The organism is Acrocarpospora phusangensis (assembly GCF_016862995.1).
In the GTDB taxonomy this organism is placed as follows: Bacteria; Actinomycetota; Actinomycetes; order Streptosporangiales; family Streptosporangiaceae; genus Acrocarpospora; species Acrocarpospora phusangensis.
In genome coordinates this window covers 1-48683 of the sequence record NZ_BOOA01000062.1, presented here as the reverse complement: position 1 = coordinate 48683, position 48683 = coordinate 1, and the positions used below count along the sequence as shown (strand labels likewise).

At 68.5% G+C, this 48683-nt stretch carries 49 protein-coding genes; 20 read left to right on the top strand and 29 right to left on the bottom strand.

Translation table 11 applies throughout. The annotated features are described in order from the left end of the window. Both Aph01nite_RS30095 and Aph01nite_RS30090 read left to right on the top strand, forming a co-directional pair. Positions 1-718: DUF4352 domain-containing protein (locus Aph01nite_RS30095; protein WP_204044409.1), on the top strand; the 718-nt coding region annotated here is incomplete at its 5' end. Then, positions 715-2280, top strand: a complete 1566-nt coding sequence (locus Aph01nite_RS30090) for an integrin alpha (RefSeq protein ID WP_204044408.1) — start codon at positions 715-717, stop codon at positions 2278-2280. The genes Aph01nite_RS30095 and Aph01nite_RS30090, both read left to right, overlap by 4 nt. Positions 2281-2282: 2 nt before the next feature. Here the strand turns inward: Aph01nite_RS30090 and Aph01nite_RS30085 are convergent, their stop codons facing one another. After that, positions 2283-3254, bottom strand: a complete 972-nt coding sequence (locus Aph01nite_RS30085; protein WP_204044407.1) for a resuscitation-promoting factor — start codon at positions 3252-3254, stop codon at positions 2283-2285. On the opposite strand from Aph01nite_RS30085, the gene Aph01nite_RS30080 reads away from it, so the two are divergent. Beyond that, entirely contained in the window at positions 3253-3405 is a 153-nt protein-coding gene (locus tag Aph01nite_RS30080) for a hypothetical protein (protein ID WP_204044406.1), read from the top strand. The two genes, Aph01nite_RS30085 and Aph01nite_RS30080, sit on opposite strands and share 2 nt — an antisense overlap. A gap of 300 nt (positions 3406-3705) precedes the next feature. On the opposite strand, the gene Aph01nite_RS30075 is transcribed toward Aph01nite_RS30080, so the two are convergent. Genes Aph01nite_RS30075 through Aph01nite_RS30065 form a run of 3 tightly spaced genes read right to left on the bottom strand, consistent with a single transcriptional unit; the run spans position 3706 to position 7611 of the window. Beyond that, positions 3706-4563: a TatD family hydrolase gene (locus tag Aph01nite_RS30075; protein ID WP_204044405.1), complete on the bottom strand. Its 858-nt coding sequence runs from the start codon at positions 4561-4563 to the stop codon at positions 3706-3708. A 2-nt stretch (positions 4564-4565) separates the two neighbouring features. Then, positions 4566-6350: a methionine--tRNA ligase gene (gene metG / locus Aph01nite_RS30070; RefSeq protein WP_204044404.1), complete on the bottom strand. Its 1785-nt coding sequence runs from the start codon at positions 6348-6350 to the stop codon at positions 4566-4568. 40 nt (positions 6351-6390) lie between these two features. After that, positions 6391-7611 carry a glycosyltransferase gene (locus tag Aph01nite_RS30065; RefSeq protein ID WP_204044403.1) on the bottom strand — a complete coding sequence of 407 codons (1221 nt, stop codon included), beginning with the start codon at positions 7609-7611 and terminating at the stop codon, positions 6391-6393. Between the two features lie 157 nt (positions 7612-7768). On the opposite strand from Aph01nite_RS30065, the gene Aph01nite_RS30060 reads away from it, so the two are divergent. Continuing rightward, a complete protein-coding gene (locus Aph01nite_RS30060; protein ID WP_239162091.1) occupies positions 7769-9196 on the top strand; it encodes a hypothetical protein in 1428 nt (475 codons plus the stop codon). A 1-nt stretch (position 9197) separates the two neighbouring features. On the opposite strand, the gene rsmI is transcribed toward Aph01nite_RS30060, so the two are convergent. After that, positions 9198-10040 carry a 16S rRNA (cytidine(1402)-2'-O)-methyltransferase gene (rsmI, locus tag Aph01nite_RS30055; RefSeq protein ID WP_204044401.1) on the bottom strand — a complete coding sequence of 281 codons (843 nt, stop codon included), beginning with the start codon at positions 10038-10040 and terminating at the stop codon, positions 9198-9200. Between the two features lie 106 nt (positions 10041-10146). On the opposite strand from rsmI, the gene Aph01nite_RS30050 reads away from it, so the two are divergent. From Aph01nite_RS30050 to Aph01nite_RS30040, 3 genes are all read left to right on the top strand, one after another. Beyond that, a complete protein-coding gene (locus tag Aph01nite_RS30050) occupies positions 10147-11757 on the top strand; it encodes a dolichyl-phosphate-mannose--protein mannosyltransferase (RefSeq protein WP_373872345.1) in 1611 nt (536 codons plus the stop codon). A 100-nt stretch (positions 11758-11857) separates the two neighbouring features. Then, complete coding sequence (locus Aph01nite_RS30045) at positions 11858-13216, top strand: hypothetical protein (protein WP_204044400.1); 1359 nt, start codon at positions 11858-11860, stop codon at positions 13214-13216. A gap of 71 nt (positions 13217-13287) precedes the next feature. After that, positions 13288-13929, top strand: a complete 642-nt coding sequence (locus Aph01nite_RS30040; protein WP_204044399.1) for an SRPBCC family protein — start codon at positions 13288-13290, stop codon at positions 13927-13929. Positions 13930-13955: 26 nt separating this feature from the next. Here the strand turns inward: Aph01nite_RS30040 and Aph01nite_RS30035 are convergent, their stop codons facing one another. From Aph01nite_RS30035 to Aph01nite_RS30020, 4 genes are all read right to left on the bottom strand, one after another. Further along, positions 13956-16154, bottom strand: coding sequence for a peptidase domain-containing ABC transporter (locus tag Aph01nite_RS30035; RefSeq protein WP_204044398.1), 2199 nt, complete (start codon positions 16152-16154; stop codon positions 13956-13958). Then, positions 16141-17151: a TIGR04500 family putative peptide maturation system protein gene (locus tag Aph01nite_RS30030; RefSeq protein ID WP_204044397.1), complete on the bottom strand. Its 1011-nt coding sequence runs from the start codon at positions 17149-17151 to the stop codon at positions 16141-16143. The genes Aph01nite_RS30035 and Aph01nite_RS30030 overlap by 14 nt, the downstream gene beginning before the upstream one ends. Then, a complete protein-coding gene (locus Aph01nite_RS30025) occupies positions 17148-18128 on the bottom strand; it encodes an MvdC/MvdD family ATP grasp protein (protein WP_204044396.1) in 981 nt (326 codons plus the stop codon). Before Aph01nite_RS30025 ends, Aph01nite_RS30030 begins: the two co-directional genes overlap by 4 nt. Before the next feature lie 191 nt (positions 18129-18319). Further along, a complete protein-coding gene (locus tag Aph01nite_RS30020) occupies positions 18320-18466 on the bottom strand; it encodes a hypothetical protein (RefSeq protein WP_204044395.1) in 147 nt (48 codons plus the stop codon). A 164-nt stretch (positions 18467-18630) separates the two neighbouring features. On the opposite strand from Aph01nite_RS30020, the gene Aph01nite_RS30015 reads away from it, so the two are divergent. The 3 genes from Aph01nite_RS30015 (at position 18631) to Aph01nite_RS30005 (ending at position 21371) form a co-directional block, all read left to right on the top strand. After that, positions 18631-19125 (top strand): NUDIX hydrolase, encoded by a 495-nt coding sequence (locus tag Aph01nite_RS30015; protein WP_204044394.1) that lies wholly within the window; start codon positions 18631-18633, stop codon positions 19123-19125. A 129-nt stretch (positions 19126-19254) separates the two neighbouring features. Continuing rightward, positions 19255-20319: a proline racemase family protein gene (locus tag Aph01nite_RS30010; RefSeq protein WP_204044393.1), complete on the top strand. Its 1065-nt coding sequence runs from the start codon at positions 19255-19257 to the stop codon at positions 20317-20319. Further along, positions 20316-21371, top strand: a complete 1056-nt coding sequence (locus Aph01nite_RS30005) for an ornithine cyclodeaminase family protein (RefSeq protein WP_204044392.1) — start codon at positions 20316-20318, stop codon at positions 21369-21371. Before Aph01nite_RS30010 ends, Aph01nite_RS30005 begins: the two co-directional genes overlap by 4 nt. Here Aph01nite_RS30005 and Aph01nite_RS30000 read toward each other — a convergent pair. From Aph01nite_RS30000 to Aph01nite_RS29960, 9 genes are read right to left on the bottom strand one after another with little or no spacing between them, the layout of a single operon-like run. Further along, positions 21325-21624, bottom strand: coding sequence for a gas vesicle protein K (locus tag Aph01nite_RS30000; protein ID WP_239162090.1), 300 nt, complete (start codon positions 21622-21624; stop codon positions 21325-21327). The two genes, Aph01nite_RS30005 and Aph01nite_RS30000, sit on opposite strands and share 47 nt — an antisense overlap. After that, positions 21621-21845, bottom strand: coding sequence for a gas vesicle protein (locus Aph01nite_RS29995; RefSeq protein ID WP_204044390.1), 225 nt, complete (start codon positions 21843-21845; stop codon positions 21621-21623). Before Aph01nite_RS29995 ends, Aph01nite_RS30000 begins: the two co-directional genes overlap by 4 nt. After that, a complete protein-coding gene (locus tag Aph01nite_RS29990) occupies positions 21835-22626 on the bottom strand; it encodes a GvpL/GvpF family gas vesicle protein (protein ID WP_204044389.1) in 792 nt (263 codons plus the stop codon). The genes Aph01nite_RS29995 and Aph01nite_RS29990 overlap by 11 nt, the downstream gene beginning before the upstream one ends. Further along, on the bottom strand, positions 22613-22972 hold the full coding sequence (gvpJ, locus tag Aph01nite_RS29985; RefSeq protein ID WP_204044388.1) for a gas vesicle protein GvpJ: 360 nt from the start codon (positions 22970-22972) through the stop codon (positions 22613-22615). Before gvpJ (Aph01nite_RS29985) ends, Aph01nite_RS29990 begins: the two co-directional genes overlap by 14 nt. Before the next feature lies 1 nt (position 22973). Beyond that, entirely contained in the window at positions 22974-23300 is a 327-nt protein-coding gene (gene gvpO, locus Aph01nite_RS29980; protein WP_239162089.1) for a gas vesicle protein GvpO, read from the bottom strand. 60 nt (positions 23301-23360) lie between these two features. Further along, complete coding sequence (locus Aph01nite_RS29975) at positions 23361-23624, bottom strand: gas vesicle protein GvpG (protein ID WP_204044387.1); 264 nt, start codon at positions 23622-23624, stop codon at positions 23361-23363. Further along, complete coding sequence (locus Aph01nite_RS29970) at positions 23624-24424, bottom strand: GvpL/GvpF family gas vesicle protein (RefSeq protein WP_204044386.1); 801 nt, start codon at positions 24422-24424, stop codon at positions 23624-23626. Before Aph01nite_RS29970 ends, Aph01nite_RS29975 begins: the two co-directional genes overlap by 1 nt. 1 nt (position 24425) lies before the next feature. Further along, positions 24426-24890, bottom strand: coding sequence for a gas vesicle protein GvpJ (gvpJ, locus tag Aph01nite_RS42805; protein WP_204044385.1), 465 nt, complete (start codon positions 24888-24890; stop codon positions 24426-24428). 35 nt (positions 24891-24925) lie between these two features. Next, a complete protein-coding gene (locus Aph01nite_RS29960; RefSeq protein WP_204044384.1) occupies positions 24926-26173 on the bottom strand; it encodes an SRPBCC family protein in 1248 nt (415 codons plus the stop codon). A 170-nt stretch (positions 26174-26343) separates the two neighbouring features. Between Aph01nite_RS29960 and Aph01nite_RS29955 the strand changes: the two genes are divergently transcribed. Beyond that, on the top strand, positions 26344-26757 hold the full coding sequence (locus tag Aph01nite_RS29955) for a hypothetical protein (protein ID WP_204044383.1): 414 nt from the start codon (positions 26344-26346) through the stop codon (positions 26755-26757). A gap of 184 nt (positions 26758-26941) precedes the next feature. On the opposite strand, the gene Aph01nite_RS29950 is transcribed toward Aph01nite_RS29955, so the two are convergent. The 3 genes from Aph01nite_RS29950 to Aph01nite_RS29940 all read right to left on the bottom strand — a co-directional run bounded on the left by Aph01nite_RS29950 (position 26942) and on the right by Aph01nite_RS29940 (position 30292). After that, positions 26942-27298: a spore germination protein GerW family protein gene (locus Aph01nite_RS29950; RefSeq protein WP_204044382.1), complete on the bottom strand. Its 357-nt coding sequence runs from the start codon at positions 27296-27298 to the stop codon at positions 26942-26944. 218 nt (positions 27299-27516) lie between these two features. Beyond that, positions 27517-28893, bottom strand: coding sequence for a serine/threonine-protein kinase (locus Aph01nite_RS29945; protein ID WP_204044381.1), 1377 nt, complete (start codon positions 28891-28893; stop codon positions 27517-27519). Between the two features lie 61 nt (positions 28894-28954). Continuing rightward, positions 28955-30292, bottom strand: coding sequence for a carotenoid oxygenase family protein (locus Aph01nite_RS29940; protein ID WP_204044380.1), 1338 nt, complete (start codon positions 30290-30292; stop codon positions 28955-28957). A 177-nt stretch (positions 30293-30469) separates the two neighbouring features. Here Aph01nite_RS29940 and Aph01nite_RS29935 point away from each other — a divergent pair, with 177 nt between their 5' ends. From Aph01nite_RS29935 to Aph01nite_RS29915, 5 genes are all read left to right on the top strand, one after another. Continuing rightward, positions 30470-30796, top strand: coding sequence for an ArsR/SmtB family transcription factor (locus Aph01nite_RS29935; protein WP_204044379.1), 327 nt, complete (start codon positions 30470-30472; stop codon positions 30794-30796). Then, on the top strand, positions 30793-31257 hold the full coding sequence (locus tag Aph01nite_RS29930; RefSeq protein ID WP_204044378.1) for an SRPBCC family protein: 465 nt from the start codon (positions 30793-30795) through the stop codon (positions 31255-31257). Before Aph01nite_RS29935 ends, Aph01nite_RS29930 begins: the two co-directional genes overlap by 4 nt. Then, a complete protein-coding gene (locus Aph01nite_RS29925; RefSeq protein ID WP_204044377.1) occupies positions 31254-31610 on the top strand; it encodes a nuclear transport factor 2 family protein in 357 nt (118 codons plus the stop codon). The genes Aph01nite_RS29930 and Aph01nite_RS29925 overlap by 4 nt, the downstream gene beginning before the upstream one ends. Before the next feature lie 350 nt (positions 31611-31960). Beyond that, a complete protein-coding gene (locus Aph01nite_RS29920) occupies positions 31961-33028 on the top strand; it encodes an endonuclease domain-containing protein (protein WP_204044376.1) in 1068 nt (355 codons plus the stop codon). Further along, positions 33028-33651: a hypothetical protein gene (locus Aph01nite_RS29915; RefSeq protein WP_204044375.1), complete on the top strand. Its 624-nt coding sequence runs from the start codon at positions 33028-33030 to the stop codon at positions 33649-33651. Before Aph01nite_RS29920 ends, Aph01nite_RS29915 begins: the two co-directional genes overlap by 1 nt. On the opposite strand, the gene Aph01nite_RS41725 is transcribed toward Aph01nite_RS29915, so the two are convergent. Beyond that, the gene (locus tag Aph01nite_RS41725; RefSeq protein ID WP_239162088.1) at positions 33630-34466 is read right to left on the bottom strand and encodes a hypothetical protein; all 837 of its coding nucleotides are present in this window, start codon (positions 34464-34466) and stop codon (positions 33630-33632) included. The two genes, Aph01nite_RS29915 and Aph01nite_RS41725, sit on opposite strands and share 22 nt — an antisense overlap. Before the next feature lie 21 nt (positions 34467-34487). On the opposite strand from Aph01nite_RS41725, the gene Aph01nite_RS29910 reads away from it, so the two are divergent. After that, positions 34488-36869, top strand: coding sequence for an ATP-binding protein (locus Aph01nite_RS29910; RefSeq protein ID WP_239162087.1), 2382 nt, complete (start codon positions 34488-34490; stop codon positions 36867-36869). A gap of 149 nt (positions 36870-37018) precedes the next feature. Next, positions 37019-37180, top strand: coding sequence for a hypothetical protein (locus Aph01nite_RS29905; RefSeq protein ID WP_204044373.1), 162 nt, complete (start codon positions 37019-37021; stop codon positions 37178-37180). A gap of 116 nt (positions 37181-37296) precedes the next feature. Here Aph01nite_RS29905 and Aph01nite_RS29900 read toward each other — a convergent pair whose 3' ends face one another. The 3 genes from Aph01nite_RS29900 to Aph01nite_RS29890 all read right to left on the bottom strand — a co-directional run bounded on the left by Aph01nite_RS29900 (position 37297) and on the right by Aph01nite_RS29890 (position 43284). Next, positions 37297-39855 (bottom strand): glycosyl hydrolase family 18 protein, encoded by a 2559-nt coding sequence (locus Aph01nite_RS29900; protein WP_204044372.1) that lies wholly within the window; start codon positions 39853-39855, stop codon positions 37297-37299. A 446-nt stretch (positions 39856-40301) separates the two neighbouring features. Beyond that, on the bottom strand, positions 40302-41711 hold the full coding sequence (locus tag Aph01nite_RS29895; RefSeq protein WP_204044371.1) for a glycosyltransferase family protein: 1410 nt from the start codon (positions 41709-41711) through the stop codon (positions 40302-40304). Positions 41712-41793: 82 nt separating this feature from the next. Next, positions 41794-43284, bottom strand: a complete 1491-nt coding sequence (locus Aph01nite_RS29890) for a helicase HerA-like domain-containing protein (RefSeq protein WP_204044370.1) — start codon at positions 43282-43284, stop codon at positions 41794-41796. 226 nt (positions 43285-43510) lie between these two features. On the opposite strand from Aph01nite_RS29890, the gene Aph01nite_RS29885 reads away from it, so the two are divergent. Together Aph01nite_RS29885 and Aph01nite_RS29880 are read left to right on the top strand one after the other, a co-directional pair. After that, complete coding sequence (locus Aph01nite_RS29885; protein ID WP_204044369.1) at positions 43511-44071, top strand: GNAT family N-acetyltransferase; 561 nt, start codon at positions 43511-43513, stop codon at positions 44069-44071. A 107-nt stretch (positions 44072-44178) separates the two neighbouring features. Then, positions 44179-44820, top strand: coding sequence for a DUF6000 family protein (locus Aph01nite_RS29880; protein WP_204044368.1), 642 nt, complete (start codon positions 44179-44181; stop codon positions 44818-44820). A gap of 124 nt (positions 44821-44944) precedes the next feature. On the opposite strand, the gene Aph01nite_RS29875 is transcribed toward Aph01nite_RS29880, so the two are convergent. The 4 genes from Aph01nite_RS29875 to Aph01nite_RS29860 form a co-directional block, all read right to left on the bottom strand. Further along, positions 44945-45256, bottom strand: a complete 312-nt coding sequence (locus Aph01nite_RS29875) for a hypothetical protein (protein WP_204044367.1) — start codon at positions 45254-45256, stop codon at positions 44945-44947. A 670-nt stretch (positions 45257-45926) separates the two neighbouring features. Beyond that, positions 45927-46748, bottom strand: coding sequence for a 5'-nucleotidase C-terminal domain-containing protein (locus Aph01nite_RS29870; RefSeq protein ID WP_204044366.1), 822 nt, complete (start codon positions 46746-46748; stop codon positions 45927-45929). Between the two features lie 370 nt (positions 46749-47118). After that, complete coding sequence (locus Aph01nite_RS29865; protein WP_204044365.1) at positions 47119-47298, bottom strand: hypothetical protein; 180 nt, start codon at positions 47296-47298, stop codon at positions 47119-47121. A 219-nt stretch (positions 47299-47517) separates the two neighbouring features. Continuing rightward, positions 47518-48683 (bottom strand): phosphopantetheine-binding protein (locus Aph01nite_RS29860; RefSeq protein ID WP_204044364.1); only part of this gene is annotated, 1166 nt, incomplete at its 5' end.

The following is a 48683-nucleotide window of genomic DNA, read 5'->3' as shown; positions in this document are numbered from 1 at the left end:
GGCTCCCAACGCCCCCTCAACCACCCCGGGTGCCGCCGGCGCTGCGCCCAACGCGCCCTCCCCGGCCGCGTCCAATCCCCCGCCCTACGCTCCGGCACCCCCGGGCCCCGCGACCTCGCTGACGGCGATGGAGCAAGCGTGGCGGTCCGCGGAGACCGATCCCCGGGGGGCGATTCCGTTCTCGGAGGATTCGGACACTGTCGGCGGAAAGCGCCAGCGGACCTCGCTGATGCGGTGGCTGCTGGGCGCAGGCGCGGTCGCCGCCGCGTTGGCGGTCTCGCTGGTGGTGCTGCTGACCGCCGGTACCGACGACAAGCCCACTCCCGTGGCCAAGGCTTCCGTGTCCGCTCCGCCCCGAATCGGGGAGGACGTCGGACGGCAGATCGCGCTCGGCGGCTACGACCTGGCCCTGATCATCCCCCAGCAGCCACGCTGCGACGTCAAGACCTATGAGGGCGCGACGGCCGCGAAGGGTGGTTTCTGCGTGGTCCGGTGGTCGATGCTGAACACCGGCGGCGACCTGGCCGCGTTCAACGGCACGGCGCCGACCCTCATTGATGACAAGGGCGACGAATACCCCGCCCATGAGGCATCCACCACCTTGCCCACCGCTCTGAAGCCCGGCACAAAGGTGGACGGCGTGCTCGTGTTCGACCTGCCCTCCGGCCGTACCCCCGCCAAGTTGTCCCTCACCGACGAAGTGGAGGCCCAGCTGTGAACCGCGCCGCACTCGCCGCCTCGCTGGCCGCTCTCCTCATCGTCCTGCCCACCGCGGCCGTCGCATCCGCCACGCCCCCCGCCGCCGCATCCGGCTTGGTCACCGGCCGCGCCGTCCTGTCCACCACCGTCCTCGCACCCGGCAAGACCACCGTCGTCGCACCCGGCAAGACCGCCGCCCGCGCGGACTGCCCCGCGACCGCCGGCCCCGCCGACTTCAACGGCGACGGCCTCGTGGACGCGGTCGCCGGTGACCCCTTCGCCGACGTGGACGGCGTCGAGGGCGCGGGTGTCGTCCAGGTCCTGCTGGGCGGCGCCAGCGAGCAGTCGAAGGACGGCCTGCCCGGCCTCGGCGGCACCCTCGAACTGCGCGGCCCCGACCCGGAACCCGGCGCGGGCTTCGGCTGGGCCGTCCGGACCGCGCACGTCAACGACGACAAGTGCCTGGACGTGATCGTCGGAGCGCCGTACACCGGTGACGACGACTCCGGGGCCGCGTACGTGTTCTTCGGGACCGCGTCCGGGGACGCCGAGGTGCTGCCGCTGGAGGCGGAGAAGCAGGCGGAATCCCATTTCGGGTGGTCTGTCGCCTCCGCTGACCTGAGCGGCGGCGGCGCGGTGATCGCCGTGGGGCAGCCGCACGCGGACGAGCCGGCCGACGCGGGCGCGGTGCACGTGTTCGACGTGGGTGACACGGTCCGCTCGGCCAAACGCCTCAACCAGGAGAACGAGGGCGTCATCGGCAACGGCGAGGTCGGCGACATGTGGGGCTGGTCCCTCGCGGTCGGCAACCTCGGAGGCGATCCGGGCAAGCCTGATCTGGCGGTTGGCGCGCCGTACGAGAACAACGACGGAACTGGGATCCAGGTCGCCTCCGGGAAGATCGACTCGGGCATGGTGGCCGTGGTGTTCGACGTGCTGGAGGACGGGCCGTACACCAGCAGGAAGTGGGATCTCAACCAGGCGACCAAGGACGTGGTCGAGAAGTCGGGGAACCGGTTCGGCTGGTCCCTCGCGTACGGGGAGTGGGGGGATGCCGCCTACCTGGCGGTGAGCCTGCCGCTGTCCGACCAGGGCAGCATCGCCGACACGGGCGCCATCCAGCTGTACGAGCGGAAGGGCTCGGGTGAGCTCGAACCCAGCCGCACCATCCGGATGGGGGTGGGCGAGCTCAAGTTCCCCACGATTCCCGTCGTGAAGGGCGCGGCCATCGGGTGGTCGATGGCGTTCGTGAACCCGACCGGGACTCCGGTTCTCGCCATCGGCGAGCCGTACGCCACGGTGGAGGGTGCGGCGGAGTCCGGCCGTGTGCGGTTCGCGCCGGTCCGGGGCGGGGAGAGCGGCGACGGGCTCGACTTCGCCGAGTCGCAGCCGTACCAGCACTTCGGCTGGTCACTGGCCGCCTACGGCAACCCCGACGGCGTGACGCCCGGCCTCGGCCTGGTCATCGGCATCCCCGACCGCAAGGGCGGCGGCGCCGTGGCCACCCGCGCGCTGGGCCCGGCCACGCTCATCAAGTCCACCCTCAAGGGCACGGCCGACCTGGGCCGCGCCGTCGGCTGACCTCAGGCGCCCAACCGGGCGCCGCAGTGCGGCCACTGGCCCTGCCAGCGGCCCTGCACCCGCTGGAAGAGGAGCTGGGCGCGGTAGGTCTGCTCCTCGGCCGGCCAGTCGATGGGCGTCTTGGTGCCGCCGACCGCTCGCCACATGGGGAGGCTGAACTGGTACATCCCGTAGTAGGGACCGCCCGGGTTGTACGCCTTCGGGTTGCCGTGGGACTCGCAGTCCGCGAGACCGGCCCAGTTGAGGGCGGCCACGTTGGGGGAGATCGGGATGGTGCGCGGCGGGAGGGCGGGGACCACCCGGATGACCGAACCTTCCTTGGGGAAGGTGCTGAGCGAGGGCCGGACCGTGTCGCCCTTCGCGAGGGTGATGTTGGCCTGTTCGAGAACCTGCGAGACCGTGCGCCCGGTGGTGATCGTGGCGATCCTGACCTTCTCCGCGACGATGTAGACCTTGCGCTGGGTCTTCACGCTCAGTTTGAACCCGGAGACCGGGATCTGCCGCATCCGGTTGGCGGACAGCCGCAGCCGGGCGGGGTCCAGTTTGAGGTCTTCGAGCGCGTCGCCGACGTTCAGCGCCGTGATCATGTGGGTGCTGCGTTTGCCGTCCATGATCAGGGTGAGCGGGCGGGCGTGCCGTACGACGATGGTGGTGCCGTCGCCCACGCGCTCGCCCGGGCCGGGCTTGACGTGATCCCCGGCGCTGTACCGCACGCCGGCGGAGTCGAGCACACCCTCCACCGATCCGGCGAAGCTCCGTAACGTCCGCAGATCGCCGTCGATGTCGAGGGTGACCTCGTTGGCCAGGCCGCCGCCGACGACCGCGCCGAGCGACACCCCGACGAGCGCCGCGTAGACCGACATGCTCCAGGGCGAGCTCACCCAGGTCCGCCACGCGGGCATCACGGGCTTCGGCGCGGGCTCTTCCCGCGGGAGGGTACGGTCCCCCAGGTTCTCCGGGGTGATCGGCGGCATGAAGGGGACCGGTGGATCAGGCGGCGGCGACACACCCCGGGCGCTCAGCCGCCGCGACATGCGCGCCCCGGGCTGGGGCATCGCGGCGAAGTCCCCGGTCGCCGGACCGCCGCTCCTCACCTCCTGGGCAGGCTCGGCCCTGGCCTCCTGAGCAGGCTCGCTCCTGGTCTCCTGGGCAGGCTCGCCCGAACGCGGACGCTCGGGAGGCGGGCCGACCGGCTCGCCGGGAGCCGAATCACCGCTGCCGCCCCCGAACGGTTGCTCCAATGTCGGTGAATACATGGACGCGTCCTTCCGGAGGTTGACCGGCTCACGACGCTAGCGCCGTCGTCACTCCCACCTCAACCTCATCACTGAATCCCCGCCGTGACATTGGTCGCAGTTGGCTCAGGAGAATGACCCCAATATGCCGCAAATACCATGCAATAGCAGCCGGTTCGCCGATCTGGCTCTACCAGGCGCCGAAAACCCGCTCCCCGTTGCGGTTCACCGCGGCCGCAAGCGCGTCGGCGTCCACGCCCTTCACCTCCGCCAGGCACCGCAACGTCAGCGGGATCAGGTAGGGCGCGTTCGGCTTCCCCCGGTACGGCGTCGGCGGCAAATACGGCGCGTCCGTCTCGACCAGCATCAGTTCCACCGGAGCCACGGCAGCCGCTTCCCGCAGATAACCTGCGTTCTTGTACGTCACCGGCCCTGAAAACGACATGAAATATCCGGCTTCGACGCACTTCTTGGCCATTTCGGCGTCGCCCGAATAGCTGTGGAACACCACGACCTCCGGCGCGCCCTCCTGCGCGAGCACCGCCAGCACGTCGTCGTGCGCGTCCCGATCGTGGATCACCAGCGCCTTCCCGGTCCGCTTGGCGATCTCGATGTGCGCCCGGAAACTCGCCTGCTGGTCGTCGTGGGAGGCCCAGTCCCGGTAGTAGTCGAGCCCCGTCTCCCCCACCGCCCGGACCCGCGGCTGCCGGGCCAGTTCCTCGATCTCCGCGAGGACCTCGGGGGTGGCCGCGTGCGCCTCGTTCGGGTGGATCGCCACCCCGGCGTACACGTCCGGGTTGTCCCGGGCGACTTCGGCGTTCCACCGGGAGGACCGCAGGTCGTACCCGATGGTCACCAGGCGGGTGACGCCCACCGAGCGGGCCTGTTCCACGATCGCGGCGACCGAGGACCCGGCCGCCTGCGCGGTCAGCGCGACCGGATCCCCTGAGGACGCCTGCCGATCCCCGACCATGATGTCGAGGTGGCAGTGCGAATCGAACACCGGAGCCCCGAGCGGCTCGGGCAGCGGCGGCATCTCACGCGACATGGCTACTCCCCGGCGAGCCGGGCCAGCTCCTCGTCGACGATCTTGGGGTCGAGCTTGGTGAACAGCGGAGTCGGCGGGGCGAGCCGGGTGCCGGCCTGGATGGGCCGGTGCTCCCAGGTGGCGGCCCCGTCGTACTCACCCGTGATGATCGGGTAGCTGGGCCCGCCGTCCTCGTCCACCTCGTCGATCCGCGGCATCCCGGACCAGACACCCGAGCCGCCCAGCATCTCGAAGATCTTGTTCGAGGAGCTCGGCAGGAACGGCGTCAGCAGGGTCTTGGCGTCGTCGACGACCTGGAGCGCCACGTGCAGGATGGAACCCTGCCGGGCCGGGTCGTCCTTGATCTTCCAGGGCTCCTGCTCGGCCAGGTAGCGGTTGGCGTCCCGGACCACGTCGAACGCCTCGTTGACGGCGTTCTTGAAGCGGGACCGCGCGAGTTCGGCGCCCACGGCTCCGAAGGCCGTACGGGACCGGGCGAGCAGGGCGCGGTCGGCGTCGGTGAGGTCGACGGCGGCCGGGATCTCACCGAAGTTCTTGGCGGCCATCGAGATCGACCGGTTGACCAGGTTGCCCCACGCGGCCACCAGCTCGCCGTTGTTGCGGTTGACGAACTCCGACCAGGTGAAGTCGGTGTCCTGGTTCTCCGGACCGGCCACCGAGATGTAGTACCGCAGCGCGTCCGCCGAGTAACGCTCCAGGAAGTCGCGGACGTAGATGACCACGGACCTGGAGGAGGAGAACTTCTTCCCCTCCATCGTCAGGAACTCGCTGGAGACCACCTCGGACGGCACGTCCAGCCGGCCGAGCGAACCCGGGCTGCCGCCCCGCGCGCCCTCGCCGTTGTAGCCGAACAGCAGCGCCGGCCAGATCTCGGCGTGGAAGACGATGTTGTCCTTGCCCATGAAGTAGTAGCCGCGCGCGTCCGGGTTCTGCCACCAGGCGCGCCAGGCCTCGGGGTCGCCGGAGCGGCGGGCCCACTCGATGGAGGCGCTGAGGTAGCCGATGACGGCGTCGAACCAGACGTAGAGGCGCTTGTCCGACCGGTCCCGCCATCCGTCGAGCGGGATCGGCACCCCCCAGTCCAGGTCCCGGCTGATCGCCCGCGGCTGCAGGTCGCCGAGCAGGTTGAGCGCGAACTTGAGCACGTTCGGCCGCCACTCGCCCTGCTTGCCCTGCAGGTACGTGCCGAGCACCTCGGCGAAGGCCGGGAGGTCGAGCATGAAGTGCTCGGTCTCGATGAACTTGGGCGTCTCGCCGTTGATGCGGGACTTCGGGTTGATCAGGTCGATCGGGTCCAGCTGGTTGCCGCAGTTGTCGCACTGGTCGCCGCGCGCGCCGTCGTATCCGCAGATGGGGCAGGTGCCCTCGATGTAGCGGTCCGGCAGCGTGCGCCCGGTGGACGGGGAGACCGCGCCGAGGGTCGTCTTCGGGAAGACATACCCGTTGTTGTACAGACCCAGGAAGATCTCCTGGGCCACGGCGTAGTGGTTGCGCGTCGTCGTCCGGGTGAACAGGTCGTACGACAGGCCGAGCGCGGTCAGGTCCTCCGCGATGACCCGGTTGTACCGATCGGCGAGCCCTCGGGGGGTCAGCCCCTCCTTGTCGGCCTGGACCTGGATCGGGGTGCCGTGCTCGTCGGTCCCCGAGACCATCAGCACCTTGTTGCCCGCCATCCGCTGGTAGCGGCTGAAGACGTCGGACGGCACGCCGAATCCTGAGACGTGCCCGATGTGCCGTGGCCCGTTGGCATAGGGCCACGCGACGGCGGTCAAGATGTGCTGAGACATGCGTCCAGACTAGAGCCCCTCGGCGGCCCGCTCGAACGGATTAGCTGCGGGCGCTCTCCCGGGTGACGGCCTCCGCCGCCTCCTCCGCGGCCGACGCGGCGATGTCGATCGAGGTCTCCTTGGACCTGCGGATGCCCAGGATGCTGATGAACAGCGACGCGAAGATCGTCTGGAAGCTCATGATGAACGCGGTCGCGGACGGCACGACCAGACGCAGCGACTCGGCGGGGATCAGCTCCCCGAAGCCCCGGCCGCCCCAGTGCGCCAGCGACGCCACCAGGCCCACCAGACCGGCCAGCGCCAGCAGCCCGCCGGCGATCAGGCCCTTCTCCAGGGTCACGATGTCGACCAGCCGCTTCACCCGCCGGTCCTCCGGCAGGAATCCCTCCTCGGCCGCGTACACCTTCGTGAACAGCGCGAACAGCGCCGCCTGGAAGCCGATCACGACCATCGCCGAGGCGCCCACGAGGGTGTCGACGTCGAAGGCCAGCTCGCCGATGTAGACCGGGCCGAAGGTCAGCGCCGTGCCCGCCACCAGGCCGAGGGTCATCAGCACCAGGCCGGGGATGAAGAACAGCCAGCGCGGGCTGTACAGCAGCAGGAAGCGCAGGTGACGCCAGCCGTCCCGCCAGGACCGCAGGTGCGGCGGGCGGGAGCGGCCGTCGGGCGAGAGCGTGGTGGGCACCTCGCGCACGTCCAGGCCCTGCAGCGTCGCCTTGACGACCATCTCGGAGGCGAACTCCATGCCGCCGGTCTGCAGGCCCAGCCGCAGGATGGAGTCGCGGCGGAAGCCGCGCAGGCCGCAGTGGAAGTCGCCGATCGCGCTCGGGAAGAACAGCCGCCCGATGAACGAGAGCACCGGGTTGCCCAGGTAGCGGTGGAGCGGCGGCATCGCGCCCGGGGCGATCCCGCCCTTGAAGCGGTTGCCCATCACCAGTTCGCCGCCCGCGCGCAGTTCCTCCACGAACGGCAGCAGGCCGGTGAAGTCGTAGGAGTCGTCCGCGTCGCCCATGATGACGTACTTGCCGCGAGCGGCGCGGATGCCGCCGATCAGGGCGTTGCCGTAACCCTTCGCGGCGATGTGCACCACCCGGGCGCCGGCGTCCCTGGCCAGCTGCTGCGAACCGTCGGTGCTGCCGTTGTCGGCGATCACCACTTCGCCCTCGATACCGTGCTCGCGCATGCACGCCAGTGCCTTGCGTACACACGTTTCCACGGTCTCCGCCTCATTGAGGCAGGGCATGACCACCGTGAGTTCCACGTCGCAACCCCTCAAGCTCCCGATCGGATCAACCAATCATGCCCGCTACCCACAGGTGCCCGAGTCAAGTCCGTGAAAGGACTGGCATTCTGTAAGCATGGTCGCGGTCGCCGAACCGACAACGCTGAGCGCTCCCAGCACCGGACGATGGGGGCGCTTGGTCGCGTTCGTGGGCCGTCACCGCTGGTTCGCCGCCGCTCTCGGGCTGGGCGCGCTGCTGCGCGTCATCACGATGCTGGGCTTCGGCCCGGCCATGTGGTTCAACGACTCCTACGACTACATCTCGGTCGCCCTGCACCCGCGCCCCCACCCGATCCGCCCGGACGGGTACGGCTTCTGGCTGCTGCTGCTCAAGCCGCTGCACAGCCTGGCCCTGGTGGTGTTCACCCAGCATCTGATGGGGCTGGCCGGCGGATTGCTGATCTACGCCCTGTTAACCCGGCGGTTCGGCCTGCCGGGGTGGGGGGCGACGCTGGCGGCGGTGCCGGTGCTGTTCGACGCGTACCAGATCCAGATCGAGCAGATGATCATGTCGGACGCCATGTTCACACTGCTCGTGGTCGGGGTCGTGACGCTGGTGCTCTGGCATCGGCGGATGTCGTGGAAGGTCGGCGCGGCCGTCGGCGGCCTGCTGGCGCTGACCGCGCTCACCCGCAGCATCGGGCTGCCGATCCTGGCCCTGGTGGTGGTCTACCTCCTGGTCAAGCGCACGAACTGGAAGCCGATCCTGGCGATGGTGCTGGCCTGCGCGATTCCCGTGGCCGGCTACATGGGCTGGTTCAAGGCGGTCAACGGCCAGTTCGCGATGACCAGCAGCGACGGCGTGATCCTCTACATGCGGACCGCGTCGTTCTCGGACTGCCACGAGATGGGGCTCGACCCCCGCGCCGAACTCAAGCTGGCGCTGCTCTGCATCCCCAAGAAACCGGCCGACCGCGGACCTTCCGCGCAGGCCTACCTCTGGTGGGACAACGACAACCAGATCCACGTCTTCGGCGCGGGCATGAAGTTCGACGCCGAGATGAACCAGAACACCGGGGCCTTCGCGACCCGCGCCATCCTCAGCCAGCCCGGCGACTACCTCGCCGTCGTGGCCAAGGACTTCATCCGCGCCTTCCGCTGGGACCGCGAGCCGTTCCCCGACACCAAGACCTTCCTGCAGTACGAGTTCGGCAACAACATCACCACCCGGCTCCCGCAGTGGACGTCCTTCCGCGGCCAGACCCACACCGACGCGGAGACCTACGAGAACGGCCCCGCCGCGACGGTCAACACCCGCCCCTGGGCCGACATCATGATCGTCTACCAGAAGATCGTGCGCCTGCCCGGCCTGGCCCTGGGCCTGCTCCTCCTCATCGGCCTGTACGGCGTCGCCCTCCGCTGGCGCAAACTCGGCGGCCCGGTCCTCCTCCCCTGGCTCGCCTCCGTCGGCCTCATCCTCGCCCCCGCCGCCACCGCCGAATTCGACTACCGCTACCTCATCCCCGCCGCCCCCCTGGCCTGCCTCGCCGCCGCCATCACCCTCCGCCACGGCATCCGCCTGACCCGCAAGAAAGACGACGACCCGCAGGAAATCACCGCGTAGGTCAGGATTTCGCGGTGTGGACGGCGTTGTAGAGATCGCGCTTCGGGATGCCGGCCTTTTTGGCCACGTCGATGATGGCCTCCTTGCGGGCGACTCCGGTGGCCTCCAGCCGGGCGACCTCGGCGACCAGGTCCTCGATCTCCGGCTCGGCCTGATCCGCGACGTACCCGGCCACCACGATGGTGATCTCGCCGCGGACCTCCCCGGCGGCCCACTCGGCGAGAAGGCCGAGCCCGCCGCGCCGTACCTCTTCGTAGGTTTTGGTGAGTTCGCGGCAGACGGCCGCCTGCCGGTCGGCGCCGAACGCCTCGGCCAGGGCCTCCAGGCAGGCCTGGAGGCGGTGCGGCGCCTCGAAGAAGACCATGGTCCGCTCCTCGGCGGCCAGGCGCTCCAGGCGGCGGGCGCGGTCCCCGGCCTTGCGGGGCGGGAAACCCTCGAAGCAGAACCGGTCGCTGGGCAGCCCGGAGACGGCCAGCGCGGTCGTCACGGCGGAGGGCCCCGCGAGGGCGGTCACCGTCACTCCGGCGTCCACGGCCAGTTTGGTGAGCCGGTAGCCGGGGTCGGACACGCCGGGCATGCCGGCATCGGTGATGACCAGCACGGTCTGCCCGGAAAGCAGGAGATCGAGCAGTTCCTTGGCCCGGGCGATCTCGTTGGCGTCGTAGTACGACACGACCCTGCCGGTCACTTCCGCGCCAAGATCGGAGACCAGCCGCTTCAGCCGCCGCGTGTCCTCGGCGGCGATCACATCCGCGCTCTCCAGCGCCGACCGCAGCCGGGGCGACGCGTCGCCGACCTGACCGATCGGAGCGCCCGCCAGCACCAGCCTGCCGATTTCCCTCATCCCCTCAGTATGTAAGGTTCACGCCCCCACTCCGACTGGTGCGGAACGTCATCGAATCGGCGCGTACGTCATGTTCGTAGCATGGAGCCGCCAGTAGTGTGAGCGGGTGGCCGTGACCGACTTCGCCAATCAGGCTTACGAGCAGCCCGAGCCGGACCCCGAGAACGCGACGCCTTCCGTGCGCGATCGGCTGGTCCCGCCGATGCCGGGCAGCGCCCTCTGGGGGTGGCTCGGCCCGATCCTCGTGACGATCTTCGGGGCGTTCCTCCGGTTCGACCGGCTGGGTACGCCCAAGGCGATCGTCTTCGACGAGACGTACTACGCGAAGGACGCCTGGTCCACGATCACGTACGGCGTGGAGCGCCAGTTCATCGAGGGGGACGCGGCCAACCAGGCCGTGCTCAGGGGCGACACGAACATCTTCAAGGTCTGCGAGCAGATCGACCAGTGCGCCTCGTACGTGGTCCATCCGCCCCTCGGCAAATGGCTGATCGGCCTCGGCGAGTGGCTCTTCGGCCTCACCCCGTACGGCTGGCGCTTCATGGCCGCCGTCATCGGCACCCTGTCCATCCTCATCCTGGCCAGGGTCGCCCGCCGGATCACCCGCTCCACCCTGCTCGGCACCCTGGCCGGCTTCCTGCTCGCCCTGGACGGCCTGCACTTCGTCCTGTCCCGTACGGCCCTGCTGGACATCTTCCTGATGTTCTGGGTGGTGGCCGGTTTCGCCTGCCTGGTGGTGGACCGCGACCGGAGCCGGCAGCGCCTGGCCGACTGGTACGAATCCTCCGGCATCGGCGACGCCGGCCCGTTCCTGGGCCTGCGGCCCTGGCGGCTGGCCGCCGGACTCTGCCTGGGCGCGGCCCTGGCCACCAAGTGGACCGGCCTGTTCTTCATCGCCGCCTTCGGCATCATGACCGTGCTCTGGGACCTGGGCGCCCGCCGCGCGGTCGGCCTGCGCCAGTCCGTGGCCGGCACGGCCCGCCGTGACCTGCCGCTGGCGTTCGCCTGGGTGGCGGTGCTGCCGCTGGTGGTCTACGTGGTCTCGTTCGCGGGCTGGTTCGCCACCGACCGCGGCTACGGCCGCAACTGGGCGCAGGCGACCTCGAACGGCCCGGTGTACTTCATCTTCGACTCGTTGCGCTCCTGGGTGGACTACCAGAAGCAGATTCTGTCCTTCCACACCGGCCTGGAAGCCTCGCATCCGTACCAATCGGAGCCCTGGCAGTGGCCGATGTTGTTGCGACCTGTGGCATTTTTCTATGAATCGCCCAAGGGATGCGGAGCGGACAGCTGTTCCTGGGCGGTGCTGGGCACCGGCACCCCGATCATCTGGTTCGGCGGCCTGCTCGCCCTGGTCGCGATGATCGCCTGGTACGTGGCCGTCCGCGACTGGCGCGCCGGCGCCGTCCTGCTCGGGTACGCGGCCGGGTGGCTGCCCTGGTTCTACTTCGCCCTCGCCGACAACCGCACGATGTTCCTGTTCTACGCCATCCCCATGGTCCCCTTCATGATCCTCGCGATCGTGCTGGCAGCCGGGCTGATCATCGGGCCGATGGGGCAGCCGGGCAACCGCCGCCTGTACGGAGCGGTGGCCGTCGGAACCTTCGCGCTGCTCGCTCTGATCAACTTCTGGTGGCTCTATCCGGTGCTGTCCGCGGAGGTCATTCCGTACCAGGACTGGTATGACCGGATGCTGTTCAAGTCGGGCTGGATCTAACCCCTGGCGGCGGTGTCCGTATCGTGAGTCACTAGGGGGGTGGTCCCGAGTGTCTCTCGGTCGTCGTCAACGGTGGGTCCCATACGGCAGACTGCGGGTCATGCCCGCACCTGATGTGGCGGCGCTCCTCGCCGAACTGGAGCGCGCTGAGCCGGACGTAGCCGACTCGGCCAGAATCGCCGTGGAATGGCTCACCGGCGGTGAGGCCCTGGAGACCATCAGCCAGCTCGACGTGTGCGAGTTCCTCTGGTACGCCTTGCCCATCAAGGTCACCGGAGACCACCTGGCCATCGCGCACGCCCTCGGCCGCCTTTTCGAGTTGGGCGGAATGGAAAGGTATGGGGCGCTCTGCGCCTCCGAGACGACCACGCTGATCCTGCGCACGTACGAACGGGAGGGCGAGGAGGCTGGAGCCGCCGCCTACCAGCAGGCGCTGGAGGCCACCGGTGTGCTGCCTCCGGACGTGCCCGAGCTTAGTTGGAGCTCCATCATGGGCCCGGAGGAGCTGGGGGCCCACGTCGCCTGTGCGGCGGCGCTGGAGCTGGCGATCGTGTCCGGCGAGCTGGCGGTGCCGTACGAGCCGGAGACGCCGCCCACGACGGTCATGCGCGGGCTCACCCGGGGCCGGGTGGAGCTGACCACCCGCTGGCTCACCGAGCCGAGGGCCGAGCTGGGCGGCGACTGCTGGCTGCACCGGGTGCACGGGGAACGCCTCAACCGGTGGGTCCTCGGCCGCGGCAAGGCCCGCCGCGAACTGGCCCAGCCCTTCGAGGTACGGCTCTACGCCCCCGTCCCGGCCCCGGCGGAACCCCACCTGGCGTCGCTGTGGTGGCTGCTGGACTGGGCGTCCGGCAGCGGCGGCGTGCCGCTCACGCAAAAGTTCAACCTGGCCAGGGCCCTGGTCCTGGAATCGGCCGAGCTGTTCGGGTGGGACACGGTCACGGCCGGGTCGATCCGCGGCGAGGCGGACGTGCCCACGCTGACGATGCTCCGCGAGATCGCGAGCGAGGAGCTGCGGGCGCTGCGCCGCCACGGCCGGAAGCTGGTGCTCACGGTGGCCGGCCGCAAGCTCGCCGACGATCCCGAGGCGATGTGGACGGCGGCCACGGCGACGCTGCTGACTCCCGCGCAGGGCGAACACGATTTCGAGATCTCCATCCGGGAGGCGGCGCTGATGCTGCTCGCGGACGGGGATCCGCTGCCGTACGCGGAGTTGCGGGACCGGGTGGCCGAGGTGGTCAACGGCGAGGGCTGGCGCTCCTCGGCCGGGGGCCAGGTCTCCGCGGCCGATCTGACCACGCCGCTGGGCGAGTTGCAGCGCCGGTTGGACGCGCTGGATCTGCGCATGTCGTGTGACTGGCGGGCGAGCTGGCAGCTGACCCCGGTGGGGCAGCTGGCGGTGCTGTCGGCGCTGCGCACCCAGGCGTTGCGCCCTCGCCAGTACGCGGGTCTGGGCTGAGGGCCTTTCACAATCACTCCTACATGGGGTAGAAGGTGTGAACCAGTACAACCCTCTCCTCTGAGGTGCATGTGAAGAAGCTCCTGCGATTCCTCACGGTCCCGTTCGTCGCGACGGCCCTGCTCCTGACCGGTTTATCCGCTCCCGCCCGTGCCGAGACGGACGCCCAGCTGGCGGCGTCGTGGCAGCTGGCGTGGGACACCTACCGCTTCTACGAGAAGTTGACCGCCCCGCTGCCCTGGACCGGCAGAAGCCAGGTCAGCCAGGACATCTCCATCGACATCAACGCCCCCATCGCCCACGTCTTCGACGCGTACTCCAACGTCAACAACCACATCGGCATGCACTCGTTCCTCAAACGAGTCGTCACCCACGCCGACTGGACCGAGGACGACGTGCGGTTCGTCAACTTCACGGCGATCGAGGACATCCCCGTCGTGGCGGGCATCCCCATCAGCAGCAGGACCCACGCCCAGCAGCGCATCCACCGCGACGAGTTCTTCTACGAGACCGACACCTGGACCCTGCCGAACGTGGTGACCCACCAGAAGATCGTCTTCACCGACCTGGGCGGCTCCGTCACCCGCGTGACCGAGCACCTCACGTTCGAGGCGAGCATCCTCCTCATCGACTTCACCGTCACCAACGGCGTCGCCTCCCACCAGGCCACGCAGGCCGGCCTCAAGGCCGCGATCGAGAACGGCACCCTGTAAGGCTGGACTTCGCCCGGCTCGCCTGATCAGGTCCGGCGGGCCGGGCGCCGCATCGGCACGGTCCGGTCGGTCACGATTTCGGATGTCGTGACCTGCTGCATGCCGACCATTCGCGCGTACGCCCCGCCGTAGTCGATCAGGTCCTGATGGGTGCCGTGCTCGATCACGCAGCCTTCGGACATGACCAGGATGAGATCGGCGTCCCGCACGGTGGAGAGGCGGTGGGCGATGACGATCCGGGTCACGCCCGTGGCGCGCAGATTGCGTTCGACGAGGGCTTCCGTGGGGGTGTCCAGGTGTGAGGTCGCCTCGTCCAGCAGGAGGACGGCCGGGCGGCCTACCAGGGCCCGCGCGAGCGCGAGCCGCTGCCGCTGGCCTCCGGAGAGGCCGTCGCCGGAGGGTCCGAGGATGGTCTCGTAGCCCATCGGCATGGCGGCGATGTCCGTGTCGATGCCCGCCAGGCGAGCCGCTTCCCGTACGGCTTCGGGTGTGGCGTCGGGGACGCGGAGGGTGATGTTCTCCTGGACGGTGCCGGAGAACAGGAGCGGGTCCTGCCAGACGACGCCCATGAGCCGCCGTACGGAGGGGAGATCAAGGGCGGCGATGTCGGTGCCGTCGACGGAGACGGAGCCCTGGGTCGGTTTGTAGAGGCCGACCAGCAGTTTGGCCAGGGTGCTCTTGCCGGAACCGGACGGGCCCACGATGGCCAGCTTGGTTCCCGGCGGCACGTGGAACGACAGGTCGTCGACCGTCCAGGGGTCGCGGTGGGTGTGCCGGAAGCTGAGCCCGCGGACGGTGACCTCCCCGCGTAACCGCTCGACCGCGCTCTTGCCCTGCGGCGACTCGACCGGCGCTTCCGCGAGATCCTGGAGGTGGTCGAGGACGGATCCGATCTCGTAGAACTCCCGCAGATGGGTGGCGATCGCGCCGAGCGGCCCCAGGGCGGCCGCCGCGAGCGCGGCCAGCGCGACGATCCGGCCCGGGCTCTCCGTCGAGGCGCTGGACCCCGCGGTGATGAGCAGGACCAGCGGCCCGCCGATCCTGACCGCGGACGCGGCCGCTTCGGCGACGGCTCCGTTCCGTGCCGCCTTGTGCAGCGCGGCGAGCCTGCGGGCGTGCAGCTGGATCGCCTTCGCCCCGACGATGTGCTCCGCGCCGGCCCCCTTGACCCAGGCCAGGCCGTTCGCGACCTCCATCAGCCAGCTGTTGGACCGGGCGTCGGCCAGCAGCTCCTCCCGGCGGAGCCGGCGGCCCCGCACCGCGAGCGCGCCGAGGGCGACCAGCTGCGCCACACCGAGCGCGAGCGTCACCATCCCGAGCAGCGGCGCCGCCACCAGGACGATGACGAGGTAGACGACGCCGACCACGGCGTCCAGCAGGGCGCCCACGAGCCGCGTCGCGAGCGCGTCCCGCAGCACGTCGGCGGCCATGATCCGGGAGATCAGCTCGCCCGGCCCCCGTCGTTCGACGAACTGCAGGGGCGCGGCGAGGAACCGATCGAGAAACGCCGTGTTCAGCCGCCCGCCGATGCGGTACTGCATCGACGCCGCCGCCATCCCTCGCGCCAGCTCGAACACCCCTGCCGCCACGAACAACCCGACGACGGGCGCGATCAGCCAGCTGAGCCCGCCCCCGCCCACGAACGCGTCGACCGCCTGCGCGGTCAGCACCGGTACGGCGAGCCCCGCCACCAACAGAAGCAGCGACGTGAGCAGCAGCAGCGTCAACGCCCCCCGATTGGCCAGCACGGCCGGGACGATGATCGACCGCAGCACCGAGGGGGCGGCCGGGCGGGGCGCGGGACGGTCCGCGATGCCGAAGGTCAGCACGATCCCCGTCGTGCTGCTCAGGAACTCGGCGTGGTCGAGCCGCCGGCGCCCGATGGCGGGATCCATCAGTTCGACCCCGTCGTTCCGTACCCGGGTCACCACGACGTAGTGGTCGGATTCCCAGTGGGCGACGAACGGCAACGGCAGGCGGGCCAGGGCCTCGGCGTTCGGTTCGAGCTGGCGGCCCCGGCAGTCCAGGCCGTGGCGGCGGGCCTCGTCCCGCAGTTCCAGGGCGCTGATGCCGTCCCGGCCGGGATCGAGGGACTCACGGATGTCGGCGATCGGCACCGGACGGCCGAAGGCCGCGAGCACGGAGGCCAGGCAGGCGGGGCCGCAGTCGAACCGGGTCGACTGCAGCACGACGGGCGCCCGCCTGGGCCGGTCACTGGTACGCATCGAACACCCGATCCGTCCGTCTGCGGTCACCCCAGAACCAGGTCACCCGCGCCGCCGCCCGGCGGTCGGCGAGCCACCGGTCGAAGAGGCGGCGCTCGACCAGGGCCAGGGTCCGCGCGTCCCGCTCCGCCGGGCGGCGGTCCACGACGACCGCGTCGGCGGAGACGCCGTCGAATCCCACGGGAACCACCTCGCCCACCGCGGCTCCGGCGAGCCTGCAGAATCCGACCGGCAGCTCGTCCACCCGCCACTCACGGAGACCGGCGGCGTCCCCGGCCCGCCAGGACTCCGCGACGGCGGCCAGCGGATCGGCCCGCAGCCGCTCCCCGTCGGTGGCCCACGCCGCCACGATCACGTCCAGTTCGGCGTGGTGCTCGGCGAACCACGCGTCCACCTCGCCGCCGACCACGTGGCGGCGGAGCAGCGCGACCCCGGCCAGCTGTTCGACGTGCTTGGCCAGCAGGGCGGGGGTGAACCCGTTGTCGCGCATCCACGCGTCGGTGGCTTCCGCGGAGTAGAGGCGGCGGGCCCTGCGGTACGCGTCCATCGCCTCCTGGAGGTCGTGCGGCGACACCTCCAGGTCGTACTCGTCGAGGGCCTGGGCGACGAGGCTGGCGTCGATGAGGCCCCGCATGAGCCGTACGTCGTCGAAGAGGCCGTCGAGGCAGGCCATCGCCTCGTCCACGGCGACGATCTGGCCGTTGACCTCGACCAGGTCGTACTCGTGGGGGGCGACGACCCCGCGCAGCGCCCACGGCAGCCCGGGACCCGACGCCACCGACAGCGACACGGTCGGCCGGCCGGGCCCGCGCACGATCAGATTCCGGTGTACGGACCCGTCGTACGCCTCCTCGTCCGCCAGCAGCCGGACCCGCAGGCCCCCCTTCGCCGCGACGGCGGCGAGTTCCCGTTCGGCGTCGGCGGGCGTCACCCGGCTCTCGCTCAGTTCGGTCAGGATGCGCGTCGCGGCGGACACGACCTCGGGCAACTCCGTCATGATCCGCTCACCTTCACCAGCAGCTCCGCCAGCGCGCGGCTGATCGGGAACCCTGTCTCCTGCTCGATCCACAGATACTGACCGTTCGGGTTGATCTCCAAGAACACGATGCGACCGTCGGGCGTGACGATCAGGTCGATCGCGGAGTAGCGCAGGCCGAGCGCCTGCGTGATCGCGACGCACAGGTCCCGCACCGCGGCGGGCAGCGGATGCTGCGTGATCCGGGTGTGCGCCTCGTCGTACCGGCGGAAGTCCTGCCGGGTGTGGTGGGTCTCCTGCGAGTGGATGGCCCCGCAGAACACCTCGTCGCCGACGACCGTCACCCGCAGTTCGACCTGTTTGCCGATGGTCGGCTGCGCCAGGATCGGCCCGAGGCGTACGGACTCGACGTCCACGAGGTCACGGGGACGGACCGCGATCGTGTGGCGCGCGGTCTCCAGGCCGTTGACGGTACGCAGGCGCTGGCTCGGCACCGCCCGCTTGGTGATCATGTGTCCCGAGGTGTCGTCGTAGAGGTCGAGGAACGCGTCCGGATCGTTGGTGACGAGCGTCCTCGGGACTTCGAAGCCGAGATCGCCGGCGAGGGCGAGCTGGCGCAGCTTGTGCGACGCCCGCGCGACCGTCGCCGGGGAGGCGGGGACGAACGGCACGTCCAGCGACTCCCACAGGTCGGCCAGGAAGGCCACCGCCTCGCGTTCGACGGCGTCCGCGGCGTCCGTCCCGGCCAGCGCCCCCGCCACGCGCAGGGCACCCGGGCGGCGCAGCCACACCGCGCCGATGCTGTCGAGCATGATCTCGCGGTCGCCGTCACGGAGCAGGCCGCTCACCCGGCCGGAGGCGTCGATCCGCACCGACAGGTCGGCGTCGGCCGGATACCGCGCCGGGTCGAAGCGGGCCACCGGCGCACCGAGCCGCCGCAGCTCCTCCTCGACGGCGTCGGCGTGGACGTCGTCCTCGCCGCTCAATACCAGGATCATGCTCAGAATCCTTTTCAATAGAAACGGTGCGGGCGCCCCGCGCCCACACCGTATCCTCACCAGAACGACCATTTACCTGTCGTTTATTGACGCGCTCTTCGCGGCAAATGCGATCGGCGCTGTTCCCCCGGGGTCCGTGTCATTCCGATGGGATGGCGTGCTCAGTCGCGGTCCCAACAGGTGTGCCAGGCTCAGTCGCAGTCGTAGCCGCACGGGGTGCAGGTGCTGTAGCCGGCGCGCAGGCGCAGGCCACCACGGACGGCGAGAAGCTGCTCGTCGGAAAGCTCCGGACCCTCGACGGCCAGGTCCTCAATCGCGACGGCGTACTTGTTCGACATTTCTTCTCCCTCGGTCGAATCTCTGTTACGAGCCGGAGCCGGTTTCTCCGGCCGCACTTCCTGACTCTTTGGTACCGGATTCACTTGCGAGTCCCTTGCAGGGGTCTTGCACAAAGCAATTGCATTAATTAGTGACCGCAGGTCATAGGGTTACGATCTTGCGCATGAGCATCCTGCGGACGACCGCACGCGTACTGCTGGCCGACGACTCCGACCGGATCCTGGTCTATCGGGGGCTGCTGCTTCAGATCGAGGACCCTTTCTACGCGTGGTTCACTCCCGGGGGAGCCGTCGATGAGGGCGAGAGCCTCCAGGAGGCCGCCGCGCGCGAACTGCGAGAGGAGCTCGGCCATGCCGTCGCCCCGGGAGCTCTCGGGCCGGTGGTCGCGGTCAGTTCGGGGACGTGGTCGCTGCGGGAGACGGCGTACAGGTCGGTGGACTCGTACTTCTTCCTTCGCGTCAGCGGGCTGGAGGTGGATACCTCCGGCATGGACGACGAGGAACGCCGGGTCACCGACCGGTTCGAATGGTGGACTGTTTCGGAGCTGCGGGCGGCAGCCGAGCTTGTCGTGCCGATGGGCTTGGCCGGGTTGCTGGAGTACCTGTTGCCGGGGAACCAGCCGGCTCGGCCGGTCGAGCTGCCGTGGCATCTGGCATGACGTTCAACGGTGTACGGCTTGGTCGCATCCAGCCGTGGGCGACGTTGTGGAGTGTGAAAGTCATGGTGCCGCGTGGCCGAGTAGCTCTGGCTCGATTCCCTGTTTGTGGGGGGCGCTAGGCTCGCCCGCATGAGCGAGCCGTCCAACGGTGTACCGCAGGGGTGGCAGGCTGCCGCCAGGCTGCCGGCGACGATCGTGACCACGGACTATCACACCGGTGGGGAGCCGTTCCGGATCGTGGTGGAGCCGCCGGTGCCGATTCCGGGGGCGACGGTGGCCGAGCGTCGGGCCCGGGCGATCGAGGATCCCGATGTTCAGGGTCTGCGTGCGGTGCTGTGTTCGGAGCCGCGTGGGCATGCGGACATGTATGGCGGGTTCGTCGTCCCGGCCGACGACGACAGTGCTCACCTAGGTGTGCTCTTCTGGCACAAGGACGGCTTCTCGACCGCCTGTGGACATGGGACCATCGCGCTGGGCGTGTGGGCGGTGGAGACCGGGCGGGTCGCGGCCCCGGTGACCGGCAGTGTGGATGTGGTGATCGACGTGCCGTCGGGGCGGGTGACCGCGCGGGTGCATCGCGAGGACGCCCGGGTGGTGGCCGTGGACTTCGTCAACGTGCCCAGTTGGGTGGTCGCCGACGACGTGCCGGTGAGCACCACGCGCGGGAAGGTCCGCGTGACCGTGGCGTACGGCGGGGCGATCTACGCGACGCTGCCTGCCGCGCAGGTGGGGTTGTCGGTCACGCCGAAGCACCTCGATGAGCTCATCGCGCTCGGGCGTGAGATCAAGTGGGCGCTCAATGAGAGTGAGCATGCTGTGCATCCGAGCGATGCGCGGTTGAACGGTGTTTACGGGACTATTTGGGTGGACGATCTGGGCGGTAGCGCTGGGGAAGTGCATCAGCGCAACGTGACGGTCTTCGCGGATGGTGAGGTGGATCGCTCGCCGTGTGGGTCGGGTACGTGCGCGCGGCTCGCCGTCCTGGCGGCGGAAGGGCGGATGTCCACCGGGACCGTGCTGCGGCATGACTCCATCGTCGGGACCACGTTCATGGGGACGGTGCTGGACACCGTTGACGCGGGCGGGCGTTCCGCCGTTGTCCCGCAGGTCACCGGCATGGCTTACCGCACTGGCGAGCATTCGTTCTCGATCGACCCGTACGACCCGGTGGTTCCCGGGTTTCTGCTGCGGTGAGGTTCCTCGACGCGGATGCCGTGGCCGCGCTCGGACCTGCCGCCGCCATTGCGGCCATCACGGATGCTTTGCGGGGGGAGGTCGATCCTGCCGCGGATCCGCCCCGCGTCGCGGTCGGGCTGACTCGGGGGCAGTTTCTGCTGATGCCGTCGGAGGCGGAGGCCACGGCCGGGGTGAAGGTCGTGACCATTGCTCCGGACAATCCTTCGCATGGGCTGCCGCGCATTCAGGCGGCCTACCTGCTGTTCGATCGGGAGACGCTGGCGCTGCGCGCCGTACTGGACGGGACCGCGCTGACCACTCTGCGAACTCCTGCGGTGTCGGTCGCCGCCGTTCTTGAGCGGTTGCCCAGTCGTCCCCTGCGGGTTGCGGTGATCGGCGCCGGTCCGCAGGCGATCGCCCATGTCGCCACGCTGGCCGCCGTCCGGCCGCTCGAACGTGCCACCTACCTGGTCCGGGATCCATCCCGGACAGCGCTCGACTCGGTGAAGCCCGGATCGTCCCAGGCCGACGAGGCGTTGGGGCCGTCCCGGACAGCGCCCAACTCGGTAAGACTCGGATCGTCCCAGGCCGACGACGTGTTGGGGCCGTCCCAGATGGCGCTCCACGCGGTGAGGCTCGGATCGTCTCAGGCTGACGAAGTGTTGCGGTCGGCTGATGTCGTCGTGTGTGCGACTTCGGCCCGGTCGCCGTTGTTCGACTCCGCTCTCCTGCGTGACGAGGTCGTGGTGATCGCGGTGGGGTCGCATGAGCCTGACGCGCGTGAGCTCGACGCGGCGTTGCTCGGTCGCGCCACGGTGGTCGTGGAGCATGTCGCCACCGCCTTGCGTGAGGCCGGCGATGTGGTGATGGCGATCGCCGAAGGTGCCCTGACGGAGGCTGATCTGGTGGCGATGCGGGAGGTGGTGACCGGGGCGGTCGCCGTACCCGGTGATCGTCCGATGGTTTTCAAGAGTGTCGGGATGTCTTGGGAGGATCTTGTTGTGGCCACGGCCGTGGTGGGGTTCAGTCCTGGGGAAGGAGAGTCCCGAGGGGTCCGAGGTCGAGATTGAGGTCGGCGGGGGACAGCCCGAAGCGGTCGCAGACCTCCGCCATCGCGTCCTCCAGCCGCATCAGCGTCAGGCCGAGCACTTCGATCTGCTCGTCCGACAGGTCTCCCTGCTCCATCCGGCGTACGCACTGGCGCTCGACCAGTTGCCGTACGAGTTCGATGAGGGTGAGGACCAGGCGGGAGAGATCGCGCTCCATGGCTTCGGCGTCGGTCTCGATGCGTAGTCTGCTCGTTCGGGCCGGTCGTTCCGTCACGATCTCACCTCCTGGTGTGTGTCGCATTCGCGTACCGATGTGATCAGGGTGCGGATGGAGATCCGTACGAGATCGATGTCGGCGATGGAGAGGACCAGGTCGCCGCTCACGACGACGCCGCCGGCCAGCAAGCGGTCCAGGAGGTCCACGAGGGCTACCCGCTCGGACGGAAGGCGGCCTTCCCTGGCGAGTTCGGCTCCTCGCGGGTTCTCAACCGTCATCGTGGATCTCCGCTTGCCCGTCGGCGAGTTCGGTGAAGGAGTAGGGCGCCCAGGGGCCGGTGAGTTCCACGTCGACGCCCCGGCCCCGGAGCTTGTCGACCATGTGGGCGAACTCCTCGCGACGGTCGCGCTCGACGAGGTAGGCCCCGTTGAGGATCATCAGCTCCTTGCGGCCCGACAGCTCGGGGTCCTGCGCGCGGTGGCGACGGCTCGCGCAGGCGACGGACGAGAGGGCGTCGTGGATCTCTTCCGCTTGTGCGGCGGCCTGGCGCCAGGCCTCCTCGCGCCCGCGCAGACTCATCTGACGCCGCCTGAGGTAAGCCGCCCCGGGACCGCCCGTTCCTGCCACCTCCTGGTCGGCGGGGGTGGCCGTCGTCAGGTCGACATAGGCCTTCACTCCCCATTCCTGCCGGCCTGTGACGCGGGCGAGCGCCTCCGTGAAGTCGTCGTGCCGCTGGCTCAGGAGGTCCCTGATCTGATCGTCCCCTCGGTAGACGGTGACGAGCCGGACCGGGGCGGTGGGGCGGCTCGCCGCGACCTCCTCCACGACGTGATGGTGGGCGCGGGCGGTCTCGCCCAGCCAGTCGAGGTCCTCCATCGACTGTCGCAGGGGTTCCGCGCCGAAGCGTTCCAGGGGGACGGTGCTCACATAGGCCACGAGTCCGGCGTACGCGACGGTGCGCACGTTCGTCCCGGCGACTCCGGTCAGATCTTCGGGGCAGGGCGAGCCCGTGTCGTGACTGACCGCGTACAGGTAGGTCCCGGTGTCATTCACGGTCATCTTCCGATCGTCGGGGCTCCAGGGGCAGCCGCTCCTCCAGTGCGGACAGCCGCGCGCGAAGCCGCCGGTTCTCCTCCAGCACGCCGCGGTTGTCCCCCGTGAGCCACGGGTCGTGCTCCCACCAGTCGATGCCCATCTCCTTGGCCGTGTCGACCGAGGCGATCACCAGGCGCAGCTTGATGGTGAGCAGCTCGATGTCGAGGAGGTTCACGCGGATGTCCCCCGCGATCACCACGCCTCGGTCGAGTACGCGTTCCAGGATGTCGCCGAGGTTGGCGGGCTCGCGGCCTGCCACGGCGGGCGAGGTCTGCCGGACCGCGGGCGCGAATCGTGAGGCTTCCGTCATGTCATGGCCTCTCGCCCTGGTTGCCGCTGCTGCCTCGCCGGTAGCGTCCCTTCCTCCGGTAGGCGAGAAGGTTGCCTTCCGGGTCGAGGTCGGCTTCGTACAGCGCCAGGATGTCGCCGGAGGACGGAATGCGGCGATCCTCGACGACCTCGACCACGACCACCCAGCCGTCGTCCGCAGGTTCCACCAGGGTGACGCCCTCCATCTCCTTGCCGGTCAGGCCGGCGATGTGGCGCAGCCCCGCCTCACTCGCGGTCACGGCTGTCAGCCCGGCGGGCCTGTCGGGCCTGTCGCCTTCGAGACGTACGACCCTGCGCTTGACAGCCACGGGGCCACCTCCTTTCCGTCACCTCCATCTCGAGAACGGTCATCCGTCGCAGAACCAGACTCATGGCCCCGGCCGCCTCCTCCCCTCCGGCATCTCGGAAGGCTGGCCGGTCATCCTTTGCAGGACCAGGTTCATGGCCTCGTCGGCCTCCTCCTCGGAGATCTCGCCCGCGGCCCGCGCCGCGTCGATCTCCTCCAGTTCGCGCCGGGCCACCGCCGGGTCGTGCATTCGGCGTTCCGCCTCGTCGCGGAGGAGTTCGCCGAGCCGGATCACGCCTTTGAGGGGCGCCAGCGGCGCGCCGAGGATGGAGGTGAGGAGTCCCATCAGCCGGCGCCCTGCTCCTGGGACACGATGAAGTCGTAAGGTGCCATCGGGCCGAGCAGGCGCAGCTTGATCCGATCGGTTCGGTGCCGGGCGAACTCCTCCACGGCCTGCTCCAGGTCGCGTTCCCGGCTGATCTCCACGAGCAGGGCCAGGTGGACGGCGTCCAGCTCGTGCGATGGCGGGCGGTCCGCCGACATGACGATGACCGGTTCGACGTTTTCCAGCAGTGTCGCCGTGTCCGCTTCCCGCTGGGCGGTGATCGATTCGTTGATGATCTCGCCGAGCCGGATGCGGTGGTTTCGCGCGGCGTCTTCGGGCATATCGCGAATCTCCTCGCGCAGGCTCGCGGCCTCGGGGTTCTCTTCGAGGATCTCTGCTAGCACCACCTCCTCCACGTATCGACCCTTGATCACGTACTGGGCGCTGCCCTCCAGTTCCACGAGGGCGGCGAGGAAGTCGTCGTGGTACGGGGACAGGAACTCCTCGACCACCGCGTCCGGCGTCGCCAGCACGGCGCCGAACCGGATCGGGAGTACCGGCACCTCGGCGGCGGCCGCGTCGAGGAGTTGCTGGTGGGCGAGAAGGTCTTGTGGCGTTCCGAGCGGGCGGGCGACGTCGATGTCGCTCACCAGGGCGGCGATCTTGCCGTGCCGTACCGGGCGGACCTGAGCGGGCGGGTCGCCCACGCCCTGGGTCTCGGCGTCGACGTCCACCTCCGCGGGTACGACACCGTAGATGTAGCACCCGACCGTCTGCTCCGTCGGAGGCGCGTTCTCGGTCGTCTCAGCGGACCGGCCCATGTCAGCCCTCCTCCTGCCCGGCCTTACGGGGCCTCACGTGTTCCCGCACCTCTACGCGCTCGCTTTCGCGTTCGTCTTCGCGTTCGCCGAAGTCACCGGCGAAGCCACGCAACCGCTCACCGGCCGCCTCCAGCGAGCCACGGGCACCGCCCGCCTCCAGCCGCTCCGCCTCCGCGGTGGTCTCCGCGCCTCGGGTCTGCGTCACGGTCTCCACGACCTCCGGCAGCCCGGGCTTCCTCGACTTCGCGAGATCCAGCCGGTCAGTCGCCTCCGCGAAGCGCAGATACGTGTCCACGCTCGCCACGACAATCCGGGCGTCGACGCTCAGAAGTTCTATGCCGATCAGCGAGACGCTGGCATAGGCGTCGATGACGATTCCCTTGTCTAGGATCGTGTCGATGACGTCAGCCAGGCTCGTCCCCGACGGGCGGTTGCTCACCCCGCCTCCCACAGGCTGCACGGTCATGCCTCGCCTCCCCTAACTGTCCTTCAGCCGGCCCCTCACCGCGTACGCGTATCCCTCCCGCCGCTCCGAGTCGGTCGAGCATCTTCCTCTTCACTCACCGTGTTCCGCCGCCGCACCGGCCGCCCAACACCCACTCCCTGCGGCCTCTCCCGTACGACAACAGACTCCGGCACCCCCTCCGCCTCGCACGGCTCTCGCTCCAGCCGCCTCTCCTCGGATCGCTCTTCCTTCTGCGCAGCCGCCTCTTCCGCCTGGCCCCGCAGCTCTTCCTCCTCCGGCGCGGCCCCTTCATCCGCCTGGCTTCGCTGCTCTGTCTCCTCCGGCCGTCTCGCGTCGGGCGGCCCTTCCACCTGATCGGCGGCTTCTTCGGCCCCGCCTCGCTGCTCTTCCTTGTGCTCCGCCGTTTCTTCCGGCCCTTCCCGTTGAGCCGTCTCCGCCTCCGATGCCTTGCTGAGCTTCGCTTCGTCGGCCGTTTCGTCGTGGTGCGGCAGCTGGGTCATGACGTGGTGCGCGAAATGCTTGAGCTCAAGCTGCGCACGTCTTCCCTGTACGCCGCAGACGTTGCCGACCCGCTGCAACAGGCCCTGCGGCTGGTACTCCATGGCGAGGATCACGCGGGTGAGATCGGGCATGAGGGCGTGGAACGTCACCACGCCGTCAAGGTGCCCCTTGTCCCCCTTGGAGCTCCAGACGATCCGTTGGTCCGGTACCCGATCGACAACCTCCGGCTCCCATGTACGGTCCGACCCCACGACCCGCATCTTCGGCCCGAGTGGCCCGGACTCCTCGGATTCCTGCTGAAGGTTCGCCTTCGTCATGAACCCGGTGCAGTCTTCGAATTGGTTGTAAACGACCCGTACAGGAGCACCGATGTCGATCGTTTCGACGATGTCGGTCATGCGCATCCTGCCGATCCGGCGACCCAGACCTCCGAGCCCGCCCGCGACTGCTCCCTTGACCCGTCCCAGCCTCTTCGCCTGCCCGACCTGCGCTTCGTCAGACGAGTCTTCTTCTCGTCGGTCCGACTTCTTCGCTCCAGTAATGGCGTTGATCAGGCCGCTTCCGCCACCTTCGGCGAAGTCGGTCAACCGGCCGGCCAGCCCTTCGACCTTCCCAGCGGAAAGCAGGGCCCGCTCGGCGTAAGCCTGGACCAGATTCCGCAGTTCCTGGACGAGCCGATCGGTCGGCGACACCTGACCGACCTGGTCAGCGGCCGATACCTGTTCAACTTTCTCGGCTGCCTGATCGAGCTTCTCGGCGTCCGAAACCTTCGGTCCGGCCATCGCGCTCACCCCCTCGCCCTAGGAGCTGCAAAGGCACCTAAGCCTCCGAACCGGTCTCCCCCTCCCCTGAAATCGGACAAATAAGCCTATGAATGGAAACCATGGACAAACTTGACAGTCGGGGCCTGCGAACAGTGATCGCCGCCCCGGGAGCGGGCTACTTTCAAACAATGGATGAGCAGCCGCTTCCCCAAGCGGGCATGACGATCAGCGTCCGAACGCGCCAGGACGTCGTGATCGTGGATCCGGCGCGCTTCATGGCGACAGCCCGTACGGCATACCGCGATCTCAACCCCGACGCCAGCGACGAGGAAGTAGCCGAGCAAATCGCAGACGTGTACGACGCGGTCGGCATCCTCCTGGACCGACTCGGACGCCTGACACCTGACGCCCCAGCGATACCCCTCGGACGCGGCGGACCACTTCCGGGCGTACGCATCCCGGACCGCCCAGACGGCCTGTCCCCCGCAGGCGAACTCCACCACATCGTCCTCAACGACCCAATGCCCCTGCAGGACTACGGCTGCTTCCCACCCGAAGATCCGTTCGCCTTACCCCCCGACTCCGGCCTCCAGACAGGCTGACTCCACCCGAACCGTCCCCCGTACACCCGGACGTCGGCACCCACCTGTTCGAGCGCTCCGCCGCCTGGAGTCACGACGGCCATCACGCCCCCTGCGATTCACCTCCGCCCTTTGGCGGAACCGGGACGTTCCTTGACCAAGAGGCGTTGAGCCAATCCGGCGGGCAGATTTCAGCAGTTGGTTCTCATCGCCGCTTGTCGCGCCGGGCTCGTAACCGCGCGAGCGTCCTGATCGTCAGCAGCGCGGCGACCGCGACCACCTGGCAGCCGATGATGACCCGGTTGATGTCGATCAACGGACGCCAACGCGCATCGCCGTCCTTGATGACGATCATTCCGACCGGTGTGGCACCCACGCCGAACCCTCCGCCGGAGCCCTCACCACCCTCCTCGCCCTCCCGTCTGCCGCCACCTCCGCCGCCTCCTCCTGCGACCCGGGCGACGGGAATGACCGTGACATCCCCCTGAGTGATCGGGCGTCCGAAGACCCGATCGGCCGCCGCTGCCTCCCGCACTTTGTCGATCATGTCCATGACGTTCATCGTTCCGCTCCCATCCGTGGCCGCACCCGACCACCGCTCAGTCCGCCGATCAGGTTGCCCGCCGTATGAGCGAACAAGATTCGTTTCCCTTCAGTTTGCGCCAGCACTCACCTTCCCGCTGGAGGCCAAGGTCCCCAGTTGCGCTTGCCTCCCGGGCCGAAACAAATGCCGGCCCGGCTTCCTGACGATCTCCAGACCGGCCATCCACCACGGCGCCGTCAATCCTGCGGGTATTCGGATGGCTCCTGAAGGTCATCCGTGAGGGAGAGAGTCCTGGCCACGGACACGGCCCACAGGACATACCCGGTGGCGGCGATCACCGGCCCCACCCACGGAAACCACGGCCGACCCTCAGAGGGGATCAGTCCCGCCACCTGGACAAGACCTGCGACAAGCACACCCGCACGCCCCCAGACAGCCCCCGCACGCAGCCCCACAGGTGGACGCAGCCCGAGCACGATGAGCCAAACGCCCCACACCGCCCCCAAAGCCGCAAGCGTCCACAGCCCGGCCACGCCCAGGTCGTAACCACCCCACGCGATGAGCGAGAACACCATCGCCTGCCCCGCGAACGCGGCAGCACCGGCCCACCCGCGTGGCAGCAGGGCGACGTGCGTCAACGCCACCACAACAGTCGCCACCAACACCCACACCCAGAACCACGCGATCGTAGGCAACCCGGCCCGACCGGCCACCAGCGCCGCGAGAGCGTTCAGCACCCCGACCGCCGCGTACGCCGCCGCCCCCGCATACGCCGGTGCCGTACCCCACCAACGTGGGCGGGGCACCGGATCACCGGCCAGCAGCAGCGCCGCCGCACCCGACGTGAGCCGCTCACGCGGATCTTTCCGCAGCAACCCGTCAATGACCGGCCGCAGCGGACCCGCCCCGAGCGCGGGCGGCGGCTCCGTGGTCAGAACAGCCGCGATGACCGCCGCCGGTTCCGTGTGGACGAACGGCGGGCGCCCCTCCACGGCCGCGTACAGAGTGGCCCCGGCGCTCCAGAGATCGCAGGCCGGCACCGACGGACCGCCCCGCAGCCGTTCGGGAGCCATGAACGCCGGCGAACCGAGAAGATGCCCGGTGGCGGTGATCGCGGCATCACCCTGCAGGTACGCGATGCCGAAGTCGGTCAGCACCACCCGGCCGCTCTCGGTGACCAGCACATTGGCCGGCTTGACGTCCCGATGCAGAACACCGACGGCATGCGCCGCGTCCAGCCCGGCGAGCATCTGCCGCCCGATACCCGCCACCCGAGCCACCGGCAGCGGCCCCTCGGCGATCAACTGCTGCAACGACTTCGCGCGCAGCAACTCCATGACGATCCACGGCCGCCCATCCTCTTCGATGACGTCGTGGACGGTGACGACGTTCGGATGCGCCAGCCGCGCCGCCGACCGCGCCTCCCGTACGGCCCGGCGACGCGCCTCGCCGTCCACATCATCAAGGAGCAGCTCTTTCACGGCGACCTCACGCCCGAGCGTCTCATCGACGGCCCGCCACACCCGGCCCATGCCGCCCTGCCCAATGGGCTCCATCAATCGGTACCGCCCGGCCAGCCGTCCGCCCGTGCCTGAACCATCAGGAGTTGGCATGCCGCCATCTTGACGCGATGCTCAGTCACCCCGGTAGGCACTCAGGGCACAAACATCTCCGTTATCGGAGAGCGTCTGGCACCCAGTTCCCGTGGAAACCCGTCGGAACGCGTACCGGCAAATGGATCTCCGCTACCGGGCGGGCGGACAGGTCGGCGGCGTCCAGGATCGCCAGGTAACCCGTGCCGCGGGCACGGTCATGCGCGAAAGTCATCAAATATCCGTCATCGTCGCCTGACGAGTCCCGCCGGGGGACGAAGACCGCTTCGCCACAGGTGTGACCGTCCGGCAGCCGATGCACCTCACGGGCGGCGCCTTTCGCGAGATCGTATTTGTAGATCTCCGAGCGCTCCGGTTCGGCCTCCAGCGAGAAACTGGTGACATATCCGTAGCGGTGATTCCGGCCCACCTCGGCGTCGGCGACGCGCGGATACTCGATCGGCATGTCGTCCAGTGGCCGCTCGGCGACCGTGCCCGTGGCCAGGTTCAGCCGCCATTCGTGCAGATTGGGCAGGCCGCCGCTGATGTCGTCCGCGCCGTCGCGCCACAGCGTCGGCACCCGGCAGCCGGTCACCGTGATCACGCCGTCCGCCTCCGACGCGTTCATGGTGTGCCACACATAACACGGCTCCACCTCGAACCACCGCACCGGCCCACCGTCCCGGCGCATCACCCCGAACCGGGCGCCATGCCCGTCGTCCCACCGCCACGGCATGCCCGTGGCCGCGATCCCCGCCGGATCGAACACCACCGGCAGATCCATGAAGATCGCATGGTTCTCGGTGATGGCGAAATCGTGCATCATCGTCGCCCGGGGCACCTCCACCACCTGCTCCTGAACCAGCTCCCCGCTCGGCGCCGCCCGATAGTAGGTCAGATACGGCGGCCGCAACCGATACCCGAAGAACACCAGCTCACCGGTCCCGGGGCAGACCTTCGGATGCGCCGTCATGGGCGTACGCAACGAACCACCGAAGCTGTACGGCCCCACGGTCTCCAGCTCCGGAGTGATCTCGTAGGGGAACCCGCCCTCCTCCAGCGCCAGGAGCCGTCCCGCGTACGCGACCAGATGGGTGTTGGCCGTGGTGACCCGGTAGTCCACCTGGCCGGTGGCCTGGTCGAACGCCAGGGCCATGCGCGACTCGCCGGGGTGCTCGAACAGCGGAGTCCGTACGTAGCGGTTGCGGTACCAGCGGGCCTGCCCGGCGTCGAGGGCGACCGCGTGCACCATGCCGTCCCCTGCGAAGTAGTGCGGCGACCAGCCGGTACGCGGATTGGGGCCGTTGCGGAGATACACCCCGTTCAGTTCCTCGGGCACGGCGCCGATCACCTCGGCCGGCTCCAGCGTCACCTCCGCGGTGACCGGCGCGTTGTTCCCAGCCAGATGCAGGGCAGTCATTTCCGGCGTCTCCCGTCTCTCGATCCGGGCCGTCAGCATGCCGCGAGGATCCGCCGAGAAACAGTCTTGTTCTCCTCGGCGCCGTCAGCCGCCCCACGAAAGCCCAGTTCACAGCGCTGTGAGCAATCTTTGCAAACGACTGTTTGCGCAAATGACTGTTTGCGCTAGGGTGAACCCGTGCTCGTGGACTTCGACTCGGCCTTCGCCGCCCTCGGCGATCCCGTCCGTCGCGCTTTGGTGACCCGTCTCGCGCGGGGTGACGCCACGGTGAAGGAGCTCGCCGAACCGTTCGACCTGACTCCGCAGGCGATCTCCCACCACGTCGGCGTCCTGCGGCGGTGTGGCCTGGTCGAGCAGCGGCGCGAGGGCACCAGACGCCCCTGCCGGTTGAAGGTCGATCAGCTGTCGCTGCTGAGCACGTGGATCGACGATCAGCGCCGCGCGTGGGACGACCGGCTCGACGCCCTTGAGCAGCACCTCACCGATGACGGAGCGGTCCGTTGACCGCCCGCTCGGAACTCCGCGGCGACGAACTGATCGCCAAGCGCCACCTCCCGGCGGGACCCGAACGCGTCTGGGTGGCCTTCACCTCACCGGCGGGCATCGCGGCGTTCTGGGGCGGTTCGCATGCCGTCGTGCCGCCTGAGTCCGTGACCGTGGACCTGCGTCCCGGCGGAGAGTTCGCGCTCGACACCCGCGCGCCGGACGGCGCGACCCGTCGGCTCCGGTTCGTCTACGTGAGCGTCGCCGCACCGTACGAGCTCGTGTTCGACGAGCCCTTCACCGGCCTCCGGACCACCGTCAAGATCCGCCCTGTCGGCGGCGGCACGGATCTCACGGTCCACCAGCGCCGGCTTCCCCCCGAGCTTCGGACAGCCCAGGCGGCCGACGGGCTCGCCTCGATCCTCGACGCCCTCGCCGTACACCTGCGGGATCACACCGCCACACCAGGACGGACACCATGACGCAGAAAACCCAGCGCGACCTCGTCGCGGAGTACTTCGCAGGATTCCGGACGAGCGACCACCCGCGAATCCTCGCGACCCTCGCCGACGACGTCGAGTGGGTCATCCACGGTCACCGCACCACCCACGGCAAGGCCGAGTTCGACGGCGAGATCGAGAATCCGGCGTTCACGGGCAGCCCCGAACTCGACGTCCAGCGCATCCACGAGGACGGCCCGGTCGTCATCACCACCGGCGAGGGCCGCGGCACCAGCCTCGACCACGGCCGCTTCCGCTTCGCCTTCAACGACCTTTTCACCTTCCGCGACGGACTGATCACCCGCGTCGACTCCTACGTCGTCCCCCTGCCCTGACGCGGGCCGCCTATCGAGCCTTCCTGTGGGTACGTCGTTGACGGCGCACCGTCACCGCACCGATCGCTCCAGGTCGGGCTTCCCCAGGGGGCGGCACCGTTCGGCATGCACAGCTGAACCTCTGCGGCCACGCGATTGATGCGGGCACCTGTGCTCGTTGCCCGGCCGGAGGTCGCGGTGGCGGTGGCGGTCCGACATAAACGGTGAGGTGAAGGACTGTCAGGATGACCGTTTGGATGGTTTTGTAACTCCGGAATAGGCGATATTTCCGGATTTGGTACGCGCCAACTTGTGCTCCCTATAGCCTTCGCGAAGTCGCGTTTCCGGAGGGGTGTCCGGAGGGAGCCGGTGTGGGATTGGCATGGGGCGATCTCCCGGTCGGGAGGGTGCTCCGCCTTGCCGGCGTCGATTCCCCCATTGACGCCAACGTGATGGAATTGTTGTTGGATCCCCTTCCGGAGAGCGGGCCTGCCGTTATCACGTACGCGGCGGCTGAAGCGGATTCCGTCTCCGAGTTGGTGGAATCCGTCCTCCGCGAGCTGGAAATACTGGCCATCGGACTTTTCCCGGCCTGGTTGCCCGAAGGAGAGAAGCTCTCCGGTCCCGGCGGCGGCGGAGTGGCGGCGGCGAGGATCCTCGCGATGCGCCTGGCCTCGGGCACCCGTCATTTCGGACCGTTCCTTGCCGACCTGGCCGCACGAGCAATCCAGCATCGCGGCTCATTGGTTCCCGGGCAGCGCGTTCCCAACGGACGATCGTTCTCCGCGGAGTCGCGGGCGGCGGGCCTGGCCCGGGTCATCGCCTCCACGTTCGGCCGCGAATCGGCGGCGCTGGTCGTCTACGTGCCGGAGAAACTGACCTCCCATGGGGAGACGCTTCTGGTAGCCGGATGTGAATGGCTGGCACACCGGAGCGGCATGGGGATCTGGCTCGTCGGCCCCGAACTGCCCCGCGTCGAAACCCTCTACCTGGAGGTGCCGGCAGCGGTCAGGCGGCTGGCCGAAGAGATGACGCCACCACCGCTCACTACGACGGTGGGAGTCCCGCCGATTGCCGGAATGCCACACGCCGGGAGTGTGGTCGAGCAGGCGATGGAGTCGGCTCTGGCGAAATGCGCGTGGGCTCATGGGCGTACGTGGAATCAGACTTATCAGTCCACGGATCCGTTGTTCGTGATGATTCGTACGGATCTGATGTGGGTGCCGGAGAAGTGTGTCGTGGAACTCGACGGACCGGAACACGAGACGTTCGCCCAAATGCAGCGCGACCAGATTCGTGACCGGCACCTGGAACGTGACGGGTTCACGGTGCTGCGATTCACCAACCAGCAGGTGATGGGCGATCTACAGGCGGTTTTGCGCCACATCGAAGAATTCCTCCGGAGGCGACGCCTCGGAATGAGCGAAGGAGCAGGCTGATGTCAGAAAAGAGACTCACGTACGTGCAGGTCGCGGCTCTGCTGGTGCTGAGAGAGCTTGGAACCGAGGTAGCCCTCAAGGAACTGCGAGAGGTGTGGAGCTTAGATCTCAAGCCCGAGAGTCGCGCACCTCTCATCGAATCCAAATTGATTGAGGAAACCAAAGCCAAAAGAATCCTGTGGTACAGGATCACGCCGGCTGGTGAGGACCGCGCGATCGAGGAAGTGCGCAAGGGAGTCCCAGTGAGCTCTCGTTCGGGCAAGACGCTGGCTCTCCTGTACATTCGGTCCCTCTTGACGCCCAAAGCGGCAATCCCTGTCGTCGAGGAATCCGTTCAAGCGCCGGTCACGACCATACCGGCGGAGGAAGTGGAACTCCGGATTCGCGAAGCGTATGCGAAGATCACGCCTGGCGCCGGTCAGTGGGCCTCTATGACCAAGCTGCGAAGCCTTCTGAAAGACATCGACCGGGATCTCCAGGACGACGTTCTGCGCGCCATGATGCTCGCAGGACGTGCCGACATCGTGCCCGTTGCGATCTTGGGTGACCTGAAGCCCGAAGACCACGCCGCCGCGATCACCATTGGCAGCACACCCAACCATCAGTTCCGCATCGGAGCGTGACGATGGTCACCGAATGGTATGCACTGGAAAGCCTGAAGACCTTCTCCACCGTTAACGCCAGTGAGGATGTCTGGCGACCGGTTCCGTTCCACGTCCCCGAGATGCATCCGGCGGCTTCCTACGCTCTCCGCTCGGGACTCGATGCCGCCACTGACTCTCCCGTGACCAGCCCGATCGGCGTGGTCCTTGAGGGCGGTGCCGGAAGCGGAAAAACGCACCTGATGAGCTGGCTGCGTGAGCAGGTCATCCAGCGCGATGGCTATTTCTTCCTCATGGGCATTCTCGACGCCCGCAACTTCTGGGAGAGCGCCGTCGTGTCCATCCAGGACGGGCTGGCCCGGGTGGGCACGGATGAGGAGACCCAGCTCAAACGGTTCCTTCGTAATCTGACGGGCCTGATGCAGCTCCCGCGAAAGAATCAGCAGGCGGTCATCGGCAACCAGATGGTCACCCGTGAAGATCTCGATCTGTTCATCGAGGGCCTGTACAGAATCGATCGCCGGGTTGGAAGAGAAGCACAGGATGTCGCCAGAGCACTCGTGCTCCTGGCGGCCAATCACCATGCCCTGGTGGACATCGGCGAGTCCTACATCTGCTCGATCGAGGATGGCGAAAGCTACCGGCTGGCTTGGGGCTTCCGGCAAATCCGCAAATCCCCGCAGGAGATCGTCCAGGATATCTCGCGTCTTCTGGCGTTGACCGGCCCGAGTGTCATGGCATTCGACCAACTCGACGGGCTCATCGCCCAGAGCAGCCTCTATGCCGAAGGCCGCCCCACCAGTTCGGCCACGTCGACAGTTCTTCAGCTCGCTCACGGGCTGACCAACCTCCGTGAAGTGACCAGCCGAACCCTGACGATTCTCTCCTGCTTGCCGGAGACGTGGACGCTTATTCAGGAGCTGGCTGTCCAGAGCTTCAAGGACCGCTTCCAGAAGGCCACGTACCTCCGGCGCATTCCGACTCCCGAGGTAGGGGCGGAGCTCGTCACCAGGCGACTCGCGGAGCACTTCAAGAACATTGGCTTCGACCGGCCATATCCAACATGGCCGATCAAGCAGGAGGCCTTCGCTCAGGCTCCCTTCTACACTCCGCGTGAAGTCCTGGGATGCCTGTCCAGACACATCCAGAAATGCCTGGTACAGGGCAGGATCACGGAGCTGGACAGTCTCGACGCCTCCTCCACCGTGATCAGTCCAAGCCCGCCCGGCCCTCGCGAGGAAGAGCTTCAGGCGATCGACACCAAGTTCGCGATGCTGGCGGATTCGGCCGACGTCAGTGGAGCGCTGAACGCCGAGTCGGAGGACGCGGTCCTTCCCGGCCTGATTTCGGCGGGCCTCCGGGCCTGGATCGTGGAGCAGCGCGGGACGTCCGCGCGCTACCGGGTCGATCCGCCCATGGGCCAGAAGACCTCCCTTCACGCGGGTCTCAAGCAGGTCCTGAACGAGGCGACCGAAGACGAGATCCACTGGGCGTTCCGCGGCATCGCCGCCACGCACCATCTCGCGGCGCTGACCCGGCTCCGCAAGGCCGTGCTCAAAGCTGGCCTCGCGGAGGAGAGCCCCAAGCGCCGGTTGATCATCATCCGGAACATCCCGTGGAACTCCGGCCCGGTCACCCAGGAGGCGGTTGCCGGCTTCCACGCCAGGGGCGGCCGGGTGGTCACGGCCGACGAAGAGAACCTCAAGGTCCTGTACGCCCTACGGGACCTCTTCGCGGAGAACCTCCCCCACCTCGACCAGTGGATCACCAGCAGAAAGCCCACCGCCAACCTCAAGCTCCTCAAGGACGCCCTGGGCGATTGGCCGGATCCAACCGCTCCGCAGGAGCCTCAAGCCCCAAAAGTCTCTGAGGGGCCGCCCGCGCAGGCCAAGCCCCGGCCGACTCACGAGGCCGCTACCCCGCAAGAGGCCGATACCCCTCACGCGGCCGGTACCCCTACTAGGGCCGGTACCCCTACTAGGGGCGGTACCTCCGAAAGCCGGCCGACCGGGGTGCCGTCGCTGATCGTGGGGCGCTCGTACGATCGTGGGCTTCCGGTTTCCGTCGAGTTGGAGGCGCTCCGCAAGCACATCGCGATCTTCGCGGGCTCCGGCTCGGGGAAGACCGTCCTGATCAGGCGAATCATTGAAGAGTGCGCGCTTCAGGGCGTCTCCTCGATCGTGCTCGACCCGAACAACGACCTCGCCCGCCTCGGGGACGCCTGGCCGGAGGAGCCGTCCGCCTGGGGCCCCGGTGACGCGGGCCGGGCGGCTCGGTACATCGCGGACACCGATGTCGTGGTCTGGACACCGCGCCGGGAGAAGGGCCGTCCGCTGGCCTTCCAGCCGTTGCCCGACTTCTCCAGCGTCCGCGACGACGTCGACGAGTTCAACGAAGCCGTACACGCTGCCATGGCGGCGCTCGCCCCACGGGCGAAGGTGGACGGCAACACCAGCAAGGCCCAGGTCGCCCGGGCCGTACTCACGGAAGCGGTTGTGCACTTCGGGAAGTACAAGCGTGGCGGCCTCGACGGGTTGATCAACCTGCTCGCGGACTTCCCCGAGGACGTCAGCCAGATCAGCGGAGCGGCGAAGATCGCGGATGGGCTCGCCCAGGTGCTCCGGGCCGCCGCCGTGACCGACCCGCTGTTCGGCGGGGAAGGCGAGCCGGTCGATCCAGGGCAACTACTGACTCCGGCCGCGGGGAAGCGCGCCCGCGTCTCGGTCATCAGCTTCGTGGGACTGCAGAGCGACTCCGAGCGGCAGTCCTTCGTGAACCAGCTGCAGATGGCCCTGTTCGCCTGGATCAAGAAGAACCCCGCCGGCGACCGGCCCCTCGGCGGGCTCTTCGTCATGGACGAAGCCCAGACCTTCGCCCCCTCGGGCGCCATGACCGCGTGCACGCAGAGCACCCTCGCCCTCGCCTCCCAGGCCCGGAAGTACGGCCTCGGCCTGGTCTTCGCGACCCAAGCCCCCAAGGGCCTGCACAACCGAATCCCCGGCAACGCCGCGACCCAGTTCTACGGCCTGCTCAACGCGGACGTACAGATCGAGGCCGCCAAGGCGATGGCCCGCGTCAAAGGCGGCAACGCCGACGACATCGGCTCCCTCCGCAGCGGCCAGTTCTACGTCGCCCCCGAAGGCACCGGCTTCGCAAAGGTACGCACCCCCCTGTGCCTGACCCATCACCCCAGAGCACCACTGACAACCGAGGAGGTCATCACCCGCGCCAGCCGATGACCCTCACAGCTCGGCGATACTCGCCCATAGCGTGATCACCTTGCAGGGAAGATCGTGCCCACCGCCGAAACGCCCATCCAGGACTGCGGCTGCGGCTGCGGCTGCGGCTGCGGCGATCTTCCCCAAGCGTGTGACATCCGTCGCCCATCTTGTGCGGAGTCAGGGCCGTCGTCTTCCTGGAGCTGAACGGCGAGATCCTCATCGGCACCGACACCGACGCCGCCGAGGACGTGGTCATCGCCGTGACCACCGGCGAACTCGACGACGTGACCGAGATCGCCAAGAGACTCCGTGCGCTGGGCCCGAGGTGACGACCGAAGGCCCGTGAACTCCTGAAGGCCCCCGAGTCCGCTGGCTAGGACCCGGGGCCTTCGACTGGTCGTTAGCTAGAGGTACGCATCGTCGTACCAGAACGAGGGAGGGCGCACTACCGGAGGCCTGTGTCCACGGCGGTCATCAGGGTGCCGGTGTCGCCGGACATTTCCCAGATCATCGCGCCGAGCAGGTTTCTGCTCCGCAGCCAGGCGGTCTTCCGGCCGATGGACCACGCGTCGTCGAAGCTCCACCACTGCCCGCCGTTGCCGGTGTGGCAGAAGGTGGCGACCGCCTGTTCGTCGTGCCGGACGGTGCAGCCGGGGACCGCGGCGACCAGGTTGGAGTATCCGCGGGTGCCCGCCTCCTCGGCGAACTGTCCGGTGGCCGCCCCGGTCGCGGTCTGCCATTCGCCGAACCTCCCGCCGTCGGGTACGCCCTGCCAGCCCCGCCCGTAGAAGGCCAGCCCGATGGTGAGCTTCCGCGGGCTGACCCCGGCATTGGTGTAGACGTTGATCGCGTTCTCCACACTGAAGTGGAAGTTGTACGGATCGTCGGCGTCGGCATACAGGTTGCCCTGGTGTCCGGTCCGGTTCGGCTCCCAGGAGTTGTCGCTGCCCGCGCCGTGGAAGTCGTAGCCCTGGACGTTGAAGATGTCCAGCGACTTGGCGACCTCCGGCAGGTCCCAGCCAGCAGCGATCTTCGCCGGGTCGGCGGGGGTGAAGGCGGTGAGCTGGTAGCGCTTGCCGGTCTGCGCGCCCAGCGCGTCCAGCTGACGCCGGAACTCGGCGATCAGCAGGGTGTTGTTGGCCTTGTCGGCCGGGCTGACGTGGTTGCCGGCGTGACCTTCCGCGCCCGGCCACTCCCAGTCCAGGTCGATGCCGTCGAAGATGCCGGCCGCCGTGCCCGGCCCGCCGGCTCCGCCCGCGAGCGGCAGGTTGCCCTTGATGTAGACGTCGATGCAGGAGCTAACGAACTTCTTGCGCGCGGCGTCGGTGGCGGCCACGTCGGAGAAGTACTTGGAGTAGGTCCAGCCGCCCAGGGAGATGAGCACCTTCAGGTTCGGGTGCTTGGCCTTGAGCTTCCTGAGCTGGTTGAAGTTGCCGCGGAGCGGCTCCCATCCGGTGTCGGCGACCCCGTCCACGGACTGGGCGGCGCTGAACGGACGCCCGTAGTCGGCATCCGCGTCGCCCGCGCCGTCACCCTGGTTGGGGTCCTGCGGGTTGGGCGTGGTGCCCCTGGTCACCCCCTGCAGGCAGGTCAGGTTGACCGGGTCGATGTTGGCGAAGGCGTAGTTGAGGTGGGTGAGCTTGGCCGCCGCGCCGCTGGTGTCGAGGTTGCGGACGAAGTACTGCCGCCCGTAGATGCCCCACTGCACGAAGTATCCGACCCTGGCGTACCCGGTCTCGACGATGTCGGCGGTGGTCGCCCGCACCGGCGCGCCGGCCGCGGACAGGTTGTCGTAGATGTCGCGCGCCCGAATCGTGAAGGTGTATTCGGTGGACGGCGAGAGCCCGGTGACCGTGGCCGTGGTGCCGATGACCGTGGTGGCCACCGTACCGCTGACCAGGACGTCGTAGTTGGCGACGCCGGTGTTGTCGGTGGAGGCGTTCCAGGCCAGCGTGACGCTGCCCGAGGTCCTGGCCGTGCTCCGCGGGTTCCCCGGCGTGCTCGGTGGCTGCGTGTCATCGGAAGGATTGTTGGTACGGACATTCAGTGCGGCACTCGCGGCCGACAGCGTGCCCTTCCGGTCCTTCGCCTTGACGGTGAAGGTGTAGGCGGTGTTCGGATTCAGGCCGGTGACGGTGGCCGTGGTGCCGGTGGTCGTGACCGTGGCCGGGCCGCCGTACACCTCGTAGCCGGTGATCGGCAGGCTGCCCGGGGTCGACGCCGTCCAGGCCAGCAGGACCGTCCGGGTGGTCTTGACCGGTGAGGTCAGGTTGCCGGGCGCGCCGGGCGGCGTGTCGGCGGAGCCGTCGCAGTTCACGTCGTTGATCCGGCAGTTGGTGGCCTGCGCACCCGCCGTACTGAGCGTGAAGGACGGGCTGTACGGCTCGGTGCTGCGACCGGGCTGCACGGTTCCGTTGTAGTGGGCGGGAGTGAGGGTGACCGTACGCCCGTTCTGGCTGAGAGAACCGTGCTGGGCGTTGCTGGCGGCGACCCCGGCGGGCAGGTCGAAGACGATCGACCAGCCGGTCAGCGCGGTGGCGGCGTTGTTGGTGATGACGAAGTTCGCGGAGCTGCCGGTCACGGTGTACTCGGCCACGACCGGCGGCGGAGGCGGAGGCGGGTCACCGCTGCCGTCGCAGGCCGCGCCCGCGATCGTGCAGGCAGTCGGGCTGACCGCGGAACTGAGCGTGAACGACGGACTGTACGGCTCGGTGTTCCGCCCGGCTTGCAGGGTGGCGATGTAGTACGCCGGGGTGAGTTTGACCCGCGTCCCCGTCTGCGTGGTCGTGGCGTGCTGCGCGTTGCTGACGGTGACCCCTGCGGGCAGGTCGAAGATGATCGACCAGCCGCTGACCGCGGTGGTTCCCGGATTGGCGACCACGAACTTGCCGGTGTTGCCCGACAGGCCGAAGGTCGCGATGAGCCGGGAGGCCGCGTGCGCGGGTGTGCTGGCCAGGACGGCGGTGACAACCAGTCCCAGGAGGAGAGAAACGAGTCTGCGCACGTGGGGAACCTTTCTAAAAGGAAAGTTTCCTAACAGTTCGGAGCGTAGACCCGGGTGGACGGAAGGTAAAGACCCAGCGCTGGCGCGGAGATCTTGTGGGCGTCAGATGGACGGTTAGGGTCCGATTGTGTCGAGTGGCGCAGACCAGTGATTCGCGCCGTTGAGGCCCCCTTCGCCCATCGGAGAAGACCATGACGCCTGCGCTGGACAGCTGTGCGACCACGTCGCCGTGATCGACAAGGGTACGGTGGCCGCGGCCGGGCTGGCGCTCCGCTCCCGTGCGGGCGCGATCACCTCCGGGCTGCTCAACGGCGCGATCCTGGCGGCGCTCGGGCAGATCTGGGTCTTCTTCTGGGCCTTCGGGGAGACGGGCGTGCCCGACGATGTACGGCACCGGTGTGTGGATCGTCAAACCCTCGCTGTCGAAAAACGGCGGCATCCAGCGGCTACTCGGTCGCCGCGACTAGTCCTGCGACTTTCCGCGACTCACGCGCGGGAGGCCCGGGCTTGGCTCGCCGAACGTACAGCCGGACCGCGTAGCCGAGCACTCGGTAGACCGGCCCCTTCTGGTAGTGGTAGCGCAGGATGAGCTGTTTGGCCTGGTCGGCGGGCGCGTCCAGGTCTTCGGGTTTCGGATAGCTGCGGCTGACCGTCCAGACGCGGTCGCCGAGCCTGATCTCGTGACTGGGCAGTTCCCGGCCCGCGAGCGTGCCGGATTCGGTGCCACTCTCCGCCAGGGCCGCGTCGTTCAGATGGCGGAAGTCCGCCGGGTACGCCTCCGCGACCAGCCGCCGTACCGACGGCAGGAAGAGCACCGTGTCCCCGGGCCGCGCCATCGAGCCGATGAGCCGGGCCGCCGCGGCCGGGTCGTCACGCCGCGACGCGATCTGGCGGGTCTCCGCCTGCCGCGGCCAGACCGGGAGCAGGACGACGGCCAGCACCGCGGCGGCGACCGGTACGGCCACGGCCGGGTGAGCCAGCCGGGCCACGCCGTCCACGGCGGACCCGATCAGCAGGGCGAGCCCGACGACGGCGTACAGGACATAACGCTCTTCGTAGTAGGGCTTGACCTGCGACAACAGCAGCAGAAACGCCGGGGGAACCACCATCAGCGGCAACGCGACCACCCGCAGCGGCCCAGCGCGCAGCAACGCCAGAATCGCCAGCAGCGCGGGGACGCCGGCGAAGCCGCTCACCAGGTTGCCGGCGTCCTCCCAGGTCGGCGGGGTGAGTCTGGCCACCTGGCCGCTCTGCGGATAGGCGACCAGGATCAGCGGCACGGTGGCCAGCACCGCCGCGCCCGACGCGAGGGCCCACCGGCGCCAGTCGATGAGCACGCCCGGCACCGCGAACGCCGCGAGCACGAGCAGCGCGGTCAGGTTCAGGTACGCCGCCACGGTCACCGCGACGGCGTACCAGACCCAGGATTCCCGTACGAGCGCGTACACGGCGAGCGCCACCGCCGCGCACACCAGCGCGGGCGAACGGCCGTCCTGGGCGTAATGGGACACAACGGGCAGCAGTGTGTAGGCTGCCCCGGCTGCCAGACCGCTGCCGCCCATCCGCCGGGCGGCCGCCGCCACGGCGACCGCCGCGAACCCGGTGGCGAGCACCGACGGCAACCGGATCAGCACCTCCGGATCGCCGGGCAGCTTCAGCGCGAAGTGCACGATCAGGTAGTAGAGCCCGTGGACCGCGTCCACGTTTCCCAGGGTCGCGAATAGGTCCCCGAGCGAGCGGCTCGCGATGGCGAAAGTCGTGGCCTCGTCCTGCCACATCGACCCGCGGTCGAGTCCCCACACCCCCATGGCCACGGCCATGACGAACACCACGACGAACACCGGGACACGCGTCATGCGCCACCCACTGCCCCGACATGGTGAACGGAGCACGACACCGGGATTGCGTTCCGCGTAGAGGCCGCCGGGCCTGCTCTGCTCAGCGGCGCCTGCGGCGGGCGGTGCCGAAGATGGATCTGGTGATCTCCCGGCCGAGGGTGGACGCGGCCGACCGCACCATGGAGCGGAACTCCTTGGACTCCAGCACGCCCTCCAGCACGGACTGTCTTGGCTGCTCCCTGGGCGGCTCCGCCTCGCGCGGGGGCTCCTGCTGCGCGGACAGCCGCGCCGAAAGGATCTCGTAGGCCGACTGGCGGTCGAGTGCAGTGCCGTACTTCTGCTGGAGCGGGGAGGCGGCGATGACGCCCTGGATCACGTCCGGGCTCGACGGCGCCATGAGCGTCTGCGGGGCGCGCAGGCGCGTCCAGGCCACGGGGGTCGGCGCGCCCGTCTCCGACAGGAACGTGACCACGGCCTCGCCGATGCCGAGTTCGGTGAGCAGCCGCTCCAGGTCGTACGAGGACTCGGGGAAGGTCGACACGGTGGCCTTGAGCGCCTTGGCGTCCTGGGGGGTGAAGGCGCGCAGGGCGTGCTGCACGCGCGCACCGAGCTGGGCCAGCACGTCGGCCGGCACGTCCTTCGGCGTCTGGGTGACGAAGAACACGCCCACACCCTTCGACCGGATCAGCCGTACAGTCTGGGTGATCGACTGCAGGAACGCCTTGGACGCGCCGTCGAACAGCAGATGCGCCTCGTCGAAGAAGAACACCAGCTTCGGCTTGTCGACGTCGCCCACCTCGGGCAGCGTCTCGAAGAGGTCGGCGAGCAGCCACATCAGGAAGGTGGAGAAGAGCTGCGGCCGGTCCTGCACGGCGGGCAGCTCAAGGATGGAGACCATCCCCCGGCCGTCCTGCGTCACCCGGAGCAGGTCGCGCACGTCGAACTCCGGCTCGCCGAAGAACGCCTCCGCCCCCTGCGCCTCGAAGTTCGTCAGGGCGCGGAGGATGACTCCCGCCGTCGCCGCCGACAGCCCGCCGATCCCGCGCAGCGCCTCCGGAGTGTCGGTCAGATAGCGGATGACGGCGATCAGGTCCTTGAAATCCAGCAGGGGCAGTCCGTTCTTGTCGGCGAAGTAGAAGATCAGCCCGAGGGACGACTCCTGTGTCTCGTTGAGCCCAAGGACCTTGGCGAGCAGGGTCGGCCCGAAGGCGGTCATGGTGGCGCGTATCGGCACACCTGGCCCGAGGCCGCCCAGGGAGAAGAACTCCGCAGGACAGGCCACGGGATGCCACGCCTGCCCCACCTCGGCGGCACGTCCGGTAACGCGCTCGGAAGACGTTCCCGGAGAGGCCAGCCCCGACAGGTCGCCCTTGATGTCGGCGAGGAAGACCGGGACGCCCTGGGCCGCGAGTTGCTCCGCCATGAGCTGGAGGGTCTTGGTCTTCCCCGTACCGGTGGCCCCGGCCACCAGTCCGTGCCGGTTCAGCATGCCCAGCGCGATCCTGATCCGCTCCGCGGGATCGGCGGTGCCGCCCTCCCCCACCAATGCCCCGAGTTCCAGTGCCGGTCCCTCGACGTCGTACCCCTTCATCGCTTCCCCCCGCTTGTTCCCGCCTCGCCTACGGCACCACGGCTCGGCGCAGGTCCGGTGGTGGTTCCATTCCCGGTCGTACGCGGTTCAATGGCGCGAAGACGCGCAGGTCAACGTCCTACGAGGCGCCGTGGGCTGACGTGCGGCCGATGGTGGGACATGCTCGCCCGCCCTCATCGGACGGGCAGGATGGGGATCCCAATTGCAAAGACAGCAAGGACATCGCATGACTGTCGTGCTCCACAGTCCTCCGCACGAAGAGGGTTCCTCTCTGTCGCTCCGGCTCTGGACAGAAGATGACATTCCTGAATTGATCGACGCCTACCGTGACCCCGTCATGCGCCAATGGACCAGGTTCCATGTCAACGATGAGCAGGATGCCCGTCGGTGGGTGGACCTTCAGAGGAAAGGCTGGAATGACGGCGATCGGCTGAGCTTCGCCGTGATGGAGTCGAGGGCCGAAAATGGTCGCCCTCGCCTGGTGGCCAATGTGGTATTGAAAGGATTCGTCGTTGGTGGAGATTCCGCCGAAGTAGGTTATTGGACCGCCCGCGCCGCACGCGGGCAGGGTATCGCGGGCCGGGCTCTCGAGTTGCTGACGATCTGGACTTTCGAGAGGTTCGCCACGCAAGGATTAGAATGCCTCCGGCTACTCCATCAGGTGGATAACTACGCGTCTTGCCGAGTAGCACAAAAGACCAGCTACGTCCTGGAAGAGATCATTCCCGCTCGACCGCCGTTCCCTAATGATGGACACGTCCATATTCGGCGTGCTCATCAGAGCTGAGAAGCTAGGGCTAAAGCCGACGGGACTCACCTAGTTGCTCGGTGGTGCAACGGGACCCTTGTCCATCCCAAGCGCTATAGGAGTGGCGCACCGGGCATGATGGCGGCATGCGTGTGCCACGCCCGCCAGACGACGAGATGATCAAGCTGGCGCGGCGCTACGTGACCGCGGAGCACGGTGGGAACATCAGATATCGGAAACTGCCGGGAAGCGTCCTCTACCTTCCCGATCACGAGGCGATCCGGTTCGGGCGCGCGCTGGCCGAGGATGCTCGTCAGATCTCGGACCACGATCTCGGAGTACTGCTCGACAGCGAGTGGCGAGCGCGGCTCGCAGCCGCCTGGCTCATCGCGTTGGATCGCCGCGTGCGGTTTCGCGAGCGGCTCACGCCGATGCTTCTGGAGAGCGAGCTGGTCCACGCGGGTGCGGGCTATTGCCTGGCGCTCGCCCGATTCGGGGAGGCCGAGGACGCGGCAATCTTGTCGGCGTACCTTGACCGCTATCTGCCGCAAGTGGAACGCCGTTACGACCAAGATGACGCTCTTGGCGCTCTCATGCTTGTCGACGACCAGCTGGGGACCGATCATGCCGCCCGGTTCCTGGGTCCCGGTGGCTTGTGGGAGACCTTCACCGTGAACGATTCGGACGCCGGCGGTTGCAAGCGCTTCATGCAGGAAAGGGTCTCGTTCGCGGAGAGCGCCATGAACGGCACACTCGCCCAATGGGCCGCGCAACGCGACCGCTCCTAGTCACGGTCCCTGTACGGCTGTACGGCCTGACGCCACCACGCTCGCCGGTCTATGCGCGGCCACCCGCCGGCCGAACCGGGCCAGCGGGTGGACGGGATGGAATCGGCGGCTGCCGGTCACTTGGTCAGGGGATGGCGTCGTAGCCCTGGCCGATGCGGGTCCAGCCGTTCTGGCAGCCGACCACTGAGGACGACCCGGCGCCGGCAGTGCGCCAGGGGCCGTAGCGCCACTCGGTCCGGTAGCCGTCGGAGGTGAAGCAATAGATCTTGGCTCGGAAGGATGACGGGGCGTGCCCGGTGCAGTAGGCCGAGACGGTCACCGAGCCGATCGGGGTGACCGTGCACGTCCCGATCGAAGCCTGTGCCGGGGCGGCGAACAGGCTCGCGGCCGCGCCGGCGACGACAAGTACGGAGACTCTGCGGGCGATTCGAAACATCGAGAATCCTTTCGGAAACGTACGTTGAATGGTTGACGAATTCGCCGCTCTATCTGCCGATATTTCCGGTTACTGCGTGCCAATCACTGCTAAGAGCGTCGTAACGTCCATTGCCCTCAATGTGTCGCGACTTCGGACGTTGTCAAGTTTTGGGGACATTCCCGCGAGGGTCGGGCATCGCTGGCTATCGTGCGCTCACAAGCGGATTCCAAGCTGTCGCCTACGGATCGTAGCGACTCGCACGGCTTGCGACGTGATGGGCCAAACGCCCTGCCCTGCTAGCGCCAGCGCCACATCTGCCGATCTACCTGGGGCTAGCAGGTAGCACCCAACCCCCGTTGCACGCCTTACTGGCATGCCGCACCCTCTTCCGTGGTGCAGCGACCACGACGCGCTCCAATCACGGACAGTCGCATTGGCACCAGGTGCCCCCGAATCGCCCCCTTGAGCGCGGGAGCAAAAGCAAATGTAAATATCAATACGAAGATCAAGATGCCCTCCGGTGGCTCTCAGGATCGCCAGGAGGGTTGAACAGCGATCATTCGCGGGAAAGATCGCGCGCACCGCCGGAACGTTCGTCCTGGGCTGCGCCCGATCGTCCAACCGGCTCAGATTCACTGATCGCCGGGCGGAACGGATTCCGCCCGGCGATCAGCTAGTCACGTGAGGCTCATCGGACCGTGACCCGGTCGCCGGCCGGTGCGCTGACCGGCGAGTTCTTCACCAGATAGGTGGCCAGGGCCCCTCTGTCGTCCGGGCCACCGCGATAGACGCCGGTGGCTCCGGGCCATCGGGGGAAACCTTCGTAGCCGCCCACCAGGATGTAGTTGGCCGCGATTCTGAGGACCTGGTCGTCGGCCACCGGAACGCCGTTCAACGTCAGCTCGGTGACAGCGCCGCCCTCCAATGTGTAGCGGAGCGAGGACGACGGCGTGAGCACCCAGCCCTGCGCGTGCGGATACGCGAGGACGGACTTCAGCGCGGCGCCGGTGATCGTCCACACGTCCACGGCGAACCCGGCCGGAAGCGTCGCGAACACCTCCTCGTAGGTGACCGGGCCCGCGTCGAGGTCCAGGTGGAACCCGTACCTGCTGACCAGGGCGGCGTCCGCGCCCGACCGGGCCTGGACCGCGTCGAGGTTGGCGTCGGCGACCAGTTCGGCCAGTGGGCCGCCGCTGGGCGTCCGGACGATGGGCTCGGAGGTCTCGCCGAAGGTGTCGGCCGCGTCGGCGATGCCGCACTCGAAGTAGTAGAGCGTATTGGACCTGAGACCGTCGGGCTGCCTGAGCTCGATCTGGACCGACGTCTGACCTGGTGTCAGTGTCTCCCAGTCCCATTCCCAGTCGAGCGTCGCGAGCAGGGCGGTGAAGCTGCCGTTGTGCTTGAAGGGGGATTTGAGGTTCTTCCATTGCTCGGTGCCGACGATGCGGTATTGGATTAGTTGCAGGCCCGGCGGGAGTCCTTCGAAGGTCCCGTAAACCTTGAAGGTCACCGGGCATTTCGTCGCAGTGGTCCGCTCGAATGAGAGGGTGAGTTTCTGCACCGGATTGCCGGCCGATGCGAGTGGGGCGGAAGCCGTACCGGAAACGAATCGGTGGGGTGCGGCTTGCGCGGGGGGAACGAATGCACCGGACACCAGGACCGCAACGGCCGCCAGCCCGCCGATTCGACGCCCAGCCCTACTGGGTAATCCCACAGTCTTCCCATCTGTCGATGACGACAAGGACGAGCAGAGGCTAGCCACACCGACCGACAAATTCCGCGCGCCGAATGAGTGCAACACCCACGAGGGAAACGCCCACTCCTATAAAGCCGAAGACGAAGCCAAGGCTCCGTTCCGGCGCGTGGAGCGCGCGCCATTATCAGGGCTGGGAACGCTCCCTGAATCGGCGTGCCAGCTCCCGACCCCGCGCCACCTGCACCTTCTTCGCCTGGCCCATCGCGAACCGCAACAGCCCGAAGGGCGCTGAGAGACGGTAATGGTCGATCACCCGGGTTCCGCCGGGCACGGGGTCGATGCGGTAGCCGTAAGCGGACGCCACCAGGACTGACCACGTCGCCGGTGATGGCGCCCTCCCCCATGTAGCAGCCGTGGAACACGCGCCGGGCCGGCGCACAGCAAAACGGCGGTGTCTGCGAAGACACCGGCGTTAGCGAATGCTCAAGCGCTCAACAGGTGACTGAGCTGGCCTTCTGGTCCCCCAGCGAGCAGCCGGACAGCCCGAGGGGATCACCCCCTCGGGCCACCCGGTCAGCGGGGCTCAGCCCCCGATCGCGGGCATGCTCTCGGGAACGGCCTCGGCCGCCGCGTCCGGTTCCGCCGTCAGGAGAAGTTCCACGAGGCGGTCCGCGATCGCGGAGATGGTGGGCTGCTGCCACAGCAGGGTCGCGGGGAGACGGCAGCCGAAGCGCTTCTCCAGGCGCCGCCGGACCATCACGGTCATCACCGAGTCCAGTCCCTGCTCGACGAGCGGACGCCGGATCGACAGGTCCTCGGGGGCCAGCCTCATCACCGTCGCGATCTCCGCACCGATCTGGGGCAGGACGCGCTCGCGCAGGTCCTCGGGCGCCAGGCCGGCGAACGACTCCGCCGGGCCCCCGAGATCCTCTTCGGCCTGGAGGGGCGCGTCGATCACCGGATAGCGCAGTCCCGTGAGATGTCCCACCACCCGGCCGTCGACATCGGCCAGCAGGGCCCGGACGGTGTCGTCGGCAGCCGAGTCCACGGCCGCGTCGATGATCACCGTCGACGGCGGCATCCCGGTCAGCACCATCTCGTCGATGTGCACGACCATGCGCAGCACCGGGTCGCCGGGGAACGCGCAGGGAGCCACGGACATCACCGCGTCCAGCGCCGGCGCCCAGCTTCCCGCTTCCTGGGTACGGACCGTGGCCCGCAGCACGCCGTCTCCGCTCAGCAGCGTCTCGATCGCCCAGTCGAAGCCCGTCGAGGGTACGCCCACGGTGGCCAGCCGCTTGTGCACGAAACCGGGATCGATCGGGGTGAGCGCGTCGGCGTCCGGCAGCACGTCGGGTTTCACCTGGCCCGGAGCGGCCACGTTCGCCGTGACGTGTACCAGCCAGGCGGGTTCCGGCTCATCGGGGCCCGCCGGGGTACGGGCCGCGAGCCGCAGCGCGGGAGGTTCGTGCACGACCTGGATCTGCCTGCGTTCCGCGGTCATCAGCGGATGCATCATCTCCACGTCGGTGAGCGTGACGTCCTCGTCCTCGGCCGCGTGCAGGAACGTGTTGACCAGCACGGCGGCGGGCACGATCTCGACCCCGTTGAGGGCGTGGCTGCCCGGGTAGGGCCGGTTGGCGTCCTCCACGCTGGTGCGCCACACCCGGGTCCTGCTGCCCGCGATGCCGGTCCCGGCTCCGAGCAGGTTGTAGGCGTGCACGTCGTGCCCTCGGTTGTCGTTCTCGA

Excerpts from the sequence above, each read along its gene's own strand:
- Aph01nite_RS30080 (WP_204044406.1), top strand. The coding sequence starts at position 3,253 with ATGAAGGGGACCGGTGGATCAGGCGGCGGCGACACACCCCGGGCGCTC.
- Aph01nite_RS30085 (WP_204044407.1), bottom strand. The coding sequence starts at position 3,254 with ATGCCGCCGATCACCCCGGAGAACCTGGGGGACCGTACCCTCCCGCGG.
- Aph01nite_RS30075 (WP_204044405.1), bottom strand. The coding sequence starts at position 4,563 with ATGTCGCGTGAGATGCCGCCGCTGCCCGAGCCGCTCGGGGCTCCGGTG.
- metG (WP_204044404.1), bottom strand. The coding sequence starts at position 6,350 with ATGTCTCAGCACATCTTGACCGCCGTCGCGTGGCCCTATGCCAACGGG.
- rsmI (WP_204044401.1), bottom strand. The coding sequence starts at position 10,040 with ATGAGGGAAATCGGCAGGCTGGTGCTGGCGGGCGCTCCGATCGGTCAG.
- Aph01nite_RS30045 (WP_204044400.1), top strand. The coding sequence starts at position 11,858 with ATGCCCGCACCTGATGTGGCGGCGCTCCTCGCCGAACTGGAGCGCGCT.
- Aph01nite_RS30035 (WP_204044398.1), bottom strand. The coding sequence starts at position 16,154 with ATGCGTACCAGTGACCGGCCCAGGCGGGCGCCCGTCGTGCTGCAGTCG.
- Aph01nite_RS30030 (WP_204044397.1), bottom strand. The coding sequence starts at position 17,151 with ATGACGGAGTTGCCCGAGGTCGTGTCCGCCGCGACGCGCATCCTGACC.
- Aph01nite_RS30025 (WP_204044396.1), bottom strand. The coding sequence starts at position 18,128 with ATGATCCTGGTATTGAGCGGCGAGGACGACGTCCACGCCGACGCCGTC.
- Aph01nite_RS30020 (WP_204044395.1), bottom strand. The coding sequence starts at position 18,466 with ATGTCGAACAAGTACGCCGTCGCGATTGAGGACCTGGCCGTCGAGGGT.
- Aph01nite_RS30015 (WP_204044394.1), top strand. The coding sequence starts at position 18,631 with ATGAGCATCCTGCGGACGACCGCACGCGTACTGCTGGCCGACGACTCC.
- Aph01nite_RS30010 (WP_204044393.1), top strand. The coding sequence starts at position 19,255 with ATGAGCGAGCCGTCCAACGGTGTACCGCAGGGGTGGCAGGCTGCCGCC.
- Aph01nite_RS29995 (WP_204044390.1), bottom strand. The coding sequence starts at position 21,845 with ATGACGGTTGAGAACCCGCGAGGAGCCGAACTCGCCAGGGAAGGCCGC.
- Aph01nite_RS29990 (WP_204044389.1), bottom strand. The coding sequence starts at position 22,626 with ATGACCGTGAATGACACCGGGACCTACCTGTACGCGGTCAGTCACGAC.
- gvpJ (WP_204044388.1), bottom strand. The coding sequence starts at position 22,972 with ATGACGGAAGCCTCACGATTCGCGCCCGCGGTCCGGCAGACCTCGCCC.
- Aph01nite_RS29975 (WP_204044387.1), bottom strand. The coding sequence starts at position 23,624 with ATGGGACTCCTCACCTCCATCCTCGGCGCGCCGCTGGCGCCCCTCAAA.
- Aph01nite_RS29970 (WP_204044386.1), bottom strand. The coding sequence starts at position 24,424 with ATGGGCCGGTCCGCTGAGACGACCGAGAACGCGCCTCCGACGGAGCAG.
- gvpJ (WP_204044385.1), bottom strand. The coding sequence starts at position 24,890 with ATGACCGTGCAGCCTGTGGGAGGCGGGGTGAGCAACCGCCCGTCGGGG.
- Aph01nite_RS29960 (WP_204044384.1), bottom strand. The coding sequence starts at position 26,173 with ATGGCCGGACCGAAGGTTTCGGACGCCGAGAAGCTCGATCAGGCAGCC.
- Aph01nite_RS29955 (WP_204044383.1), top strand. The coding sequence starts at position 26,344 with ATGGATGAGCAGCCGCTTCCCCAAGCGGGCATGACGATCAGCGTCCGA.
- Aph01nite_RS29950 (WP_204044382.1), bottom strand. The coding sequence starts at position 27,298 with ATGAACGTCATGGACATGATCGACAAAGTGCGGGAGGCAGCGGCGGCC.
- Aph01nite_RS29945 (WP_204044381.1), bottom strand. The coding sequence starts at position 28,893 with ATGCCAACTCCTGATGGTTCAGGCACGGGCGGACGGCTGGCCGGGCGG.
- Aph01nite_RS29940 (WP_204044380.1), bottom strand. The coding sequence starts at position 30,292 with ATGACTGCCCTGCATCTGGCTGGGAACAACGCGCCGGTCACCGCGGAG.
- Aph01nite_RS29925 (WP_204044377.1), top strand. The coding sequence starts at position 31,254 with ATGACGCAGAAAACCCAGCGCGACCTCGTCGCGGAGTACTTCGCAGGA.
- Aph01nite_RS29915 (WP_204044375.1), top strand. The coding sequence starts at position 33,028 with ATGTCAGAAAAGAGACTCACGTACGTGCAGGTCGCGGCTCTGCTGGTG.
- Aph01nite_RS29895 (WP_204044371.1), bottom strand. The coding sequence starts at position 41,711 with ATGACGCGTGTCCCGGTGTTCGTCGTGGTGTTCGTCATGGCCGTGGCC.
- Aph01nite_RS29890 (WP_204044370.1), bottom strand. The coding sequence starts at position 43,284 with ATGAAGGGGTACGACGTCGAGGGACCGGCACTGGAACTCGGGGCATTG.
- Aph01nite_RS29885 (WP_204044369.1), top strand. The coding sequence starts at position 43,511 with ATGACTGTCGTGCTCCACAGTCCTCCGCACGAAGAGGGTTCCTCTCTG.
- Aph01nite_RS29880 (WP_204044368.1), top strand. The coding sequence starts at position 44,179 with ATGCGTGTGCCACGCCCGCCAGACGACGAGATGATCAAGCTGGCGCGG.
- Aph01nite_RS29875 (WP_204044367.1), bottom strand. The coding sequence starts at position 45,256 with ATGTTTCGAATCGCCCGCAGAGTCTCCGTACTTGTCGTCGCCGGCGCG.